The organism is Rhodococcus sp. NKCM2511 (genome assembly GCF_014905595.1).
Taxonomy (GTDB): domain Bacteria; phylum Actinomycetota; class Actinomycetes; order Mycobacteriales; family Mycobacteriaceae; genus Rhodococcoides; species Rhodococcoides fascians.
The window spans coordinates 464,390-521,282 of record NZ_BNHJ02000001.1 but is presented as its reverse complement, the minus strand read 5'-3'; the positions used below and the strand labels follow the sequence as shown (position 1 = coordinate 521,282).

The window sequence follows — 56,893 nt, the reverse complement described above, 5'->3', positions numbered from 1 at the left end:
CATCCACTTGCCAGAGGATACCCGGCTCAATGTAGTGAGTTCGGTGAAGAAACTATGTCCGATTGTGAGCAGGCAGGGTGGTGCTCGTGTTTGACTGCAGGGGATAGTCGACATTTGTACCGCTCTCCATACCAAGGGATTTCGATGACCCTCCCCATTCTCGACCGCTCCAGAATCGTTGCTACGCCCGAGTGGAGTCGCTGGCTGATACCCCCGGCAGCCCTGTCGATACACCTGGCGATCGGATCTGCGTACGCCTGGAGCGTCTTCAAGAACGCCATCTCACAGCCCGACGCCCTGGGGCTCAGCGGAACGGTCACCGCCATACCGTTTCAGCTCGCCATCGTCATGCTCGGCCTGTCGGCCGCGATCTTCGGCACCAGAGTGGAGAAGAACGGCCCGCGTTGGGCGATGGCCGTCTCACTTGTCTTCTTCGTATCGGGACTGCTCATTTCCGCACTCGGCATGGCACTCGGCCAGTTCTGGCTGGTGATCTTCGGATACGGCTTCATCGGCGGTATCGGCCTCGGAATCGGATATATCTCGCCTGTGTCGACGCTGATGAAGTGGTTCCCGGACCGGCCGGGAATGGCGACCGGTATCGCGATCATGGGCTTCGGCGGCGGCGCCCTGATCGCGTCACCTCTCACCAGCCAACTGATGGTGAACTTCGGCGGCTTCACCGATGGTTCGATCGCCAAGACGTTCCTCACCCTCGGCGTCGGGTACGCGGTGTTCATGGCGCTGGGAGTCGTGCTGATCAGAGTCCCGGCCGAGGGGTGGACACCGAAAGGCTGGACGCCTCCCGCGGCGTCGGCGATGATCTCGACGCACAACGTCTCCGCGGCCAACGCCGTCAAGACTCCGCAGTTCTGGCTCTTGTGGGTGGTGTTGTGCTTCAACGTCACTGCCGGCATCGGCATCCTCGAACGCGGCTCCGGGATCTACCAAGACTTCTTTCCGGACGCCACCTCCCCGGAATCGTTGGCCGCGGCGGCCGCTGGTTTCGTGGCGTTCCTGTCTCTGACCAACATGATCGGTCGCTTCGTCTGGTCCTCGGTCTCGGACGTGGTGGGTCGCAAGAACATCTATCGTCTGTACCTCGGTGTCGGCGCGCTCCTCTACCTGTACATCGCCCTGTTCACCAACACGAACAAGATCCTCTTCATGGTGTCGGCGCTGTTGATCCTGTCGTTCTACGGCGCGGGATTCGCAACCGTTCCGGCCTATCTCAAGGACCTCTTCGGTACGTACCAGGTGGGCGCAATCCACGGACGACTGCTCACCGCATGGTCGGTGGCAGGTGTTCTGGGACCACTGATCGTCAACGCCATCGCCGACGCCGGCGAGGCGGGAACCACCGGCCGGTACCTCCCGGCCTTCTACGTGATGATCGGTTTGTTGGTCGTCGGGTTCCTGGCCAACGAAGCCATCAAACCGGTGGCGTCGAAATTCCATGAATCCGATTCGGCCGACGCCGCCGATTCGACGACCTCGACAGGAGCCAAGGCATGACCACCGCGCGAATGCAGGGAACGATGGTGATCGCATGGCTCTGGGTGTCCGTGCCGTTCGCCTACGGACTGTACGAGCTGATCCTCAAGGCCAAGAATCTCTTCAGCACCTGAACCACCGTGTCGGTGGATCGTGACAGGGTGGCCCGATGCGAGACATGAGCGCTGCCATGGCGCGCCGCACCGCCTTGGCCGCCCAAGGACTGGCGTCGGCCCGATCGCGCACGCGGCCGGCGAGCAAGAGCGCGGTGCACGGAGCCATCGACACCACCGGGTTGTTGCAGATCGATTCGGTGTCGGTGGTGGTGCGCGCGCACTACGCGCCGGTGTTCAGTCGCGTCGGTGCCTACGACAGAAAAATCCTCGACGACGCCGCCTGGACCGACACCACCCGACGCCCGAGGCGGTTGGTCGAATACTGGGCGCACGAGGCAGCGTTGCTCCCGGTGGAGGACTGGCCGCTGATGCGGTGGCGCATGGAGTTGTACCGACACGGTCGATGGGGTGGAGCCGCCCGCATTCTCGATCGTGAACCCACACTGGTGGACGATGTTCTCGCCGTGATCGCAGAGCACGGCGCGGCCAGTGCGGGTGAGATCGAGAAGCATCTCGACGTCGAGAAGCCCGGGCGCAAGGGTCCCTGGTGGGATCGAAGCGACGTCAAGGTCGTGTGCGAGCAACTCTTCGCTGCCGGAGTGGTCAGCGTGCCGGCACGGTCCGGGTTCGTTCGGCAGTACGAGCTCAGCGAACGGGTGCTTCCCGACGCTGTTCTCCGCAGGCAGGTCGACGAAGCGGATGCGGTGCGGGCCCTGATCGAAAAGTCCTCTCGTGCACTGGGAATCGGCACCGAGCCGGATCTGCGGGACTACTATCGGCTCTCCCAGAAGCAGTCCAAGGCCGCAATCGCCGACCTCGTGGAAGACGGCGTCCTGGAGCAGGTGTCCGTCCGAGGGTGGAACGCGCCGGCCTATGTGCACCGCGACGCCAGAACACCGAGGACTGCCACCGTCGCAACCCTGTTGTGCCCGTTCGATCCGATGATCTTCTATCGGCCGCGTGTGGAGAGAATTTTCGATTTCCACTATCGCATCGAGATATACACCCCGCAGCACAAGCGAATTCACGGGTACTACGTATTTCCCTTCCTGCTGGACGGCCATCTCGTGGCGCGCGTCGATCTCAAGGCCGTGCGGGCCAACTCGGAACTACACGTCATAGCGGCGTACGTCGAAGGCGACCGCGATCCACGCGACATCGCACCCCGGTTGCGCGACGTCCTGCACGAGATGGCGGAGTGGCTCGAACTCGAACGCGTGGTGGTGGGTACCCGAGGTGATCTCGTCGCTGCGCTGCGATGACATGATCCGGCGTGCGCTCGATCCGGATCGATGCCAGTATTTTCGAGCATGACCACTTTTCCGACAGGCATCGACACCGAACTTCCACCCCAGGTCGTCGTCCTGTTCGGGGCGACCGGAGATCTGGCCAAACGGAAATTGCTCTCCGGGATGATGCATTTGGCGTTGTCCGAGCTGGCACCGAACATCCGCGTGGTGGGTACCTCGCTCGAAGAGATGTCCACCGACGAATTTCGCGCCCTCGCTCGCGAATCGATCAATGCGTACTCCAGCCGCAAAGTCGGCGACGAACAGTGGCGGCAGTTCGCGTCGCGGCTGACGTACGTCTCGCAGAAAGCCGGGCCAGCGGCGCTGGGTGCCGCGGTAGCCGAGGCCGAGATCGAACTCGGAGACAACGCCAGGCGGTTGCACTACCTGTCGGTTCCGCCGAGAGCTGCACTGGCCGTTGTGGATACGCTCGCCTCCGCAGACCTGGTCAAGCGATCGCGCATCATCATGGAGAAGCCGTTCGGAACCGATCTGCAGAGCGCAATCGACCTGAACGCTCGCCTGCACGAGACCTTCGACGAAGAACAGATCTATCGAATCGATCACTTCCTCGGCAAGGAACCGGCGCAGAACATCCTGGCGTTCCGTTTCGCCAACGGGCTGTTCGAGCCGATCTGGAACCGCAACTTCATCGATCACGTCCAGATCGACATCCCGGAGGAGCTCGCCCTCGACGGTCGGGCCGGGTTCTACGAGTCCACCGGTGCGTACAAGGACATGGTCGTCACTCACCTGTTCCAGGTGCTCGCGTTCATGGCGATGGAACCGCCGACGGCACTCGAACCGCGTGCGATCGGTGAAGAGAAGAACAAGGTGTTTCGATCGATGGTCCCGCTGGACCCGAAAAATGTTGTGCGCGGGCAATATACGGGCTACCGCTCGGAGGAAGGTGTCGCCCCCGATTCCGACACCGACACGTTCGTGGCCCTGAAATGCGAAATAGACAACTGGCGCTGGGCCGGTGTGCCGTTCTACCTCCGTAGCGGAAAGCGTCTCGCCGAAGGCCAACGCATCATTTCGATAGCGTTCCGAGAGCCACCGAAGAGCATGTTCCCTGCCGGCTCGGGCGTCGGAGCGCAAGGTCCCGACCACCTCACCTTCGACCTGGCGGACGCATCCAAGGTGTCGCTGTCGTTCTACGGCAAGCGGCCCGGGCCCGGGATGCGGCTGGACAAACTGAGCATGCAGTTCGCCACACACGAAACCGAACGCGCCGGCGACGTGCTCGAGGCCTACGAGCGGTTGATCCTCGACGCCATGTACGGCGACCACACGCTGTTCACGACGGCAGAGGGTATCGAACGACTGTGGCAGGTATCGGAGCCGTTGCTGGCCGATCCACCGCCGGTGCGCCTGTACTCACCGGGGTCGTGGGGCCCCAACGCAATTCATCAACTCATCGCGCCGCATGCCTGGCGACTGCCGTTCGAGCGACAGTGGAGAGAGAAGAAGTAGAGGCGCGTGAAGAAACAGGGGAGAGAGCCCTCAGTTGTTCCAACCGCGGTCCCTGCGCATCTGATCTCGTAGCGCGCCCTGAACTGCTTGGGAGAGCCACGAGTTCAGGGACACCCCGCTGTTGTTCGCTGCGTCCTCGGCTCGTTCCTTGATCTGCTCGACGAGTCGGAGCGTGACGCGTCGTACCTCGCCCGAGACGTCGTCCATGGTCGGATACTCCTCGGCAACAGGCTCTTTGGGCTCGCCGTCGTGGTCCGATGTCGAATCGTTCCGTCGAACGTCTGCGTGTGCCTGTCCACCGTCCAGGCGGACGACCACGGTTCGATCGTCCAGTGCGTTCGACACCTCGGCCGCGAAGTCCGACAGGGCGGTCAGCAGCATCAACCGCGCCGACGCTTCCGCGGTCTTGCCGAGGGCCTCGGCTGTCTGCCGGGTGTGTTCATCGCCCAACGCCGCCGCGGCCATCAAATCGGTGCGCAGCGTGTCGGTGTACTGGCTCAGTTCCATGACGCCAGTGTGACGTCGTGAATGGCGTCAGTCAAGGCGTCGGGTGATGTCAGGTCGACGTCACGAAGGCATCAGCGGTGGCGTCGTGCGCGGCAGGGTGCGGTCGTCGCCGTTTAGGGTTGGGCGGTGTCGTCAGAAATCAGAGGTCGAGCTGCGCCTCGAACAGTCGCGCTGAACGTGCAGTTGGTGGCCCGAACCGAGTTCGTTCCACCCGCCGACATCCCGTGGGAGACCGACGCGGACGGTGGGCAGGCGTTGGTGGAATTCGCAGGCAGAGCGTGTTACCAGAGTTGGTCGAAACCGAACCCTCGCACTGCGACCAATGCGTCGTATCTGCGTCATCTGCTCGACGTCGGACACCTGTCGGTGCTCGAGCACGCGAGCGTGAGCTTCTACATCACCGGTATCTCTCGATCGTGCACACACGAGTTGATTCGGCATCGACATTTCTCGTACTCGCAGTTGTCGCAGCGCTTCGTGCCCGAACACGATGCCAACGTGGTGCTTCCGCCGGCCGTGGAGGGCGATCCCGAGCTCGAGGCCCTGTTCGCGTCGGCGACAGAGGCGAGTCGGGCCGCCTACAGCGAGTTGCTCGCTGCCCTCGACGGCAAACTGGAGTCGGTCACCAATGCTGCGTTGCGGGGCAAGCAGGCGCGGCAGGCCGCGAGATCGGTTCTGCCGAACGCGACCGAGACACGCGTGGTGGTGAGTGGGAACTACCGCGCTTGGCGGCATTTCGTGTCGATGCGGGCCTCGGAGCACGCGGACGTCGAAATTCGCCGCGTCGCCGTCGAATGTCTGCGTAAGCTCGTGGACGTGGCACCCGACGTGTTCGGCGACTTCGAGATCACGACCCAGCCGGACGGAACGGAAGTCGCACGCAGCCCCTTCGTCACCGAGGTCTAGGAATCGCGTTCGAGGCTCGAACGGACCGGCGCGGACCACCGGTGTCAGCGGGGAGTCCCGCTGCGTAGGAGTGGGTAAAGCACCGGGTAATCTGCTGCCATGACCTACGGTGACGCCGCTCCTTCCGTTGCGCCTGTGTTCGGTACGGTGCTCACCGCAATGGTGACCCCGTTCACGGCCGACGGGAAGTTGGATATCGACGCAGGCGTTCGGCTCGCGCATCATCTCGTCGAACAGGGAAACGACGGGCTGGTGCTGGCCGGGACGACGGGTGAGTCGCCCACCACCACCGAGAACGAGAAGCTCGAGCTGTTGCGCGCCGTGATCGCGGCTGTCGGACATCGGGCTCGAATCATCGCCGGGGCCGGGAGCAACGACACCGCACACAGCGTCGAACTGGCCCGTGATGCCGCTCGCGCCGGTGCGCACGGACTGCTCGTGGTCACCCCGTACTACTCCAGGCCACCGCAGGCGGGCCTCTACGCCCACTTCACTGCGGTCGCCAACGCCACCGATCTGCCAGTGATGCTCTACGACATTCCGCCTCGATCGGTCGTCCCCATCGAGACCGAAACGCTGCGTCGGCTCGCCGAGCACCCCCGCATTCTTGCCGTCAAGGATGCGAAGGGCGATCTCAACGCCGGTGCCGAGCTGATCGCGTCGACCGGTCTGCAGTTCTACTCGGGAGACGACCCGCTGAACCTGCCCTGGCTCTCGGTCGGCGCCACCGGGTTCGTCAGCGTCATCGGGCACCTCGTCCCGGCCCGTCTGCGCGAACTCCACACCGCATTCATGATGGGCGACATCGCCCGCGCCCAAGCGATCAACGTCAGCCTCATCCCGGTCATCCGTTCGGTGGCACGCCTCGGCGGCGTCAGCGCATCGAAGGCAGGCCTGCGCCTCATCGGACTCGATGTCGGCGAACCACGACTTCCCCAGGTGCCACCGAGCATCGATCACATCGAATTGCTCGCAGCCGAGCTGCGGGCGGCAGGAGTTCTTGTATGACACGACCTAACCGATCGCGCGGACGCGCAACCCGAAACGCCGGACCGCCGTCCGAGCGTCCCGTTGCCAAGCAGGGCCAACCTTCGGGTGCCCGCCAGGGCAAGCCGATGGTGCAGAATTCCGCTCGGACGCAGCGTCCCGACAAGCGTCGTGAGTTCGACCCGACCGAGCGTCTCGGCACACCGCCGAAGGCTCCGTTCAAGGGCCTACGAGTGGTGGCGCTCGGCGGAATCGGCGAAATCGGTCGCAACATGACCGTCTTCGAGCATCAGGGCAAGATGCTGATCATCGACTGTGGCGTCCTGTTCCCCGAGGACCAGCAGCCGGGCGTCGACCTGATCCTGCCCGACTTCAGGCACATCGAGAACCGCATGGCCGATGTCGAGGCGGTGGTACTGACGCACGGTCACGAGGACCACATCGGCGCAGTCCCGTTCTTGCTTCGACTGCGTCCCGACCTGCCCGTCGTCGGATCGAAGTTCACCCTCGCGCTGGTCGCGGCCAAGTGTCGTGAGCACCGGCTGCGGCCGAATCTCGTCGAGGTGATCGAGGGTCAACACACACAGCACGGGCCGTTCGACTGCGAGTACTTCGCCGTCAACCACTCCATTCCCGACGCCCTCGCGATCGCCATCAGAACCGACGCGGGACTGGTGCTGCACACCGGAGACATCAAGCTCGATCAGCTGCCGCTCGACGGTCGTCTGACCGACCTGGCCGGTTTCTCACGGCTCGGTGACGAGGGCGTGGACCTCTTCCTGGTCGACTCCACCAATGCCGAAGTGCCCGGATTCGTCACGCCGGAACGGGAGATCGGCGGAGTGCTCGACACCGTCATCGGCAAGGCGAAGCAGCGGGTCATCGTCGCGTCGTTCGCCAGTCACGTGCACCGCATCCAGCAGGTCATCGACGTGGCCGAGCGGTACAACCGTCGAGTGGCATTCGTCGGTCGTTCCATGGTGCGCAATATGCAGATCGCCCAGGATCTCGGCTACCTGCGGGTGCCCGACGGCCTCGAGGTCAATGTCGATACCGCCGCAACACTTCCCGACGACCGGTTGGTGCTCATCTCCACCGGTTCGCAGGGCGAGCCGTTGTCGGCGCTGTCCAGGATGGCTCGCGGCGAGCACCGTCAGATCAACGTCAAGGCCAACGATCTCGTGGTACTGGCGTCGTCGCTGATCCCGGGCAACGAGAACTCCGTGTTCGCAGTGGTCAACGGCCTCGCCAAGCGTGGCGCGACCGTCGTGACGCAGCAGAACGCGAAGGTGCACGTCTCGGGTCACGCATCGGCAGGCGAATTGCTGTACCTCTACAACGCAGTGCGACCGACCAACGCCATGCCGGTACATGGCGAGTGGCGTCACCTGCGGGCCAATGCCGCTCTGGCAAAGGCGACCGGTGTATCAGAGGACCGGATCGTGCTCGCCGAGGACGGCGTCGTTGTCGACATGGTCGACGGGCTCGCCGAGATCGTCGGGCAGGTCCCGGTCGGTCACGTCTACGTCGACGGCCTATCGGTCGGCGATGTCGGAGATTCGACGCTGTCGGATCGTCTGGTGCTCGGCGAGGGCGGCTTCATCGCGATCAGCGTTGCCGTCGATTCGGCCACCGGCCGTGCAGTGACCGCACCCGAGGTGTCCGGTCGCGGATTCTCCGACGACCCGGCGGCCCTGAAAGAGGCCGGCCAGCTCGTGGAGGCCGAGCTGCAGCGGCTGGCCTCGGACGGAGTGTCCGATACCCACCGGATCGCTCAGGCCGTCCGCCGCGTCGTGGGCCGGTGGGTAGCGGACAAGTATCGGCGTAAGCCGATGATCGTTCCGACGATCATCGCGGTCAAGCCGCAACCGCAGTCCTAGAGTTCAGACGAGCAGTCGCCACAGGCCGATGAGGCCGAGGACGACGATGGCACCGCGCAGGGCCGCCGGCGACAGCCGGCGGCCGTAGCGTGCTCCCACCGCTCCGCCGATGAGGGAGCCGATCGCGATCAGACCGGCGGCCTGCCAGCTGATGTCGTCGAATCGAAAAATCGTGAAAGCAACTGCTGCAACGACATTCACCACCAGCGAGAGCAAGTTCTTGGCAGCGTTCATGCGCTGCATGGATTCGGGGAGCAGTGCGCCCATCACTCCGATGAGCAGGATTCCTTGTGCTGCAGTGAAATAGCCCCCGTAGATGCCGACCAGCAGAGTGCCGACGGTGACCAGCGCCATGCGGCCGCGGCCGATGTGGCCGGCCGCCTTGCCGGCCGCCTCGGACCGACGTTTGGCCCAGGCCTGGATTTTCGGTTGTGCGACAACGAGAATCAACGCACCGATGAGCAACACCGGAACGACAGAGGCGAATACTTTTTCGGGCAGATGCAACAGCAGCCACGCGCCACCGAGTGCGCCGAAGAAAGAGGCGGGAAGCTGCCAACGCAGTCGGTGCCATTGTCCGCGAAGTTCCCGGCGATACCCCCAGGTACCCGATACGCTTCCCGCCACCAGTCCGATGGCGTTGGACATCGTGGCGACCACCGGGGGATAGCCGAACGCGACCAGGGTGGGGAACGTGATCAACGTGCCCGAACCGACGACCGCGTTGATTGCACCGGCCCCGAGGCCGGCGAGCAGGATGACGAGAATTTCCGATACCGGCACTGTTGGGAGGTTACCCAGACGAAGGAGTCGGTCTCCCGGCAGGATGCCGCTCCTTCGGTGTAGCCGTAGCCTGGAGTACGTGAGCCTTGCCCAGGATGAACGTTCCCAACTTGTTCGGACCCTTCTCGACGTCGGTCCCGATGCGCCGACACTATGTGGTGAGTGGACTGCTGCCGATCTGGCCGCGCACCTCGTCGTTCGCGAACGGCGGCTCGATGCGTCGCCGGGTATCTTTCTCGGTCCGTTGTCCGGATACACGGAGCGGGTTCAGCGTTCCGTCGCGAATCGACCGTTCGCGTCGGTGGTCGAGGACGTTCGCACCGGGCCGCCGATGTGGTCGCCGTTCGCCCTGCTGGATCCGCTGATCAACCTCGGTGAGATGTTCGTGCATCACGAGGATCTGCGCCGCGCGGAAGGGACGTGGACCCGACGGGTTCTGCCCAGCGCGGTCGAGTCCCGACTGTGGCCCCAGGTGCGGTTGATCGGACGAGCAGGGCACCGCTCGGCACCGGTTCCGGTGCACGTCCGTACCCCGGACGGCCGACAGGCCACCTTCAAGGGTGGCTCGGGCCCGGGTGTGACGGTGGTGGGGGAGCCCTCCGAACTGCTTCTCTATGCATTCGGTCGGGACCAGGTGGAAGTCGTGTACGAAGGCTCGGCGGACGATGTCGCCGCCGTGAAGGCGCTCGACCTGAGTTTCTGACGCACATCCGTCGTTGTTACTGGTGTTGCGGATGGTTTCGACGGGGCAGTTGCGACTAGCCTGGGGGCATGGCAGGAAAGACCAGCACCTCCACCGCCAGGGCCGGATCCAGCGGATCCGGCTCCTCGCGCGCGTCCGGTACCTCTCGTAAGTCCGGTACCGGCCGCACGGCTCGAACCGTCACGACACCGAAGAAGCCCACCGCACCGCGCAACCCGGCGACCACGCGGGCAAGCGCATCGTCCCGCGGTAAGGCACCCGCGAGAGGTGCGGCGTCGCGGCGGCCCCCCACGAAGAAGAAGTCCCGCGGTGCGCTCGACGCGATCGGTCGCGGAATCGCGTCCACATGGTCGATGGCGGCACGAGGTGTCGGTGCCACCACACGCACCGTCAGCAAGGCCGCGGACATCGAGCACGGTCACCGACGTGACGGAATCGCCCTCGGGCTCATCGCCGTCAGCGTCGTCGTCGCCGCAAGCGTGTGGTTCAGTGCCGGCGGCCCGGTCGGTGAGTGGATCGAGGTAGGGATCCGTGCCGTCATCGGCGACGCCGGCTACGTCGCACCCGTGCTGGGGGTGGCGATCGCCGTCGTGCTGATGCGTTCGGAGCCTCGCCCCGAGGTCAGACCACGCATGGTTCTGGGCTCGATACTGCTGGGCTTGCCCGTTCTCGGGCTCTGGCACATGGCGGCGGGGTCACCGACCGACGCCACCGGTCGGTCCGAAGGAGCGGGCTCCGTCGGCTACGTTGCGGGCGGACCCATTGCCGACGGCCTGACGGTATGGCTCGCCGTACCGTTGCTGCTGCTCGCCGGCCTGTTCGGCGTGCTGCTGCTCACCGGCACCACGGTACGAGACGTACCGGACCGGATGCGGGCACTGTTCGGTACCGACAGTCGAGGCGACGAATACGACGAGTACGACCCGGCCGATTTCGGTTCGGAATTCGGCGACGAGGGCTACGGAGACTACGACTCGAACTTCGACGCCGACGGATACCCGGTGCACGGCACCACTGACCCGTACGACAACTACCCGACCGAGGAGTACATCCCGGTCGTCAAGCCATCACGCGCTCGCAAGACCCCTGCACCGGCACCGGAGGCCCCCACCGAGGTCATGACGCCTGCCGCGGCCGCGCCGGTCCCGGTGCCCGAGCCTGCCGCGCCCCCGCGGCCGAAGCCCAAGCCGATCGCCAAGGCCGCCGAACCCAAGCCGGCTGCCGACGACGACAAGATCGTCGTCGATCGCGTCGTCGACGGCGACTACACGCTGCCGTCGTTGTCGCTGCTCATCGACGGCGATCCGCCCAAGACGCGCAGCCAGGCGAACGACGCGATGATCGAGGCCATCTCCGAGGTACTCGAGCAGTTCAAGATCGACGCTGCGGTCACCGGATTCACCCGCGGACCGACGGTCACCCGCTACGAGGTGGAGCTCGGACCGGGCGTCAAGGTCGAGAAGATCACAGCGCTGGCTCGCAACATCGCCTACGCGGTCGCGACCGACAACGTGCGATTGCTCGCCCCGATCCCCGGCAAGTCCGCCGTCGGTATCGAGGTGCCGAACTCGGATCGCGAGATGGTCCGCCTGGCCGATGTGCTGACCGCCCCGTCGACACGCAAGGATCACCACCCTCTGGTGATCGGCCTCGGCAAGGACATCGAAGGCGATTTCGTCAGTGCCAACCTGGCGAAGATGCCGCACCTGCTGGTGGCGGGATCCACCGGTTCGGGTAAATCGAGCTTCGTGAACTCGATGCTCGTGTCGCTGCTGGCACGGGCGACACCCGACGAGGTCCGGATGATTCTGATCGACCCGAAGATGGTCGAGTTGACGCCGTACGAGGGCATCCCGCACCTCATCACGCCGATCATCACGCAGCCGAAGAAGGCTGCCGCGGCCCTGGCCTGGCTCGTCGAGGAGATGGAGCAGCGCTACCAGGACATGCAGATCAACAAGGTCCGGCACATCGACGACTTCAACAAGAAGGTGCGGTCCGGCGAGATCACCGCACCGTTGGGCAGCGAACGCGTCTACCGGCCGTACCCCTACATCCTGGCGATCGTCGACGAGCTTGCCGACCTGATGATGACCGCTCCTCGCGACGTCGAGGAAGCGATCGTGCGCATCACCCAGAAGGCGCGCGCCGCAGGTATCCACCTGGTGCTCGCCACGCAGCGTCCGTCCGTCGACGTCGTCACCGGTCTGATCAAGACGAACGTGCCCTCACGTCTGGCGTTCGCCACGTCGTCGTTGACCGACTCGCGAGTCATCCTCGATCAGCCCGGAGCCGAAAAACTGATCGGCATGGGCGACGCGCTGTTCCTGCCGATGGGTGCGGGCAAGCCGACGCGTCTGCAGGGGGCGTTCATCACGGACGAGGAAATCTCGGCCGTCGTCGACTTCGCCAAGAATCAGGCCGAGCCCGAGTACAACGACACCGTCACCGCCGCGAAGGTCTCGGACAAGAAGGACGTCGACCCCGACATCGGTGACGACCTCGACGTGCTGCTGCAAGCCGTCGAACTCGTCGTCACCAGCCAGTTCGGTTCCACGTCGATGCTGCAACGCAAGCTACGGGTCGGATTCGCCAAGGCAGGACGACTGATGGACCTCATGGAGAACCGCGGCGTCGTGGGTCCGAGCGAGGGCTCGAAAGCCCGCGAAGTACTCGTCAAGCCCGACGAACTCGACGGATTGCTGTGGTCCATCAAGGGCGGAGACCCGGACGAGCAGCCGGCGTCCGAGGAGTTCTGACGGGCCCTACACCTGCGTGAATGGACCATTGCAGCCGTCTGGGCGGTGCAATGGTCCATTCACGCAGAACGGGTGGGCGAGCAGACTCAGGCCGTGAACGCGCCCATCACCGGTGTCCATTCGTGGAAGTCTGCCGACTCGATGAGGTTCTCGACCGCGAAGGGATCCTGGGCGAACAGTGATTCCACGGATGCGGCGTCCGGGCCGTCCACGAGCAGCAGAGCGCCGCTGTCGTCGGCGAACGGGCCACTGGAGACGAGCGTCTTCTTCTCCAACAAGTCGGCCAGCCACGCCCGGTGTGCGGCGCGATGGGTGTCGCGGCCCTCGGTGGTCGTGGGGGAGTACGTGTAAGTGACGGCGATCAGGGGCATGGAGCTCACTTCCGGATTCGAGGGGTGTCCGGAGAATTCTGTCAGAGCGGAAGCAGCATGCGCGTGTTGCCCAATGTGTTCGGCTTGACGTAGCTCAGGTCGAGAAACTCTGCGACGCCGGTGTCGTAGGACCGGCACATCTCCGCGTACACCTCGGCGGTGACGGGCGTTCCCTCGATTTCGGAGAAGCCGTGCCGGGCGAAGAAATCCACTTCGAAGGTCAGCACGAACACCTTCTGCAGCGCCAGCTCGCGTGCCACCTCGATGAGTTTGGCGACAATCAGGTGGCCGGCTCCGTGCCCCTTGGCTGCGGGGTCGACTGCCACCGTGCGTACCTCACCCAGGTCTGCCCAGAGCACGTGCAGAGCTCCGCATCCGATGACTTCGCCTGCGCGCTCGGCAATCCAGAACTCCTGCACTGCCTCGTACAGCGTCACCAGGTTCTTCTCGAGCAGGATTCGGCCCGCGTAGATATCGATCAGTCGCTTGATCTCGGGAATGTCGGAGGTTCGGGCTCGACGCACGACCAGGGTGGCGTCGCCGATGGACGTGCCGTCCACGGTGTCGGAATACTCGTCGGATTCGGGATCGGCAGTGTCGCGACTCGCCCGATTCGGCCCAGAAGTCATGTGGTGAACAGTAGTCACCGATGCAACCGATAAACTTTCCGTGTGTCGTTCAGCGAGCAGTGTCCCCGTCTCGACGGGTCGGTGCTGCCCGAACGCCGACACACCATCGAATGTCCGGTCCGCGGCCGAGAAGCGGCTTCGTGACCGGCCCGACAGCGCCGGGCCACGGTGTTCCATCCGGCGGTGCCTCGCGCAGTGCGGGGCTGCCGCACGGCAACGCTGCTCCGGGCGGATCGGACGCCGTCCCGCTGCTCAACATCGCCAACGTGCTGACCGTGCTGCGCATCGCTCTGGTTCCGGTCTTTCTTGCGGCACTGTTCGTCGGAGACGGTCACGACACCTCGTGGCGGTTGGCGGCGACGGCGATCTTCGCCGCAGCGGCCATCACCGACCGGATCGACGGCCAACTCGCCCGCAAGTACGGACTCGTCACCGATTTCGGGAAGATGGCCGACCCCATCGCCGACAAGGCGCTGATCGGCGCTGCCCTTGTCGGGCTGTCGATGTTGGGCGATCTGTCCTGGTGGGTGACGGCGATCATCGGGGTACGCGAAATAGGCATCACCGCGGTCCGTTTCGCCGTCATTCGTCACGGAGTCATTCCGGCCGGTCGTGGCGGCAAGGTCAAGACACTGGTCCAGACATTCGCGATCGGCGTGTATCTGTGTCCGCTGCCCAGCGCAGTCGATCCAGTGGCGGTGGCGCTGATGGCTCTGGCGGTTCTGCTGACCGTGTACACCGGCCTGGACTACGTGGTTCAGGCGATTCGGTTGCGCCGGGGTGTGTCCTCGGTGTGAGTGCATTCGACGGGCGTCCACGAGGCGATGCGGGAAGTTGCAGTTCCGACAGCCGTGTCGGAGCCCCTTCGGCGCGTGTCGGAGGCGACGGGCATATAGGGTCGGGAACCAATCGGGCCGGCTGGGACGTTGACCCTACGACGGCTCCGAACGAACGATACGAACGTGGTCGTCTCGACGGCACAGTCGTCGGCAACAGCACCAACGAGGAGGAGCGAGATGGCGCTGCTATTGCGTGAAGCACTCGGCGACAGTTTGCGGCGTACTCGCGTCGCACAGAGCCGCACCCTGCGTGAAGTCTCCAACACCGCGCGCGTGAGCCTCGGCTACCTCTCCGAGGTGGAACGTGGCCGGAAGGAAGCGTCGAGCGAACTTCTCGCTGCGATCTGCGATGCCCTGGCCGTGCCTCTTTCCGATGTGATGAGCGACGTGAGCGTCACGCTGTCGGATGCATCCACTGCCGCTGTGCGTTCCGACGAATCGGCTGTGGCCACCCGCATCGACGGTGATACGCGGGTCGTGATCCCGGCACCTGCTGCCAGAGCTCTTGCCGCCGCCTAAGATCGAACGAGTAGCCGATGTCGGCTGCCGGCCCCACCGAGTCACCCGTACTTCACTGCACTGACAGGTTCATTTCGGTCACTGCGAGAGCAGCCGACCCGCACGCGGCCACCGCGGCGCAACAGATGGAGGCAGGACCACCCCATGGCTAATCCTTTCGTCAAGGCCTGGAAATACATGATGGCCCTCTTCAATTCCAAGATCGACGAGAAGGCCGACCCCAAGGTTCAGATTCAGCAGGCGATCGAAGACGCGCAGCGGCAGCACCAGGCGCTGTCTCAGCAGGCGGCGTCCGTCATCGGCAATCAGCGTCAGCTCGAAATGAAGCTCAGCAGGCAGCTGGACGAGGTCGAGAAGCTCAACGCCAACGCGCGTCAGGCCGTGACGCTGGCCGATCAGGCCGCTACTGCGGGTGACGTCGAGAAGGCCACGCAGTACACCAACGCGGCCGAGGCGTTCGCGGCTCAGCTCGTGACTGCCGAGCAGAGCGTCGAGGACCTCAAGGTTCTGCACGACCAGTCTCTGCAGGCTGCCACACAGGCCAAGAAAGCCGTCGAGCAGAACGCGATGGCCCTGCAGTCGAAGGTCGCCGAGCGCACCAAACTGCTCAGCCAGCTCGAGCAGGCGAAGATGCAGGAGAAGGTCAGCGAATCGCTGCGCTCGATGGACAGCACGTTGTCGGCACCGGGAAACACCCCGAGTCTCGATGCGGTGCGCGACAAGATCGAGCGTCGCTACGCAGACGCGCTCGGTTCCGCCGAGCTCGCTCAGAACTCCGTGTCCGGACGGATGCTCGAGGTTCAGCAGGCATCTGTGCAGATGGCCGGTCACAGCCGGCTCGAGCAGATCCGTGCCTCCATGGCCGGTGACTCCCTGCCCACGGGTAATTCCGCCGCCAAGCCGTCGATCGCCAAGGCCCCGGACGCAACGCCCGAGCCGCCGGCACAGGCGTGATCGACCGAACGCGAAGTTCGTTCGAGTAGACAGTAGTTCGGACACATGAGCAACAAGAATCACGAACCCGGCCGGTCGCGTAAGCGGCCGGCCGTTTCGTTGGACAGGGAGACTGTGACAGCCGCCGTTGCCGAATCCGGAGCGGTGGTCCGGTCTCTGGCCGAGACAGCGCGGGCCGCAGGAACCTCACTGCTCGATGCCGCCGGCCGTCGTAAGGACCCACGTGCCAAGCACCTGAAGAAGATTCGACGGGCTCGCCGGCGAAGTATCAGGTTCGGGGCCGCGTCGACGACCACTGCGGTGAGTACTGCGGGGATCGCAGCCTTGTCGGCTCCGGAATGGACTCTGTTCGTCGGTGGTGGTTCTGCCGCGCTCTTGGCCGTTCCTGCTGTGTACGCCTTCGGTCGTTTGCGGCGACTGCGAGGTCAACCGGTTCCGGTGGGACTGCCCGGCAGGCGTTCGTTACCGCAGCGTGGATCTGCCGCCTTCGAGCCGATGTCACGATTGGCGGGCGCAGAGCAGAGTCTGTTCGAGCTGCTCGGAATTCTGGCGCGATCGGGCACCATCGCCCCCGAGGACGTCGAAGAGATGATCGGCGTTGCCTCGGATGCGGTGAGGGGCTTGGAAGGTGTTGCCGTCGATATTGCAGCCCTCGAACGTGCGGGAGCGGCAAGCTCGTCGACACGCACGCATCTGCGGCCCGGAATCGAGGCTGCGGCAAGCGATCTCGCTGCCGGAGTGGATCAGTACGAGGATCTCGTCGCCGCTGCAGCACGGATGACCGGACCGGCCGGGTCCACGTCGAAGAACGTGGTGGAATCTCATCGCCGAGAATTGTTGTCTGCCACCGATCGACTGCAAGGGTGGGCCGACGCGCTCACCGAACTCGACGAAATCCGGTCACGACACCGGTGAGAAGATCAGGGTTCACCCCGATGTGTTCGCCGTGATCGGCTGCCAGTATCGACATAACGCGATACGACCCGGTGCGCGTCACACGGTAGGAGCCGTTCATGTTCTGGAAAATTCTCGGATTCATCGTTCTCGTCTGGATCGCACTTGCCTTGCTGGGCAGCATCATCAAGGGCTTGTTCTGGTTGGTCGTGGCCGGGGCCATCGTCTTCGGGCTGGTGTGGCTGTACAAGGCCATCTCCTCCGGTCACGACCGTTCGTCGCTGAAATACTGACTGCCGACCGCGTTACGTGCGCAGTGGGGAATCCGCTCCGACGAACACTCGCAACGCACGCGGCACGCATTCGATCGTGACGGGTAATTCTGCGATGCGTTCGCCGTCTGCGTACGCCACCATGTCGTCGCAGTGCACTGTCACGTTCCGGGCGCTGTAGACCTCGACCTCCGGAAGGTCGACGTGGGCACCCCGATACAACGTCGGCGACAGCGCAAGCAATCGCGTTCGACTCACATCCCGGACGACAGTGATGGCGAACAGCCCGTCGTCCACTCGTGCGGTCGGGCAGATGGCCATGCCGCCGCCGTAGCTGCTGCCATTTCCGACGGCGACGAGAACGGCATCCAGGTGCAGCTCGGCGTCATCCAATTCTATTGTGTACGAGAGTGTTCGGAGAGCAGCCAACTGCAATATCATGGCCGCGTTGTACCGCAGCGGGCCGGCAAGCCACTGCAGGCGGCCGGCGCGCTCGGTGACCAGTGAATCGAAGCCGCTCGACAGGACCGTACCGAACCAGCGCGTCCCGACCCTACCGAGATCTATCGACGTCACGACTCCGTCGACCACGAGATCCGCTGCGCGGGTGGGATCGTCGAGGGGGACCCCGAGCGTCCGGGCCAAATCGTTGCCTGTGCCCGCAGGAATCAGTCCGAGCGGAGTGTCGGTTCCCGCGATCACCTGTAACGCGAGATTGACGACCCCGTCGCCGCCCACGGCAACGACGGCATCCGTCCCGCACCCGACGGCTCGCTTCAACAACTCCAGCGCATCACCCGCCGTTCGGCCCTCGACGGTCGAGACGTCGAGTTCACGCTCGCGCAGACGCGTCACGGCGCGCCGTGCTGCGTGGACTGCTCGACCACCGCCGGCCGTGGGATTGGTCAGAACGGTCACCGATCGCGTCATGCAAGCTCGAATTCGTCGGTCACTCGATCAGCTTGCCAGGGTCGAGGTTTCCTGCGCAGGTCGGCGGCGTGATCTGCACCCGACAATGGCACCGAAGAATACGGACGGACGGGCCGACGGTCACTGTGCAACATGGTGTCGCTGTTACTGTGAGGTATAGTAACGACGCGAAATGTTTCCGAGTGAAGTACTTTACTTCCGACCGTTGTGCGAAGGGTGATCTGTGATCGAGCAGCAGGTGTCGACTCCCGCCTCGGTCGAGCCCTCCCTGGAGGCAGCACCCGAGAAGTCGGTGGAGGACACCGTTCTCGACGCCGCACGCTCGTGCATCCTCGAACGAGGAGTCAAGCGCACGACCCTCGCCGAGATCGCACGACGCGCCAAAGTCAGCAGGCCCACGGTGTATCGGCGGTGGGCCGATACCCGAGCAGTGGTGTCGAGCCTGCTCACCCGTGAGATCGCTGCCCTGATTCCCGACTTCGACGCCACCGCGTCCGGACGCGAGCAGATCGTCGTTGCTGTGGTTCAGGCGGGAGATCGAATAAGGCAGCATCCGCTGTTCGTCAAGATTCTGCGGTCGGACTCGGACGTGCTCGCGACCTACATTCTGCATCGCCTCGGTACCAGCCAATCGTTGATCATCGATGCGGTGGCGCGTCTTGTCGAAGCGGGACAACGTGATTCGTCGATCCGCGACGGGGATCCGAATACCCTGGCGACGCTCGTCCTGCTCATGGTCCAGTCCGCCGTCCAGTCCGCCGAGATGGTGTCCGAACGGGTTCCGGGTGGCGAGGTGGTACGCCAGATGGCGGACGCCGTCGACGCCTACCTTCGTCCCGACAAAGCCTGACCGTCGGTGCCGCTGCCCGGCACGATCGGTGATCGTCCAGCGCGGCGATGTGGCACGCTGAGCGCGTGCGAATAGCAGTGGTGGCCGGCCCGGACCCAGGACATGCGTTTCCCGCTATCGCCTTGTCGCTGTTGTTCGAGCGGGCGGGTGACGATCCGGTCCTGTTCACCGGAAGCCGGTGGGTCGGCGACGCCAGAGCGGCCGGTATTCGCACGCTCCCACTGGGTGGCCTGCTACCGCGACCGGAGGACGACGATCTCGATGCCGGGCAGCGCATTCATTCGCGGGCAGCTTTTGTCGCGACAGAACTGTTGCCGGACCTCGAGCGCGAGAACGTCGATCTGGTGGTCTCCGATATTCTCACTGCCGGAGGCGGAATGGCTGCCGAGCGATTGGGAATTCCCTGGGTCGAGCTTTCGCCCCACCCGCTCTATTCGCCATCGAAGGGGTTGCCGCCCATCGGAAGTGGGCTCGCGCCCGGACGCGGTGTTCGGGGTCGTCTTCGCGATACGGTGATGCGCGCGTTGACGGCGCGCTCTATCGCCCGCGGGCAGCAACAGCGCGCCGACGCCCGAGTGAGCATCGGACTACCCGCACGCGATCCCGGGCCGGCTGCTCGGCTCATCGCCACCATTCCCGCACTCGAGGTGCCGCGGCCCGACTGGCCGAGGGATGCCCATGTGGTGGGCCCACTGCTGTGGGAGCCCACCGACGAATTGCTCGACGTCCCCGCCGGCGATACGCCGCTGGTGATGGTGGCCCCGTCGACGGCGTTCACCGGGGCCGAGGGAATGTTGGAGATGGCTCTGAAGGGATTGGACGGCACAGGCGTCCGGGTAGTGGCCTCGGTGCTCGACGGGGGGCCCGACAACGTGCCGGAATGGGCGAATGCCGGACTCGGTCGCCAGGACGAATTGCTGCGCCGCGCCGATGTCGTGGTGTGCGGAGGTGGTCACGGCATGTTGGCCAAGGCGCTCATCCACGGAGTTCCAGTGGTCACCGTGCCGGGCGGCGGCGATCAATGGGAGCTGGCGAACCGGGCCGCTCGGCAGGGGAGTGCCGTACTGGTGCGTCCCGCCACCGCGGGTGCAATTGCCGACGCCGTGTCCGCCGTGCTGTCCGACCCTCGTCATGCGGCGGCAGCGACCTCGGCGGCTGCAGGCGCGCATCACGTCGAGGATCCTGTCTCGGTCTGCCGCGAGGTGCTCGCCGGTAGTGACGCCGAGGGCGGGCGTTAGGCTGATCGATGTGCGTCTGACCGAATTTCGTGAACTGCTCACCGAGGAGTTCGGCTCCGTTCGAGGCAATTCCCTGCTCGCCGATCATGTGCTGTCCGGTATCGGACGGACGGGCGCGCAGGCCATCGAAGACGGTGTCGACCCGCGGGAAGTATGGCGGTCGATCTGTTACGAGTTCGATGTGCCCAAGGAACGTTGGTAGCTCCACCGCATCGGCTCGAGTCGCTCGGCGTGTCGAAAGCTGTGGTAGTTGACTCGAACACGTGTTCGCCTATGCTGATGTCAACGGTTGCTGGCCGGTCTCGAAGAACTTCTTGTCGGTACCCCGTTCTAGCGTTACCGCCAACAAGCTGATCGACAGACACAGCTGAACGAAACGACACAGGGAGCTCACGATGGCTGCATACGACCGCGACAAAGCGCTCGATCTCGCACTTGCGCAGATCGACAAGAATTTCGGTAAGGGCTCGGTGATGCGCCTCGGCGACGAGGTCCGTCAGCCCATCGCCGTCATCCCCACGGGATCGATCGCGCTCGACGTGGCACTCGGCATCGGAGGTCTGCCCCGCGGCCGAGTCATCGAGGTCTACGGTCCTGAGTCCTCGGGTAAGACCACCGTCGCCTTGCACGCGGTGGCCAGCGCTCAGCGTGCCGGCGGAATCGCCGCGTTCATCGATGCCGAGCACGCGCTCGATCCCGACTACGCGAAGAAGCTCGGTGTCGACACCGACGCACTGTTGGTCTCGCAGCCCGACACCGGTGAGCAGGCCCTGGAAATCGCCGACATGTTGATTCGCTCCGGTGCCCTCGACATCCTCGTCGTCGACTCGGTGGCCGCACTGGTACCGCGCGCCGAGATCGAAGGCGAGATGGGTGACAGTCACGTGGGTCTGCAGGCCCGTCTGATGAGCCAGGCGCTGCGCAAGATCACCGGTGCCATGAGCAACTCCGGTACCACCGTGATCTTCATCAACCAGTTGCGCGAAAAGATCGGCGTCATGTTCGGTTCCCCCGAAACCACCACCGGTGGTAAGGCATTGAAGTTCTATGCCTCGGTACGTCTGGACATCCGTCGGATCGAGACGCTGAAGGACGGAACCGAGGCCATCGGCAACCGCACCCGTGTCAAGGTCGTCAAGAACAAGGTCGCGCCGCCTTTCAAGCAGGCCGAATTCGACATCATCTATGGCAAGGGCATCAGCCGTGAAGGCTCGTTGATCGACATGGGTGTCGAGCACGGGTTCATCCGCAAGTCGGGCTCGTGGTTCACCTACGAAGGCGATCAGCTCGGACAGGGCAAGGAGAACGCCCGTAAGTTCATGCTCGAGAATCCCGATGTGCGTGACGAAATCGAGAAGAAGATCATGGAGAAGCTGCAGATCGGTGCGGACGTCACCGCAGAGGAGCCCGCAGCTGCTCCGGTCGACTTCTAACCTGGGTTCGCTGTGCAGCAGCGAGACAACGGCGGCGGCACCGAAGCGCAGGCGAAAGACGTCTGCCTTCGGCTGCTGACCGACCGGGCCCGCAGCAGACACGAACTCGAAGCCAGCTTGGCCAAGAAGGGTTTCACCGACGAGGTCTCCACGGCAGTGCTCGACCGACTCGAGAAGGCGAAACTCGTCGACGACGAGTCGTTTGCGGAGCAGTGGGTTCAATCTCGGCACAAGTACTCCGGCAAGGGCAAACGCGCTCTGAGCATGGAGCTGCGGAACAAAGGCGTCAGCAACGAATTGGCCGTGAACGCCCTGGATCTGATCGATGCCGAAGACGAGCGTCAGCGTGCTGCGGAGTTGGTGCGCAAACGATTCCGAACGCTGCATCTGCCGGATCCGAACGGGCCCGACGCACGAGCCGAACGCGACAAAGTGGTGCGCAAGTTGGTCGGGATGCTGGCCCGCCGCGGCTACTCGCAGGGAATGGCATTCGCCGTGGTCAAGGAACAACTCGATCGCGTGGGAGCCGACACCGAAGACTTCGACGGCCCAGATTCGATGTGATCGTCCACATCGAGTCCAGGTAGTCGAGAAACAGTATGGCCCGCAACACCATCGGTGTTGCGGGCCATACTGCTGTGCAGCCGAACGGTGCGGAGCTCAGGCCGCTTGACCGCCGTCGAGCGCAGGCACGACAGCGGCGGTGCCGCCCTTACGCTTTCGCGATCGCAGACGCCGCTCGACCACGGTCGCCAGTTTCGTCAACGCCGAGTTGATGATGATCATGATGACGGCGACGATGATCAGCGACGGGAGGTAGTTGCTGTAGAACGCGCCGACCTGCTGACCGGAACGGACGACTTCGACGTACCCGATGATGTATCCCAGCGCCGAGTCCTTCAGTGCCACCACCATCTGCGAGATGATGGCGGGCAGCATCGCGGTCACGGCCTGGGGGAGCAGTACCAGGGTCATGACCTGGCTCTTGCGCATGCCCAGCGCCGAGGCGGCTTCGCGCTGACCCTTCGGCAGTGAATTGACTCCGGCACGTACGATCTCGGCGATCACCGATCCGTTGTACAGAGTGAGGCCGGTGACCACCGCGGCCAACGCCAGGTACTTGACCTTGAAGACCTCGTAATCGGCGTACACCGCGTACAGGAAGATCATCAGGATCAGCACGGGAACTGCACGGAACAATTCGACGATCGCACCGCTGACGATCCGTACAGCGCGGTGATCCGAGAGGCGGCCGATGCCGAGGACGGCACCGAGAATCAGGGCGAACACGATCGACAATGCCGCCGCGACCAGAGTTCCCTGAATACCGGGCAACAGGTACGTGGTCCACGTTGTCGATTCGAGGAACGGGTCCCACTTCTCGGCAGTGAGCTGCCCCTTCGAGTCGAGGGCGCGGTAGATCAGAAATGCGATTCCGAGCGAGATCACCGCTACGACGACAGTCAGAATGCGGTATCGCAGTACCGCTTTGGGTCCGGGAACGTCGTACAGAACTGCTACTGCATCACTCATCATGACACCGCCAATCGCTTGCTGATGTAGCCGAACAGCAACCCGGTCGGGAGCGTCAAGATCATGAAGCCGAGCGCGAAGATTCCGCCGACGACGAAGATCGCGGCCTCGTTCTCGATCATGTTCTTCATCAGGAACGACGCCTCGGCGACGCCGATGACCGATGCGATGGTCGTGTTCTTCGTCAACGCGATCACGACGCTTCCCAGCGGGCCGACCACCGCGCGGAACGCCTGAGGAAGAACGACGATCGAGATGTTCTGGGTGAACGTCATTCCCAGCGAGCGGCCCGCTTCGGCCTGCCCCACCGGGACGGTGTTGATGCCCGATCGCAGTGACTCGGCCACGAACGACGCGGTGTAGATGCTCAGCCCGAGGATTGCCAATCGAAAGTTGTTGTCGTCGAGTGACGTCGGTGAGGACTCCGACGCCAAAGAAACGCCCATTGTCTGATACAGCCCGAACGAGGTGAACAGAATGATCAGGGTCAAGGGGGTGTTACGAAAGATGGTGACGTACGTCGCCGCAATTCCGCGCGCAATCGGAATGGGTGATACGCGCATCGCGGCGATGATCGTTCCGATGACCAACGCACCGACGAGGGATGCCAACGTCAGGTAGATGGTCGAGAGGAACGCGTCGATCAGTTGATCGCCGTACTTGCTCAATAGGTTCACGGTGCTTGTTGATCCTCACGGCTCGGCGAGATCGAGCCGTCGTGTCCCGCCCGCGACGAGCGGGACACGACGGCGTGGTCGATCAGTAGCAGTCGATCAGTAGCGGTCGACGGTGGGCGGGCTCGGCAGCGGGTAGCCCGACGCGCCGACGGTGTCGTTGAACGCCTGCTCCCAGGCACCGCTGGTCACCATCTCTTCGATGGCGTCGTTGATCTTGTTGCGTCCGTCGGTGTCGTCCTTGTTCAGGCCGATGCCGTAGTTCTCCGTGGTGAAGGGCTCACCGACCACCTTGAACTGACCGGGGGACTGAGCGGCGTAACCGGCAAGGATGATGTCGTCGGTGGTGACGGCGTCCACGGTGCCGTTGCGCAGTGCTTCGACGCAGGCGGAGTAGGTGTCGAACGGCTGAAGCTGGACTCCCGGGTACTCGTCGGCGATGTTCTGTGCCGGAGTGGAACCGGTGACCGAGCACAGCTTCTTGCCCTCGAGTGAATCGGGACCGGTGATGTCGGTGTTGTCCTGCTTCACCAGGAGCGACTGACCTGCCACGAAGTACGGTCCGGCGAAGCCGACCTTCTCCTTGCGGGTGTCGGTGATGGAGTAGGTGGCGACGATGTAGTCGACCTCACCGTTCTGGATCAGCGTCTCGCGCTGCGCGGACGGGGATTCCTTGAATTCGATGTTCGCCTCGTCGACACCGAGCTTGCCTGCGACGTACTTGGCCACCTCGACGTCGAAGCCGCTGAACGAGCCGTCCGGATTGCGGAGGCCGAGGCCCGGCTGATCGAACTTGATGCCGACGATGAGGCTGCCGTTCTCGGCGCTGCTCGAGATGGTGCGCGCTTCTTCGCCGCCGCCGCAGGCGGTGGCGACGATGGACAGAGCGGCGATGGCGACACCGAGGCGAAGCGGTCGGGTGATTCTCACAGTGAATGTCCTTCGGATAGGTCGTACGTACGGGGACGAGCGGTGAATCTGATCAGTGACCGAGGATCTTGCCGAGGAAGTCCTTGGCGCGTTCGGACTTCGGGGACTTGAAGAAGGTTTCGGGATCGGTGTCCTCGACGACGGCACCGTCGGCCATGAAGATGACTCGGTCGCCTGCCTTGCGGGCGAAGCCCATCTCGTGGGTGACGACGAGCATTGTCATGCCCTCCTTGGCCAGCGAGGTCATGACGTCGAGTACCTCGTTGACCATCTCCGGATCCAGGGCCGAGGTGGGCTCGTCGAAGAGCATCACTTTGGGGTTCATGGCGAGTGAGCGGGCGATGGCCACGCGCTGTTGCTGACCACCCGACAGCTGAGCCGGGTACTTGTCTGCCTGGTTGGCGATGCCGACGCGTTCGAGCAGAGCCAGTGCGCTCTTCTCGGCCTCGTCCTTCTTGAGCTTTCTCACCTTCATCGGTGCCAGCATGACGTTCTGCAGAATGGTCTTGTGTGCGAAGAGGTTGAACGACTGGAACACCATGCCGACATCCGCACGCAGTGCAGCGAGGGCCTTGCCCTCGGCGGGGAGTAGATCCCCGTCGACCTCGATGGCACCGGAATCGATCGGCTCCAACCGGTTGATCGTCCGGCACAGCGTCGACTTGCCGGATCCGGACGGACCCACGACGATGACGACCTGGCCGGCCGGCACTTCGAGATTGATGTCCTTGAGTACGTGCAGATCACCGAAGTGCTTGTCGACGGATTTGAGCGAGATCATCGAAGGGGCGCCCGGCGGTGGTGTCGCTGCCGGGGCGTCGGTGGCGTGCGTCATAGGTGGAAACCCTATGCGTAGTTTCCTCGCCGACCGGCGTTTTCGCCCGCAGTCTTCGATTATGTAATGGAAACTTTACTGTCGGCACGCATAGCGCCTGCACAGTCCGCGGAGGGCCCCGTGACCCCGGCGTGTCCGCCCGTGCGATGGACGTACCCTGAAGAGGTGCAAACGAGTGTTTTTTCGACCGTGGACGTGACCGATCGCGGGAGCGTCGACCCCGAGACGGCCAGTGCCCCATCGGCGGCAGGTGCCCGCAGCTACGAGGTGCGCACACACGGCTGCCAGATGAACGTTCATGATTCCGAACGCCTGTCCGGGCTGCTCGAAGAGGCCGGTTACGTGCCCGCCGACGCCGGTACCGACGCAGATCTCGTCGTGTTCAACACGTGCGCTGTACGTGAGAACGCGGACAACAAGCTGTACGGAAACCTCGGCATGCTCCGGCCCGCGAAGACGCGAAACCCCAACATGCAGATTGCCGTCGGCGGTTGCCTGGCGCAGAAGGACCGCAACACCGTCGTGGACAGGGCTCCGTGGGTGGACGTGGTCTTCGGTACGCACAACATCGGGTCGCTGCCGGTACTGCTCGAGCGCGCCCGGCACAACGAGCAGGCTCAGGTCGAGATACTCGAGTCTCTCGACGCCTTCCCGTCCACCCTGCCGGCCAAGCGGGAGTCCGCGTACGCCGGCTGGGTATCGATTTCGGTGGGCTGCAACAACACCTGCACGTTCTGCATCGTTCCGGCGCTGCGCGGCAAGGAGATCGACCGCAGGCCGGGCGACATCCTCGCCGAGGTACAGGCTTTGGTGGACCAGGGCGTGCTCGAGGTGACGCTGCTGGGGCAGAACGTCAACGCCTACGGTGCCTCGTTCGCCGACCCCGATCTGCCTCGCGACCGCGGGGCGTTCGCCGCGCTGCTGACCGCGTGCGGATCCATCGAAGGACTCGAGCGAGTGCGGTTCACGTCTCCGCATCCGGCCGAGTTCACCGACGACGTCATCGAGGCGATGGCATCGACCCCGAACATCTGTCCCACGCTGCACATGCCGCTGCAGTCCGGCTCGGACCGAATCCTCAAGGCGATGCGCAGGTCCTATCGACAGACGAAGTTCATGGGCATCATCGACAAGGTTCGCGCGGCCATGCCGCACGCGGCCATCACCACCGACATCATCGTCGGTTTCCCCGGCGAGACCGAAGAAGATTTCGAGCAGACGCTCGAGGTGGTGCGGCGTGCGAAGTTCGCCAACGCGTACACCTTTCAGTACTCCATGCGGCCGGGCACCCCGGCGGCCGATATGCCCGATCAGGTACCGAAAGAGGTTGTACAGGAGCGGTATCTGCGGTTGATCGCGTTGCAGGAGGAGATCGTCCTGGCTGCGAATCAGGCCCTGATCGGCACCGAGGTCGAATTGCTCGTCGCTACCGGTGAGGGGCGCAAGAACAACGCAACTCATCGGATGAGCGGACGCGCCAGGGACGGCCGACTGGTGCACTTCGCCGTCGACGCCGAGCGGGCGGGCGACATTCGCCCGGGCGACGTCGTCACGACGACCCTGACCGCCGCGGCCCCCTACCACCTGATCGCCGACGCCGGAGTGCTGACGCACCGACGGACCGCGGCAGGCGACGCCCACGAACGCGGCATCATGCCGAAGACGGCCCCGATCGGGGTCGGTCTCGGACTTCCCTCGATCGGTGCCCCGGCACCGCTTCCGGTTCAGACAGGATGCACCGTATGACAGACACAGATGGACCCGATCGCGTCGTACCCTCGCGAACCGCCGAGGAACTCGGACGAACCGAGCGAGCGGTGATGACCGAGCTGGATCCGGGAGCGCGAGCCATGGTAGTGGCCGGTCTTGTGCTGGTCCTGTTGGTCACGTTCGCGTTGCCGCACACCGGATCGGCCACCGGCTTCGACGTGCTGACGGGCAGCGACGCAGCAGCCGCGGAATCGATTGCCCTGCCGTCGCGCGTTTTCGTCGTGCTGGTGCTGACGTTCGGTGTGGTGATGTCGGTGCTGGCGCTGGTCACCCGCGTCTGGGCGCTGGCCTGGGCCGCCCTCGCCGGGTGTGCGGTGTCGTCTGTGTACGGGATGCTCTCGATCTGGACGCGGCAGACCGTGCCGGACAACCTGCAGGGCGGCGGACCGGGCATCGGTCTCGTCATTGCGTGGATCGCGGTGATGGTGCTGACGTTCCATTGGCTCAAAGCCGTATGGAACAAGACCAACTCTCAGCTCGCCGCTCAGGAACAGCGCCGTATCGCGGCAGCGTCGGGCGAGCAGAAGCTACGCCTGTGGGACGGCCACTCGAACCCCTGAGTTCGTGTGGCCGGCCGCACTACAGGTCACAACTCGTCGACGGCACTTTCCGCGGCATCGGCCCATTCACGCCACTGCTGGGCCTGCGCACGCGCCCGCTCGGCGTCCTGGGTCTTGCCTGCCGCCGTCGCCTTGGCCGCTTGATCCTCGAACTGGGCCACTCGCTCACGGAACTGGGCCGCGCGGGCAACCGCCTCGGGGTCGGACCGACGCCACTGAGACTCCACGGCGTCGTGGACGGACTTCTCGATCGCCCGGAGCTTGCCTTCGAGTTCCTGCATCTTCTCGCGCGGAACCTTGCCGATGGCGTCCCACTTGTCCTGCAGATCACGCAGCGCCGCACGAGCAGCGTCCAGGTCCTTGCTCGGATCGATATGTGTCTTCGCCAACAACGCTTCCTTGGCCTCGGCGTTGGCCTCGAATTCCGCGTCCCGCTCCGACGCCGCGGCGTTGCGTGCCGCGAAGAACACGTCCTGGGCGGCCTTGAAGTTCTTCCACAATGCGTCGTCGGCGTCCCGCGGAGCTCGGCCCGACGCTTTCCACTCCACCAACAGGTCTCGGAATGCGGCTGCAGTGGGACCCCAATCGGTGGACGAGGACAACGCTTTTGCGCGCTCGACCAGCTCTTCCTTGCGGGTCTTGGCTGCTCCTCGCTCGCGATCGAGATCGGCGAAATGCGCTCCACGACGCCGGTTGAAGTTCTCCCTGGCCTTCGAGTACCGCTTCCACAGCGCATCGTCGATCTTTCGATCCACCCCGCGGATCGTCTTCCATTCGTCCAGAATTTCGCGCAGCCGATCCCCGGCATGCTTCCACTGCGTCGATTCACTGCCGATCTGCTCGGCCTCGGCGGCGAGGGCTTCCTTGCGGGCAGTGTGCTCGGCGCGTTCGAGCTCTTTCTCCTGCTTGGCGACCGCCGCTGCTGCGTCGGAGTGCTCGACGACGGCGTGGAGTCGGCGAGCCAGCAGATCGAGGTCGCCGATCACCGCAGCCGTCGGCAGGCTCTCCAGCAGCGCCGAGGCCGCAGCCTTGGTTTTCTTGGCATCACCGGTACCCGACGTCAGCCGGGCTTCGAGCAGTCCGACCTCGGTGGCCAGATCGTCGTAGCGCCGCCCGAAATGCGCGAGGCCTTCCGCTGCGTCGCCCGCTTGCCAGGAGCCGACCTGACGCTCGCCGTCCGAGGTGCTCACCCACGCGGTGCCGTCGTCGTCGACCCGGCCGTACTTGCTCGGATCGCTCGCCGGCGCGACCACGGTGGGCACATGCGCGGCCGTCGGGTGTGGCTTGGCTGCCGAGGAGCCACCGGGGCGGGGTGCGCCGGGACGAGGAGAAGCAGAACTCGGTCCGCCGGGCTTCGGTCCGCCGCCGGGCTTGGGGCCGCCACCTGGCTTGGGTCCTCCGGTCGAAGGTGTAATGGTCGCGTCACCGCCGGAGTGATCGGCGGGTGCAACCGACGACGGGGCGTCGGGGGTGGTGGGGGTACCGGCGTTCGGGTCGGTCATTGTTCCTCATCTCTGCCGCGCGTCACGGCTGCCTACGATCGCGATCTGGACACCATTGAACTCGGTGACGACCGATCGGACCATTGAAACAGCTCAGACGGTTCGAGGTGGACTCGTCCGGCCAAGTCGCGTCACCGACTAGCGTGATACGTGTGTTCTGTGCCGCGGCCCTGGTGCCCTCTCCGCCGTTACTGGTCCCCGAACTGATGGGCCGGGCAGCAGCCGAGGCAACCGAGCTTCGAGCCGCTGCTGTGTCTGCTGTCGAGCAGCTGTCCGCGGTGGCCGACCGGTGGCTCGCGGTCGGCGTCGACGACGGCGAGGGGCGGTACGACGAGACGACGGTCGGCACCATGCGTGGGTACGGCGTCGATGTGGAGGTGCGGCTGTCCGGTTCGCCGGCACGGTCCGGGCCGGACCCCGAGTTGCCGCTGGCGGTTCTCCTCGCCGGCTGGCTGCGCGGGGCGGCGGCGGCCGACAGGGCAATCGAGGTCCGCACGGTACCCGCGGACGCGAGCGCACGGTGGTGCTCGCACACCGGGATGGAACTGCGCCGCGAACTCGACGCGTCCGACGACAGGTGGGGAGTGTTGGTGCTGGCAGACGGCGCGAACACCCTCACCCCGAAGGCACCGGGGTCGTTCGATTCGCGTGCCGCGGACGTGCAGCGTCACATCGACGATGCTCTCGCCACCGCCGACGTCGACGCCCTCGCAGAGCTCGACGAGGGCCTCTGCGCAGCGATCGGCGTGCGGGGCCGACCGGCCGTGCAGATGCTCGCCGCACTCGTGGGAACCGACGCCGTCTCGACGACCGAGCTGTATCGGGGCGCACCGTTCGGTGTCGGATACTTCGTCGGAGTCTGGTCCCGTGGCTGACGAAACCGGGGCGACCGCCGAGGATTCGGCCACGACACCGGTGGCGGTGATCGGACCGACCGCTGCGGGCAAATCGGACCTGGCGCTGGACCTGGCCGAGGAGCTGGGCGGGGAGATCGTCAACATCGACGCGATGCAGCAATACCGGGGGATGGACATCGGTACCGCGAAAGTGACCGTGCCGGAGCGCCGCGGCATCGTGCACCATCAGCTCGATGTGCTCGAGGTCACCGATATCGCGACGGTGGCGCGTTACCAATCGGCTGCCGTCGCCGACGTCGAGAACATTCGATCCCGTGGCCGTCGGCCGATCATCGTGGGCGGCTCGATGATGTACGTCCAATCACTGCTCGACGAATGGGCCTTTCCTGCCACGGACCCGGTCGTCCGGGCCAAGTGGGAGGCGGTGCTCGAACGCGACGGAGTCGACGCGATCCACCGCGCTCTGACGGAGGTCGATCCGGACGCTGCCGCGTCGATCCTGCCCACGGACGGACGGCGAATGGTGCGGGCCTTGGAAGTGGTCGAATTGACCGGTCGGCCTTTCGCGGCCTCGGCCCCCGTCATCGGTGAACCGCGCTGGGGCACGGTGGTACTCGGCGTCGACCGCGACACCGCAGAGTTGGACGAGAGGATCGATCTGCGTACTCGGCGCATGTTCGATTCCGGGTTGCTCGACGAGGTCGAAGGGTTGCTGGAGCTCGGCCTGCGCGACGGGGTGACGGCCTCACGGGCGATCGGATACTCCCAGGCGCTCGATGTGCTGGCCGGGGAGTACGACGTCGACCATGCGCGGGAGCGGACGTTCATCGGCACCAGGCGCTACGTGCGCCGCCAGCGGTCGTGGTTCCGCCGCGACGAACGAGTGCGGTGGCTCGACGGCGCATCGCACACCCTGCGGTCGGATGCGCTGTCCGCGATCGAACTCGGCTAGGTCGGTCCCCGTAGACTCGGCGACATGGAATTCGCCAAGGGCCACGGAACGCAGAACGATTTCGTCGTGCTGCCGGATCCCGGTGCCGAGCTCGAACTCACCAGGTCGGCGGTCGCGGTGCTGTGTGATCGACGGCAGGGGATCGGCGCCGACGGGATACTGCGTGTCGCGCGCGCCGGGGTGCTGCGGGACGCGGGTGTACTCGATCGAATCCCGGCCGGTGTCGAGGCCGACGACTGGTTCATGGACTACCGCAACGGTGACGGCACCATCGCCGAGATGTGCGGAAACGGGGTCCGAGTCTTCGCGCACTACCTGCGAGTCCACGATCTCGAGCAGCGCGATCAATTCGTGGTCGGCTCTCGCGCAGGCGCACGTGCGGTGACGGTGCATTCGTACGACGAAACCGATGCCGATGTGACCGTGGCCATGGGCGATGTCACCCTGCTGGGTTCGAGCTCGACGACCCTGGCCGGTGCACCGTACGAGGGGATCGGCGTCGATGTCGGCAACCCGCATCTGGCCTGCGTCGATCCCGCGCTGAACCGCACCGCGTTGCGGGCGCTGGACTTCACCGCTCCGCCGACTCTCGATTCCGAGTTCTTTCCCCACGGTGCGAACGTCGAGATTCTGACCCGGCTCGACGACGGTGCAGTCGAGATGCGCGTCTTCGAACGCGGCGTCGGAGAGACACGCTCGTGTGGCACCGGAACCGTCGCTGCCGCCGCTGCCGCGCTCAGTTACGAGGGGCTCGAGACCGGAGACGTGAGTGTCGGTGTGCTCGGCGGTCGGGTCCGAGTGTCCATCGACCACGTCGGTGCAACCCTGCGCGGACCGTCGGTACTGCTCGCCCGGGGAGAGGTCGACGACCGTTGGTTCGCCGGGCAGTCCTGACCGTCGCGCCGGCTCCGAGCGAAACCCGCGTGCACACGCTGGGCTTTTCGTGGATCATGGGAGTTGTATGACGAACTCACATGAAACATCACCTGCGGGCGAACCGGTCGACCATGATGCCGACGGTTCACCCGATACCGCATCTGCATGGACCCGCGAGGAGTCCGACGCATGGTCGAGGCGGATGGCGCGCTCACCCCTCGACGATGACTCCCCGTCCTCGGGCGATATGCAACTCGAGGAGCGGACTGCGCTGCGACGAGTCGCCGGACTGTCGACCGAGCTCGCCGACGTCACCGAGGTCGAGTACCGGCAGTTGCGCCTCGAACGCGTCGTACTGGTCGGAGTATGGACCACCGGTACTGCGGCACAGGCCGAATCCAGCATGACCGAACTGGCCGCGCTCGCCGAGACTGCAGGCTCCGAAGTACTCGAGGCGCTGATGCAGCGTCGGGACAAACCCGACGCGGCAACCTACATCGGCTCGGGCAAAGCCAAGGAACTGCGCGACATCGTGCTCGCGACCGGGGCCGATACTGTGATCTGCGACGGCGAACTGACGCCCGCCCAGCTCAATGCGCTGGAAAAGGTCGTCAAGGTCAAGGTCATCGATCGAACCGCACTGATCCTCGACATCTTCGCGCAGCACGCGACGTCACGAGAAGGCAAGGCACAGGTCGCCTTCGCCCAGATGGAATACATGTTGCCCAGGCTCCGCGGCTGGGGTGAATCCATGTCGCGTCAGGCCGGCGGACGCGCCGGTAGCAACGGCGGCGTGGGTCTTCGTGGACCGGGTGAGACGAAGATCGAGACCGATCGCCGACGCATCCGTGAGCGCATGGCCAAGCTCCGCCTTGAGATCAAAGGCATGAAGCAGGCTCGCGACACCAAACGCGAGCAGCGGCTCAGTGGCACGGTGCCGTCGATCGCGATCGTCGGATACACCAATGCGGGCAAGTCGAGTCTGTTGAACGCGCTGACCGGTTCCGGTGTGCTGGTTCAGAATGCGCTGTTTGCAACCCTCGATCCGACGACGCGGAAGTCGACGCTCGAAGACGGCCGCGCGATCGTGCTGACCGATACCGTCGGATTCGTCCGGCATTTGCCGACCCAGCTGGTCGAGGCCTTCCGCTCCACGCTGGAGGAAGTGACCGACGCCGACCTGTTGCTGCACGTGGTCGACGGTTCCGATCCGCTACCGATCGATCAAATCAAAGCAGTACGCGAAGTGATCACCGAGGTGGTCCGCGAGCAGGACGCGAAGATGCCACCGGAGTTGTTGGTGGTCAACAAGATCGACGCCGCAGATCCGGTCCAGCTGACGCAGTTGCGTGGCCTGCTCGACGGCGCACGATTCGTCTCGGCCAAGACCGGTGAAGGCATCGATGCGCTGCGGGATCACCTCGGCGACATACTGTCCGAGCCCGATGTGTTGGTCGACGTTCTCGTCCCGTACACCCGCGGCGACCTGGTCGCCAGGATCCACACCGATGGCCGAATAGTGTCGTCGACGCACGAGGCGGACGGCACGCGCGTCGAAGCTCGTGTGCCGCAATCACTTGCGGCCGCCCTCGTCGAGTTCACCGCGACCGTACCCAGCGCCTGAGTTCGGTGAATCCGCGCGCAGTGGTGCGTGGTGGCGCCGCGGCCGTGGTCGGCACGGCGATCGTGCTGACTTGTGCTTCGACCGCCCTGGCCGCGCCGGTCGACGTTGTAACCTACTGTCTACCAACCGATCCCGGACTCGAAGAGCTGTCCGGTGCGACGGTGCTCGACGGCACCGTGTACGGGATCGGCGACAGCGGTGCCGACGATCGGGTCGCGGTGCTCGACGCGAACTGTGCGGTGCAGCGTTGGATCGACGTTCCCGTCGACCCGTACGACGTGGAGGACATGGCGTCGTACGACGGCTCACTGTGGTTGGCCGACATCGGCGACAATCAGTTGCGCCGCGACACTGTGGCACTGACGCGAATGGACCCGGAAACAGGCGCGGGCGAGCTGTATCGACTGGCCTACCCCGACGGCGCACACGACGCCGAGACACTGCTCATCGAACCCGGCGGTCGGCCGGTGATCGTCACCAAGGAACTCTCGGGTGTCAGCGGCGTGTACGTCCCTGTCGGAGACGAATCCGTCACCGATTTGAGCAGTCCCGGTCCGACGCCGCTGCGCAAGGTCGGCGAGCTGGCTTTCACGGCCACCGAGACGGCCGGTGGTCCGCCGTTCGTGGTCGGCTCGATTCTGGCGACCGGGGGAACGGTGAGTGCAGACGGATCGACCGCCGTGGTGCGCACGTACACCGATGCGTATGTGTTCCGTCCGCCCGACGGGGACGTCGCGTCGGCGCTGGTCGACCCCACCTCACCCCGAGCCGTCGTCGCGCTACCGGCTCAGCCGCAGGGCGAGGCGGCGACGTTCCTGGACGACGGTTCCCTTCTGCTCGCGTCGGAAGCCGGGTTCGGACCGACCGACGGAACGCTGCCGCCCATTCTGAAGATTCCGAACCTGACGTCGGTGGAGCTGTCGACACCATCGTCCGCCTCGGTTGCGTCGGCGTCGCCGACCCGCGATCCTGCTGCTCCTGCGGCACCCGCACAGACGACGACAGCGACGGACTCGGAATGGGAATTCCGAGCTGCCGTCGCTGCCGGGGTGGTGCTGATCGCCGGAGCGGTGGGATTCACCGTCCGGCGATCGATGCGCTCTGGTTAGGCGTCCAGGTCTGCTTCGACGAGTGCTGCAACTTTGTCGAGTGCTGCTTGGTCGTCGCTGGTGACGGTGACTTCGGTGCCCTTGGTGGCGCCGAGCGTCATGATCATCAGGGCCGAACCGGCGTCCACCGGCTCGGAGTCCGCTGTTGCCAGCGTGACGTCGACTCCGGCTTCGGCTACGGCATCGGCGATCAGTGCTGCGGGGCGGGCGTGCAGGCCGATCGAGGATCCGACTGCGACTGTGGTGCTGGGCATGTGCTGCTCCTTGCGTAGTGGGTTCGTTGGATCGTATCGAGCGTCAGACGGTGGCGAGTGCCGGGTCGAGTTCGGCGTCGGTCGGTGCGTTCTTGCCCTTGATGAACTGCTTGGCGGAGACCACCAGGAACGCGGAGACGATGGTGCCCACGGCCAGCGACACGATGAACCACAGGATGTTTCCGATGGCGAAGAACACGAAGATGCCGCCGTGGGGCGCACTGAGGGTCACGTTGAAGGCCATGATCATGGCCCCGGTGACTGCGCCACCGGCCATCATCGACGGGATGACGCGGAACGGATCGGCCGCGGCGAACGGGATGGCGCCCTCGGAGATGAATGCTGCTCCGAGGAACCAGGCAGCTTTACCGTTCTCGCGCTCGGCCTCGGTGAACAGACGCGAACGAACGGTCGAGGCCAGTGCCATGGCCAGGGGCGGCACCATTCCTGCGGCCATGACCGCTGCCATGATGCGCAGTGAGGCGGTGTCGGTGACCGACAGGCCTGCAGTGGCGAATGCGTAGGCCGCCTTGTTGACCGGTCCACCGAGGTCGAAGCACATCATCAGGCCGAGAATGATGCCGAGGATGATCACCGAGGAACCGCTGAGTCCGTTGAGCCAGTCGGTCAGTCCACTGGTGATCGCGGCGAGCGGCTTGCCGAGCAGCAGGAACATGATGGCACCGACGATGAGTGTTGCGAACAGCGGAATGATGACAACCGGCATCAGGCCGCGCAGAACTGCGGGGATCTTCCACTTGCTGATCCACAGTGCGACGAAGCCGGCAATGAGGCCACCGACGAGACCGCCGATAAAGCCTGCGCCCACCAACACAGCCACTGCGCCGGCGGTGAAACCTGGTGCCAGACCTGGTCTGTCGGCAATGGCATAGGAAATGTAACCGGCCAGCGCGGGCACCAGGAAGCTGAAGGACAGCGCGCCGATCTGGAACAGCACGGCACCGAGGTAGGCGGCGATTCCGCCTTCGGGCAGCGAGGTGATGGAGTTGTTGACGACGATGTCTTCGGCGACATCCTTGATTTCGTACCCACCGAGCAGGAATCCGAGGGCGATCAGGAGTCCACCGGCGGCGACGAACGGAATCATGTAGCTGACACCGGTCAGCAGGATCTGACGCAGGCGGGTGCCCCATCCGAGCTCACCGGCAGAGTCGGTGGAGCCGGCCGCGACGGCGGTGCCGCCGACGCGGGCAGCATCCGGATTGAGAGCTGCGCGGAGCGCTTCGGTGACCATGACGTCGGGCTCGTTGATGGCGCGCTTGACACCGGAAGAGATGACGGGCTTACCGGCGAATCGCTCACGGCCCTTGACGCCCACGTCGGTGGCGAAGATGACGGCCTCGGCACCGGCGATGAGTGCGGGGTCGAGGGGCGTGCTGCCGCTCGAGCCCTGAGTCTCCACGTGCACCGTGACGCCCGCGCGCTCACCTGCGGCGACGAGTGAATCGGCAGCCATGTAGGTGTGCGCAATTCCGGTGGGGCAGGCGGTGATTGCCACGATGTGCTTGGGCGAGGCGGTTGTTGCCGTCTCGGGGGTGGCTGCAGGCGCACTGTGTTTCGCGGTGTCGACCGGCGCAGCTGCAGCGGTTGCGGCAACCGGCTTGGCGGCCGGGTTGATGACTCCGTCGACCAGCGAGACGATCTCGGCGGGCGAGGACGCGTTGCGCAGTGAGGTGACGAACTCGGGCTTGACCAGTGCCCGAGCCAGGCTCGAGAGCAGCTTCATGTGCGCCGAACCGGCTCCGGCCGGTGCAGCGATGAGGAAGACGAGGTCGGCGGGGCCGTCGGGGGCGCCGAAGTCGACCTTGGGGTTCAGGCGGGCGAAGCCGAGCGAGGCGCTCGTGACCGCCTCGGAACGGCAATGCGGAATTGCGATGCCGCCGGGCAGGCCGGTGGCCGACTGAGCTTCGCGAGCAAGGGCTGCGTCGCGCAGGGCGTCGGTGTCGGTTGCGCGACCCGCGTGGGACAGCACGCCTGCGAGGCGTTCGATGACGGCAGCTTTGGATTCGCCCAGATCGGCGTCGAGGAGGATCAGATCCTCGGCGATGATCGGCTGATCTTCGGTGGGGCTGGACATGGGGGCTCCTAGAGACGGTTCGAAGAAGGGGAGAGCGTGGACGGGGTGACGGACGTGGAGATGTCGAGCGCGCGAACCGTCACCGAAGTCGGATGGGTCTGCTCGGGCAGGGGAAGCGTGGTGCCTGGAAGTGCGGTGGCTGCCGTTCCGTAGGCGACGGCGCGGCGAAGTTTGTCTGCGTCGGAACAGTTCTCGACGTCGGCCAGAATGTAGCCGGCCAGCGAGGAGTCTCCTGCGCCGACGGTGCTGACGGCAGTGATCGGAGGTGGGCTGGCGTACCAGGCACCGCCCTGGGTGACCAGGACTGCTCCGGCGCTGCCGAGCGTCGCCAGTACGGCACCTACTCCTCGGCCGAGAAGAATGGTTGCGGCGGCGACAGCGGCCGATGGATCACCCTGTGCCGCAGCGCTTTCCAACTCCTCGGAATCGTACCCGGTGAGCTGGGCGAGTTCCTCCGAATTGGGCTTGATCAGGTCGGGTGCCGATTCCGGAAACCGATCCGCGAGAGCGAGCAGCGGCTCGTCGGAGGTGTCCACCGCAACTTTGGCCGTGGTAGCGCGAAGGGCGACAACCAGTTCCGCGTACCAGTCGACGGGCAGGCCGGGAGGAAGCGAACCCGACAGCACCACCCACTCGGCATCGACAGCGAGAGTGAGAATCCGGTCTCGCAGCTCGGCGCGTGTCTGCTCCGACACCGTTGCACCCGGCTCGTTGATCTTGGTGGTCGTGCCACCGATTTCGCTGACGGTGATGTTGGTGCGCGCCGGTCCGGACGTCGGAACTGCCGAGTATCGAACGCCTTTGGCGGACATCGCGTCGAGTAATGGATCGCCGACGTTGGCCGGCAGGACGGCCAGCGCCTCTACTCCCGATCCGCCGATGACGCGAGCGACGTTGACGCCCTTGCCACCCGGGTCGACGGCCGAGGACGACGCCCGGTGCACTCCGCCGCGGGTCAGTGGCGTCTCGAGCGTGACCGTGCGGTCCATGCTCGGATTGGCCGTGAGCGTGACCATCATGCGATCACCACCTCGATTCCTTTGTTGCTGAGTTGTTTACGGTCTTCGTTCGAGATGTCGCTGTCGGTGACGATGACGTCGATGGTGTCGACTCGGGCGAAACTCACCAGGTGCTCGCGCCCGATCTTCGACGAATCTGCCAGCACGACAACATGGTTGGCGGCGTCGACCATGGCGCGCTTGACCGCGGCTTCGTCGCTGTCGGGGGTGGACAGTCCGTGTCCGACGCTGATGGCGTTGGTTCCGATGAACGCAACGTCCACCCGTAGCCATTCGAGGGCGCGCAGTGCCTCGTCGCCCACAGCGGCCTGTGTCGTTCCTCGAACACGCCCGCCGAGCAATCGAAGACTGATGCTCGGCATGGTTGCGGCCCGGGCTGCGATCGGTACGGAGTTGGTGACCATGGTGAGTTCGCGATCGTGCGGGAGCAGTCCCGCCAGGCGGCCGGTGGTGGTGCCCGCATCGAAGACGGCGCTGCCGCCGACGGGTGGGAGGAACGACAATGCAGCCGCTGCGATCGCATCCTTCTGGTCCGCGCGGGTGAATTCCCGCTCCGAAACGCCCGGCTCGAGTGTGGTCAGCGCCGAGGCGGGTACTGCTCCACCGTGCACGCGGCGTACCACTCCGAGTCGATCGAGGGTGGCCAGATCGCGTCGCACGGTTTCGGTGGTGACCCCGTAGTTGGCAGCCAGGTCGTTGACGGAGACGCGTCCTTGCGTGCTGATCAGCTCAGCGATGGCGTGCTGTCTTTCTTCTGCGTACACCTGCGTCTCCTTCCCGGCTGATGTTGCTTTATGTTGTTTTACGCCCGTGTGTGTTGACATGTCAAGGGTTTGGAGTAATCTCGGTCACAACATCATCGGGAAGCCAGGTGCGGCACACTCATCTGACATCCGGGACGACAGACGTACACGCAGGATCCGAGGAGGACCACATGACGGGATCGGTCAGCACCGCATCGACCGGACACACCGATGCAACACCTGCTGCAGATGGGACGTCGTCGATCGGAGCGGAGTCCACGACACTGCGCGGCACACCCGTCGTGCCCGGAGTCGGCTACGGACCCGTCATCCGTCCCGGGGCACGTCCGGCCATCCCGGCCGACACCGGTGAGGTGGCCGTAGCGAATCGCGATGCGGAGAAGGACATCTTCGACTCGGCCGCGAACGCCGTCGCGACGCGGCTGCGCGGCCGTGCAGAGTTGGCGACCGGGGCAGCGTCGGAGGTGCTGTCGGCGAATGCGGCCATGGCATCGGACCGTGGTTGGCTCGGGGCCGCACGATCCTCGATCGCCAAGGGCAGCACCGCCGTCACCGCCACTGCTGCCGCGACCGAGAAGTTCGCCGCCATGTTCACCCAGCTCGGCGGATTGATGGCCGAACGAGTGACCGATCTGCGCGACATTCGCGATCGCGTCATCGCCGAAATTCTCGGTGTGTCCGAGCCGGGTGTTCCCGTGCCGGCCGAGCCGTCGGTACTGTTCGCCGACGACCTGGCACCCGCCGACACCGCGGGCCTCGACCCCACCCTCATCGTCGGCCTCGCCACCTCACTGGGCGGCCCGACCAGTCACACCGCGATCATCGCGCGGCAGCTGGGGATCCCCTGCATCGTGGCCGTCGCAGGCCTCGACGACATCGCCGCCGGCACGCATGCATCCGTGGACGGAACCAGCGGACGCATCGAACTGGAACCGGATGCCGACACCGCCCGCGCAGCAGTCGTCTCGGCCAGGGACGAATTGGACCGAGTGTCTCGGTGGACCGGGCCGGGCGCGACCTCCGACGGACATTCCGTCGATATCCTCGCCAACGTTCAGGACGGTGCCGGTGCCCGCGCAGCGCGCTCCAGCGCAGCCGACGGGGTGGGATTGTTCCGCACCGAACTGTGCTTCCTGGACCGCGATTCCGAACCGACCGTGGACGAGCAGGCCGAGATCTACGGCCAGGTCCTCGACGCGTTCGCAGGCAAGAAGGTCGTCGTCCGCACCCTCGACGCCGGTTCGGACAAGCCCCTTCGCTTCGCCAACCACCCCGACGAGGCCAATCCGGCGCTCGGCATCCGCGGTATCCGTATCGCCGAAGCCGACCGCGGCATTCTGTACCGCCAGCTCGACGGCATCGCCGCGGCAGCGAAGGCGACCGAGTCGTCCCCGTGGGTGATGGCACCGATGATCGCCACCGCGCAGGAAGCACAGGATTTCGCCGCGGATGTGCGCGAACGCGGACTGACCCCGGGCGTCATGATCGAGATTCCCGCTGCCGCTCTGCTCGCCGAGCACATCCTCGAGCACGTGGACTTCCTGTCCATCGGCACCAACGATCTGGCTCAGTACACGATGGCCGCCGACAGGATGTCGGCGCAGCTGGCCGGTCTGACCGATCCGTGGCAACCGGCCGTGCTCGCGCTGGTGGCGCACACGGCGGCGGCCGGCGCGAAGGTGGGCAAGCCCGTCGGTGTCTGCGGCGAAGCTGCCGCCGACCCCCTGCTGGCCTGTGTGCTGGTAGGAATGGGCATCACGTCATTGTCCGCGGCCTCCGCCGCCGTCGCCCACGTCGGGTCCAAGTTGGCGACCGTGACCCTCGATCAGTGCAAGGCCGCTGCTGCCGCTGCACTGAAGACCGACAGCACCGCCGCAGCCCGTGAGGCAGTGAGCGCGATCCTGGGCTGACGCAATAGTCTCTTCCCATCATGAGAACTTTGGGTTGGACGCTGCACGGAAACGGACGAACCGTCGACGCGGGGGCGGTGGTCGCACCGGACGAACGCTTGTCGTGGCCACGCACCGTCGGCATCGGGATGCAGCACGTCGTCGCGATGTTCGGGGCCACACTGTTGGTTCCGACCATCACCGGTTTCCCGGTCTCGACGACGCTGCTGTTCTCGGGCATCGGTACCGCGTTGTTCCTGATCATCACGCGCGGGCGGGTGCCGAGCTACCTCGGGTCGTCGTTCGCCTTCCTGGCCCCGCTCGGTGCGACCGCAGCAGACGGTCCGGCCGCGCAACTCGGTGCCGTTCTGTGCGTCGGCGTCGTGCTGGCTGCGATCGGCTTCGTCGTGAAGTTCGCCGGAGCGCGGGTACTCGACGCAGCGATGCCGCCCGTCGTCACCGGTGCGGTGGTCGTATTGATCGGGCTCAATCTGGCCCCTGCCGCGACGACCTCGTTCGAGGCGCAACCGCTCGTCGCGGCCGTCACCCTGGTGGCGATTCTCCTCGCGACGGCCGTCGGTCCCGGTCTGGTGGGTCGGCTCGGAATCCTGCTCGGTGTGGTCGTGGGCTGGGTATTCGCTGCCGTCACCGGCGGTATCGCGCAACCACGACTCGATGCTCTGAGCGCCGCGAGCTGGATCGGGTTACCCGAGTTCCGTGGCCCGTCCTTCCAGCTGTCGGTGATTCTGGTGGCGCTGCCGGTGGTGATCGTCCTCGTCGCCGAGAACGTCGGACACGTCAAGGCCGTCGCGGCGATGACCGGAAAGAACCTCGACGACGTCGCCGGTGACGCTCTGATCGCCGATGGGTTGGCGACCACCCTCGCCGGTGCGGCCGGTGGATCGGGAACCACCACGTACGCGGAAAACATCGGCGTCATGGCCGCCACCCGCGTGTACTCGACCGCGGCGTACTGGGTTGCCGCGATCACCGCGATCGTGTTGGCGTTCTCGCCCAAGTTCGGTGCGCTGATCTTCACCGTCCCGGACGGTGTCATCGGTGGAGCGACACTCGTGCTCTACGGACTCATCGGACTGCTCGGCGTTCGAATCTGGACCGATGCCAAGGTGGATTTCACCGATCCGGTGAACCTCACCGTCGTCGCCGCCGCACTCGTCGCCGGAATCGGCGACCTGACGCTCTCCGTCGGATCGGTCGAACTCGGTGGTATCGCGTGGGGATCGCTGGGCATCCTCGTGGGATACCCGATCGTCTCGGCGTTGGCCCGAGGGAGAACGACTCGACGACGCTAGCAGGGGCGGTCACGGATCGCGCACGTTTTGGTCATCGACCCCCGGTGCACCGCGAACGTACTGTTGAACGGTGACGTCAGTCGCACCGACGACCGCGCTGTGACACCCCTTTCTCGTGGTCGAGGACGGTGCGCACCGAACAAGGAGACCCGCGTGGAACGCACACTTTTCGAGCCCGAGCACGAGCTGTTCCGGGAGTCGTACCGGAAGTTTCTCGAACAGCACGTAGCCCCCAATCACGCGAAGTGGGAAGAGCAGAACATCGTCGACCGCGGCGTCTGGGTAGAGGCCGGCAAGCAGGGCTTCCTCGGGACTGCCGCACCGGAGGAGTTCGGCGGCGGCGGCGTCAAGGACTTCCGCTACAACGCCATCGTCACCGAGGAAACCACCCGCGGCGGCTACAGCGGCATCGGCTTCACCCTGCACAACGACGTCGTCGCGCCGTACTTCATCGAGTTGGCCAACGACGAGCAGAAGCAGCGGTGGCTGCCCGGATTCTGCTCCGGTGAGCTGATCACTGCGATCGCCATGACCGAGCCGGGTACCGGTAGCGACCTGCAGGGCATCAAGACCAAGGCCGTTCGGGACGGTGACGACTGGGTACTGAACGGCTCGAAGACGTTCATCACCAACGGCATCAATGCCGATCTGATCATCGTCGTAGCGTGCACCGACCCCGAGAAAGGTGCCCAGGGCTTCAGCCTGTTGGTCGTAGAGCGCGACATGCCCGGATTCGAGCGTGGCCGCAACCTCGACAAGATCGGCATGAAGGCCCAGGACACCGCGGAACTCAGCTTCACCGACGTTCGGGTTCCTGCCGCCAACCTGCTCGGCGAAGAAGGCATGGGCTTCATCTACCTGATGCAGAACTTGCCTCAGGAGCGGCTCTCGATTGCCGTCGTCGCCGCTGCAGCCATGGAATCGGCACTGGAGATGACCATCCAGTACTGCCGTGACCGCAAGGCATTCGGTAAGTCGATCGGAAAGTTCCAGAACACGCGATTCGTGTTGGCGGAACTCGCTACCGAAACCACCGCCACCCGCATCATGGTCGACAAATTCATCGAACTGCTCAACGACGGCAAGTTGACCGTGCAGGAAGCTGCCATGGCCAAGTGGTGGACCACCGAGAACCAGGTCAAGCTCATCGACCGATGCCTTCAGCTGCACGGTGGGTACGGCTACATGAAGGAGTACCCGATTGCCAAGGCGTACATGGATTCTCGGGTACAGACCATCTACGGCGGCACCACGGAGATCATGAAGGAGATCATCGGTCGCGGACTGAATCTCTGATTCTGCCGATCGTTCAGGACCGACGAGAAGGGCCGCAGCATCTGTGCTGCGGCCCTTCTTCGTTGTGTCCGAACAGAGTTCAGAGCTTGCGCATCACGGTGACGACCTTGCCGAGAATGGCGGCATTGTTGCCCGGGATCGGCTCGAACAGTGGGTTGTGCGGCATGAGCCACACCTCACCCTTGGAACGCTTGAACGTCTTGACCGTGGCCTCACCCTCGATCATCGCCGCGACGATGTCGCCGTTGTCGGCCACGGACTGTTGACGCACCACCACCCAGTCACCGTCGCAGATCGCCGCGTCGATCATGGACTCGCCGACGACCTTGAGCAAGAACAACGATCCCTGACCGACCAACTCGCGGGGGAGTGGGAACACGTCCTCGACGGCTTCTTCCGCCAGAATCGGTCCACCCGCGGCGATCCGTCCGAGAACCGGCACGAACGTCGGCGTCGGCAACCGATCCTGCTCGTCGGACGCTGCCGAACCGTCCACCGCTGCCGCGGCCTGATCGGCCTGCACCTCGTCCAGTCCGCGTACGTCCACAGCGCGAGGGCGGTTGGCGTCGCGCCGCAGGAACCCCTTGCGTTCGAGGGTGCGAAGCTGATGTGCGACGGACGACGTCGACGTCAGGCCCACGGCATCGCCGATCTCTCGAATGCTGGGTGGGTATCCGCGCTCGGTGACCGAGGCCCGGATGACCTCCAACACCTTCCGTTGGCGCTCGGTGAGCCCTGCACTGATGTCGGTGCCCACCTCCATGGCCTTCGGGGTCGGCTCGGCAGCCGGCTTTCCGGCTGCAGCCTTGCCGACCGTCGAGGATCCGGCTCGCGTGGAACCAGCTTTCGTGGAACCCGTCGTACTGGAACCGGTGATGGACCTCGTCGAGGTCTCGTCCTTCATGCTGTCGGCCTCCTGCTGATGCGGCTGGATTCGGTCTACGCGGTATCGATCCACGCGGACTGGAGTTGATGATGTCGACTCGTGTGGCGTGTGGTTTCTGACACGAATCTAGCGTGTATCAGCTGTTGAATCAAACATCTGTTCGACTCGTGTCGCACTTTCTACAGACTTTGTCGGAGGCGCGTGATAGAACTTCGAACAAGCGTCCATCGAACGCCTGATCGAACAATCGATCCAACGAGCGAAGACGAGGTTCCGATGACCATCACCACCGATCGTCCCACCACTGCCGGTATGCGTTCGCGATCCGGTGTCGTCGAGCGTCGTCGGCGCTCGCGGCCCGTGCTGCAGAACCACGCGCGTCGGACGCAGAACGGCCCGTGCTTGCCTGTCGTGGCCGAGTCCTGGACCGACGTCACCGATCGCGAGATGGCGGATCGAGACTTCGACGACACCTCGGCCCATTTCGCGAGCCAGACCGTGCGCCCACGCTCTCTCGTTCTGTGGATGTTGGCTGTGGTCGTCGTGGCCGGCGGTCTGATCGGCGTCGCGAATCTGAGCGCAACCACACCCGACGCGGCCACTCAGCCCGCCGGCGCGGTCATGGTTCACGACGGAGCGCTCGTCGAGTACGCACCCAGCAGATGACCACCGGCACCATGGTGCCCAGCGTGGCTGAGTATCCTCGAAGACTGCCCCGACGCGCACGTTCGTCGTCGGAGTATCGGCTACGACGGAGGCTCCCTCATGCATTGCCCGTTCTGCAGGCACCCCGACTCACGCGTGGTGGATTCGCGTGAAATGGACGAGGGTCAGGCAATACGGCGACGCCGGTCCTGCCCCGAGTGCGGTCGACGCTTCACCACCGTGGAGGCTGCCGTGCTCGCCGTCGTGAAACGCAGTGGTGTGACCGAGCCGTTCAGTCGGGAGAAGGTCGTCAAAGGAGTTCGTCGCGCCTGCCAGGGCAGAGACGTCGACAACGACGCGCTGAACCTGCTGGCTCAGCAGGTCGAAGACAATATTCGCGCGGCCGGTTCGGCCGAGATTCCCAGCAACGAAGTGGGCCTGGCCATTCTCGGACCGCTACGCGATCTCGACGAAGTGGCCTACCTTCGTTTCGCATCGGTCTACCGTTCGTTCAGTTCGGCAGAGGACTTCGAGAAGGAAATTCACGAACTCCGCAAACATCGAGAGTCCGCCGACGTCGAGTGAACCGCGGGCCGATCAGCGAGACTGATCGGCGATCGCCTTCTCGATGCGCTTCTCCGATACCGGATACGCGGTACGAATTCCCTGCGCGAACAGCCCCACCCGCAGCTCCTCGATCATCCAGAACAGCTCCTGCACACCCGGGCTGTTCTTCCTGCTCTCCGGAAGCGAATCCAACAGCCGCCCGTACGAGCCGTACACCCGGTCGAGAACGTCCATCGCCGCAGCGTCGCGGCCCGCGCTGCTCGGCAGAGTGGACAGCCGCTTCGTCGCCGCAGCGAGATAGCGTGGCAGATCGGCCAACCGTCGAGAACCGAATTCGGTGACGAAACCGCGAAAGATCAAGCCGTCGAGCTGTTCTCGGACATCGTCGGCCGGCTCACCCGATGCGCTCTGCAACTGGGCCGACAGAGCCAACGCGGCCGTCAGGACCGGTCGAACCAGTGCGAGAACAGCAGCAGTACGCCGCGGAACCTCCGCGTCCACCAGTGCCCTGAGCTTGTCGAACTCGGCCGGATCGCGAACCGGTCCGCCGTGCGCGTCCATCGCTTCTTCCACAGCGAGCGCACGGCATTCCTCGAGCAGCGCATCGACGCCGCCGTACGGGTTCTGGCCGAGCGCGAGACGTTCGGCGGTCGGCAGCCCGGCCAACAGCGCCTTCGTTCCCTTCGGTGCCGTGGCGAGCAGCAGAGTGCGGGTGCCCGCGCGCATGGCTGCTCGTTGCTGGGCGGGGGTACTGAGCACTCGCACCGCCACGCCCGAACCCTCGGGTACCAACGCCGGGTACCCGGTGACCTTCTGCCCGCCCACGTCTCGGGTGACCGTGGGTTCCAAGCGGCCCAACGTGCCCGAGGTCCACGCCAGCGTCGGGGCGCGCTCCGCGTCGCCGACCGCACGTGCGACCTGTCGGCCGACCTCACCGGCCAGACCGGCGCGCAGCGCAGTCAGATCCTTGTTGCTGCCGAGCACGGTCCCGGACGGGTCGACCGCGGCGAACGTCATTCGCAGGTGATCGGGTAGCGCCGCAGTGTCGAAGTCCTTCGCGGTGATGTGGCACTGTGCGGCCCGTGAGAGTTCTCGGGCCAGAGCCGTCACGAGTGTTTCGGCCCGCGGTTTCATCACTGCCAACGCGGCCGCAGCGAAGTCCGGAGCCGGAACCACGTTGCGTCGCAATGCCTTCGGTAGCGTCTTGATCAAGGCGGTGACGAGCTCGGCGCGCATCCCGGGCACCAGCCAGTCGAAGCCGACCGGCTGTACCTGAGCGAGCAGTGCGATGGGAATCCGCGCGGTGACGCCATCAGCGGCCGTGCCGGGCTCGAATTGATACGTCAGTGGGAATTGAATGTCACCCTGTCGCCACGCGTCCGGATACGCACCCGTCAGTACCGACGCGGCGTCCGAGTTGACGACGGTGTCCGTAGTGAAGTCGAGCAGGGACGGATCTTGCCGGCGGGCCTTCTTCCACCAGGTGTCGAAGTGTCGCGCGGACACGGCTTCCGGGGCGATGCGGGCGTCGTAGAAATCGAACAGTGCGTCGTCGTCGACGACGATGTCCCGTCGCCGAGCACGATGTTCGAGCTCGCCGACGTCGTCGAGCAGAGCCCTGTTCTTGTGAAAGAACCCGTGCTGGGTCTTCCATTCGCCCTGAACCAGGGCATGCCTGATGAAGAGCTCGCGAGACGCCTCGGGATCGATGCGGTGATAGTTGACCGGGCGCTGCGTCACCAACGGGATGCCGTACAACGTCACCCGTTCGTAGGCCAGCGCCGATTCCCGTTTGATCGACCAGTGTGGTTCGGAATACGTGCGCTTCACCAGATGCGGTGCCAACCGTTCGGCCCATTCCGGTTCGATGCGGGCGGCCATCCGGCCCCACAATCGTCCGGTCTCGACCAGTTCTGCAGCCATGACCCAGCGCGGTGGCTTCTTGAACAGACCTGACCCGGGGAAGATCGCGAAATGTGCTCCGCGGGCACCCAGAAATTCACGCTTGTCGCCCTCTCTGAGGCCGACGTGCGAGAGCAGGCCCGACAGCAGGGACTGATGCAGTGCGTTCTCGCTCGACTCTGCGTCGGGCACCGTCCATCCGAGGCCGCGAGTGATCTGGCGGAGTTGTCCGTGCAGGTCCTGCCACTCGCGGATCCGCAGGTAGTGCAGGAACTCGGTGCGGCACATGCGTCGGAACTGATTGGAAGACAGCTCGTCTCGCTGCTGCCGCAGGTACTTCCACAGCTGCACGTACGCCAGGAAGTCCGAATTCTCGACGGCGAAACGGGCATGCTTCTCGTCTGCAGCCTGTTGGTGCTCGGCGGGACGCTCCCGCACGTCCTGAATCGACAACGCCGCCACCACCACCAGCGCGTCACGAAGCGATCCGTTGCCGTTGGCCTCGACCAACATTCGTGCCATTCGAGGATCGACAGGAAGGGCGGACAGTTCGCGGCCGATCGGGGTGAGTTCGGCAGTGCCGTCCTTGGTGGCCGGCTTCAGTGCTCCGAGTTCTTCCAGCAAGCCGATACCGTCGCGGATGCTGCGTGGATCCGGCGGCTCGACGAAGGGAAACGCGTCGATCTTGCCCAATCCGAGCGCGGTCATCTGCAGAATGACCGAGGCCAGATTGGTGCGCAGAATTTCCGGCTCGGTGAACTGTGGACGAGACTCGAAGTCTTCCTCCGAGTACAACCGGATACAGATCCCGTCGGCGACGCGTCCGCAGCGACCCGCCCGCTGCCGCGCAGACGCCTGTGAAATCGGTTCGATGGGCAGCCGCTGCACCTTGGTGCGCAACGAGTATCGCGAGATGCGCGCGGTGCCCGGGTCCACGACGTAGCGGATGCCGGGGACCGTCAGCGACGTTTCGGCCACGTTCGTCGACAGCACGACCCGGCGTCCCGAGTGCGGTGAGAACACCCGATGCTGTTCGGCGGCAGAGAGTCTGGCGTACAGCGGCACGATCTCGGTGTTGCGGAGATTGCGATCGGCCAGCGCGTCCGCGGTATCGCGAATTTCGCGTTCACCGGACAGGAACACCAAGATGTCGCCGTCACCCTCGGACATCAGCTCGTCGACGGCCTGGCAGGTGGCATCGACGGGATCGAGGTCGATCGTCGCTTCTCCCGCGTCGACCGTCAGAGGTCGATACCGCATCTCGACCGGGAACGTACGGCCGGATACCTCGATGATCGGTGCTGCGACCCCGTCGCGTGCGAAGTGTTGCGCGAATCGCTCCGGATCGATTGTCGCCGACGTGATGACGATCTTGAGATCGGGTCGCCGGGGGAGCAGTTGCGCGAGGTATCCCAGGATGAAGTCGATGTTCAGGCTGCGCTCGTGCGCCTCGTCGATGATGAGGGTGTCGTACTGGCGGAGCAGTCGGTCGCGTTGGATCTCGGCCAGCAGAATGCCGTCTGTCATCAGCTTGACGAGGGTCGAATCGGAGGATTGATCGGTGAATCGAACCTTGTAGCCGATCGATTCGCCCAGTGGTTGACCCACCTCCTCGGCGATGCGCTCGGCAACGGTGCGCGCCGCCAACCTTCGGGGCTGCGTGTGACCGATCGAGCCGCGGATTCCGCGCCCCAGTTCGAGGCAGATCTTGGGAATCTGAGTGGTTTTGCCGGACCCGGTTTCACCGGCGACGATGACGACCTGGTGGGCAGCGATCGCTGCGGCGATGTCGTCCTTGCGCGCGCTGACGGGCAACGCCTGCGGATATCCGAGGGTGGGCACTGCCGCCTGGCGTGTGGAGATGACGGCTTCTGCGCGAGCTACGTCGCGTTCGAGCGCGGCGACGGCGTCCTCGGTGCGGGCCTTGTCGAGACGTCGTCGAAGCCGGTTCTCGTCGCGGATGGTGAGCTGTGCAACACGTGCGGCGAGTGCTCGTCGATCACCGGACGAATTCGAGGTAGACATACTCGTACCAGGATATCCGTTACGCGGTACTCACCCGAACTCCGTCCGGGAACGAACCGATGCACTCGCCGAATTCGACGTGACTACTGTGTAGCGCATGTCTTCCGACCTGGATCCAGCCGCCTCCACACACACCTCCGCGCTGTGGCACGGCTTCGCCGACATGGGCAACGTCACCGCCAATGGGCCGTTCGTCGTCTCGCGAGGCGAGGGTGCGTACATCTTCGACAACGAGGGCAACCGATACCTCGACGCCACCGCCGGTCTGTGGTTCACCAACGTCGGTCACGGCCGCCGCGAGATCGCCGACGCCGTTGCCGCGCAGCTGAGCTCGATCGCCCACTACTCCAACTTCGGCGACTTCGTGCCCGAGACCACGTTGGCGCTGGCCGATCGTCTCGCCGCCATCGCACCGGTGCCGGGCAGCAAGATCTTCTTCACCTCGGGTGGATCGGACTCCATCGACACCGCGGCGAAACTCGCGCGCCGCTACTGGGTCGAAATGGGACAGCCGTCCAAGAAGATCATCGTCGGACGGCAGAAGGCCTACCACGGCATGCACGTCGCCGGCACCGCGCTCGCCGGCATTCCGGTCAACAAGGAGAACTACGGCGAGCTGATGCCCGACGCCAGAACAGTGGCGTGGGACGACGCGAAATCGCTTCTCGCGCTGATCGAAGAGGTCGGAGCCGAGAACGTCGCCGCCTTCTTCTGCGAACCGGTGATCGGAGCGGGTGGAATCTACTTGCCTCCCGAGGGCTACCTACGTGAGGTACGGCAGATCTGCCGCGACAACGACGTGCTGTTCGTCGCCGACGAAGTGGTGACCGGATTCGGCCGGATCGGCGGTAGTTGGTTCGCCTCCACCCGCTTCGAGCTCGAACCCGACCTGATGACGACCGCCAAGGGGTTGACGTCGGGCTACGTCCCGATGGGCGCAGTGTTCATCGCTCCGAAGATCGCCGAACCGTTCTTCGCAGGCGGAGTCTGGTGGCGTCACGGCTACACCTACGGTGGCCACGCAGGTGCAGCCGCCGCAGCGATGGCCAATCTCGACATCATCGAGCGCGAGGACCTGCTGAGTCACTCCAAGCGCATCGAAGCCGCACTGCACACCCACCTCGCGCCCCTGGCCGACCACGATCGGGTCGCGGAAGTCCGCAGCGGCATCGGCGCTGTCGCAGCCGTTCAGCTCGCCGACCCGGCGGAGGCATTACCGTTCGTGAAAACGTTGAGAGCTCATGGTGTTTCGGGCCGCGCGGCCGGACAGGGTGCAATGCAGATCTCGCCGGCGTTCGTCATGACCGACGCCGAGATCGAGGATATGGCCTCGCGCATCCTCAGTGCGCTCGGCTGAACCGAAGTCTGCTCAACAGCTGCTTCCCCCGCGAGAGCGGGGGAGCAGGTACGGGTTCCGGCTCGGCGGAGATCGCCGCGAACCGCCGGTGCAGCTGATCGCGCACTTCGTCGGGTGCATACGCGCGCCGCTTGCGCTCGGACCGCACCACCAACGCCCCGGTAGCCGCAACCCCGGCCATCCCGGCGAGACCGAGAGCTTTCCAGACGTTCATGCGGCAACCGTACCGCCACGAGATCTAGGGTTGGTCCATGAATCCGTCGCGAATCAGCCTCGATACCGCTGTGGATGCCACCAGAACCGGCGACATCTGGATCTTCCGTGGCCATTCTTCGGCGGACCGCGCAATTCAGGCTCTGACGAACAGCCCGGTCAATCACGTCGGTATGGCCGTCGTTCTGGACGACCTCCCGCCGCTGATGTGGCACGCAGAGCTCGGAAAGTCGTTGCAGGACATGTGGACCGGAAACTTCCAGCGTGGAGTGCAGCTGCACGACCTACGCGCTGCCGTCACGCACTGGGCCCAGCGGTATCAACAGCGTTGTTGGCTGCGGCAATTGGACGGATACGCCGGTCGTTCCCCAGGCTCCACTCCGGCCGTGACGAAGGAGCAGGAAGACGCGCTGCTTCGCACCATCGCGCGGATGGACGGAACGGCTTTTCCGACCACCGCGGCGCTCGCCGGTCGGTGGTTCCGTGGACGCGTGCCGGCGCTCCGGAAGAACGCGCAGGAGAGCGCTGCGCTCGAAACCGCGTACTGCGCCGAAGTTGTTGCGTTGACCTACGACTCGATGGGTCTGTTGACGGGAAACAAGAAAGCCAACTGGTTCGATCCAGGAAAGTTCTGGAGCGGCGACCGTCTGCCACTGGCGGAAGGGGTGCGTCTGGGTGAGGAAATCGAAGTGGACGTGCCCGTCACACCGTGATCGAGTCGTCGTCGACGCTTCGGCCCCCGAGCTCCACCCACCCATCCTCGTCGACGGTGGTCCACAGCGCAGACCCCGCACCCTGGACGATGTTCAGGCCCCGACCGAGCTCGGCAGTGAGCCGGACGGCGGCAGCACCTGTTGCCTCGTCCTCGGCGATTCCCATCATCGGCGCGAACATGCGCGAGCGCAGTTCGGCGCGCTGCTCGTCGGTCCAGGCCCAGATGTAGTGGTGGCCACTGTCGTAGGTGTTCGGATCTGCCGCTGCCACCCCGGCTGCGTCGTGGACCTGATGAAACGTGAACTGCGGAGTCCACTCGGCGCGTGCACGCACCCAGGTGAGCTCGCCGTCGTAGCGGATGTCGAGCGTGGCAGCGGGGACGGTGAGCGTCTGCACCGAGTGTCCGTTGTTGCGAAGCCACCAGGACAATCCGACCGTCGGATGTCCGGCGAACGGGAGCTGCGTCGCCGGGGTGTAGATCGTTGCCGACGCGGTACCAGGTGACGAGCGATCGACGAACACCGTCTCGCTGAAACCCAACTGCCTAGCAACATCCTGCCTGTCGCTCTCGCCTACAGCCTGTGCGTCAACGATGCCCAGTGGATTACCGAACCTGCCGTCGGCATCGGTGAACACTCGGACGACGGACACTTCGATAGCCATGCGGGGACGTTACCAATACGTCGTCGAGGCGTCTCGATCGACGACGAACGGGGACCCGCCGCAGCGGATCCCCGTGTCGACCTGTTCAGCGGAACCTCAGACGGAGGCACCGTCGAGTACGCGGCCGGCCTCGACGGCCTGCGCGACACCCGCGACGATCGATGCGGCGCGAATTGCCTCGAAGATCTTCTCGCGGTCGACGCCCTCGGCGCGCAGAGTCTTCTCGTGCGCCTCGAGGCAGTGGTTGCATCCGTTGACGGCCGAGACCGCGAGCGACCACAGCTCGAAATCGGCCTTCTCGACGCCAGGGTTGCCGATGATGTTCATACGCAAGCCGGCGCGTAGATCGTCGTACTTTCCGTCCAGGTAGCCCTTGGTGCGGTAGAAGACGTTGTTCATACCCATGATCGACGCGGCACCCAGAGCGGCGTTGTACGCCTCGGCCGACAACGAGTCGGCGGCGTCCTCGGCGATCTCTTTCAACGTGGTCGAGGACTTCGACGCGGCGGCCACCGAAAGCAGTGTGCCCCAGAGCTGTTGCTCGCTGAGCACGGTGGACCGCACGATCGAACCGAGGTTGAGCTTGAGGTCCTTCGCGTATTCGGGGACGGCGTTCTTCAAATTGTCGATCGACATGTCAGACGCTCGCCGTCAGTAGTTCGCCGGCGTCGATGGTGGGATCGCCCTTCTTCCAGTTGCAGGCGCACAGCTCATCAGACTGCAGTGCGTCCAGTACTCGAAGAACCTCGTCCACATTGCGACCGACCGATCCGGCGGTGACCGAGACGAACTGGATCTCGTTGTGCGGGTCCACGATGAAGGTGGCCCGGTCGGCGACGCCGTCGGCATTGAGAACACCGGTGGCAGCGGCCAATTCGCGCTTGAGATCCGAGAGCATAGGGAAGTGGAGCGTCTTGAGCTCGTCGTGCTGCGCGCGCCACTGGAAGTGCACGAATTCGTTGTCGACGGAGGCACCGAGGACCTGCGCGTCACGATCTTCGAACTCGTCGTTGAGCTTGCCGAATGCTGCGATCTCGGTGGGGCACACGAACGTGAAGTCCTTGGGCCAGAAGAAGACGATGCGCCACTTTCCGGCGTGGTCGTCGCTGGTGACGGTGGTGAAGTAGTCGTCGGGCTGCTGCGCGTTCACCTTGGACAGGTCGCCGCCGATGACGGCGGTGAGATTGTATGCGGGGAACTGGTCGCCGATTGTCAACAGTGCCATGTGGTCTCCTCGTGTCGAAATGATCGCGTCGGTTCCGTCGGGAAGCGGTTCGGCTCGGTGGCGATTGTGCAGCCGCACGAGCTCGACCGACCTGGACGAGTGTGCCAAAAATGGGCCGAAAGGTAAACGTGATGAGTGGCACTGGACCGACAGGCGTGCCCGATCGACCCTGTCGGCCGACGCAGTCTTGTCCGCGATCCGCACAGTACCGCCACTTCGTAACGGCAGCAACGCAATTGGTCTCGGCACCGTATCGGGCCGTCGAAAACTAGGTACCTGCCCAACCAACCGTGTACACGGAGCATTTCGTCCCCGTCGTACCGTCCGGTCGTGTACTCGGCGGACGCACCCTGACCGTTGCCGCGCAACGCAATTCGGATCCGAAGTGCGTGGAACGGGTCGGCCATAACCGACTTCGCCACGCTCGCAGGCTTTCTCGCGTGCGAGGCGCACGCATCAGCCGGGCGTGACGACGATCTCGTCGAACACGATTTCTCCGGCCGCGTCGGATTCGGCGAGGTCGATGACAGCATCGAGGGACCAGCCGTGGTCGCCGTCCGGATCTTCGAGTACCTGGCGGACCGTGGTGGATTCCGCACCGACGTTCAGGGTGAACAGCGCCGGTCCGCGAGCCGAGGGGCCGGTGCCGATGAACCCGTACTCGGCGAAGAACGGCTCCAATTCCTCCTCCCAGTCCGGCCCGTCGTCCAGGTCGTCGAGCGCGTTCCACTGACGACGCGCCGCCAGATCGACCCTTCGAAAGATCGCGTTACGGGCCAGGATTCGGAAAGCCCGTGGATTCGCCGAGATCGGACGCGGCGCATCGGACCCGTACGCCTCGACCAGGGCTTCCGGTTCGGCACCGGGATCGGTCAGGTTCTCCCACTCGTCGAGCAGGCTGGAATCGACTTGCCGAACCAGCTCGCCCAGCCACTCGGTGATGTCCTGCACTTCCTCGGTCCGAGATTCCGGCGGAACCGTCTGGCGCAGAGTTCGGTACGCGTCGGCAAGATAGCGCAGTACCAGGCCCTCCGAGCGCATGAGGCCGTAGTGACTGATCAGCTCCGCGAAGGTCATCGCGCGCTCGACCATGTCACGGACGACGGACTTGGGCGACAGACCCACCTCGGAGAGCCACGGGTGAGACCCGCGGTAGATCTCGAAGGCCGGAACGAGCAGCTCGGCAAGGGGTTTCGGCCAGGTGACCTCTTCGAGGAGTTCCATCCGCTCGTCGTACTCGATGCCGTCGGCCTTCATCTGTGCCACCGCTTCGCCGCGTGCGGCATGTTGTTGCGCCATCAACACCTGCCGAGGATCGTCGAGCGTCGACTCGATGATCGACACCACGTCGAGCGCGTGGGTGGGGGAGTCGACGTCGAGCAACTCGAACGAGGCCACCGCGAACGTCGACAACGGCTGATTGAGCGCGAAGTCCGGCTGCAAGTCCACCGTCAGCCTGGCATGGCGCCCGTCCGCGTCCGGCTCGGCCAACTGTTCGACGATTCCGGCCTCCACCAGGCCGCGGTACAGCGACAGCGCACGCAGGATGTGCTTGCGCTGAGCCGGCCGGGTCTCGTGGTTGTCCTCGAGCAGATGACGCATCGCGTGGAAGCAATTGCCCGGCCGCGCAATGACATTGAGCAACATCGCATTGCTGACCGAGAACCGGGACGTCAACGGCTCCGGGCTCGCCGCGATGATGCGCTCGAACGTCGGCTCGCCCCACGAGACGAAGCCGTCGGGTGCCTTCTTGCGCTGTACACGCTTGAGCTTCTTCGGGTCGTCACCGGCTTTGGCCACGAGCCGAGCATTCTCGATGTCGTGCTCGGGTGCCTCGACCACGACGGTGCCGAGGGTGTCGTACCCCGCGCGGCCCGCGCGTCCCGCGATCTGATGGAACTCACGCGCCCGAAGCTTGCGTGTTCTGATGCCGTCGTATTTGGTGAGTCCGGTGAACAGCACGGTCCGGATGGGAACGTTGATGCCCACGCCCAACGTGTCGGTACCGCAGATCACCTTCAACAGACCGTCCTGCGCCAGTTTCTCCACCAGCCTGCGGTACTTGGGAAGCATGCCGGCGTGATGCACCCCGATACCGTGACGAACCAGTCTGGACAGCGTCGACCCGAAGCCGGTGGTGAAGCGGAAATCGCCGATGGCCTCGGCTATCGCGGCCTTCTCTTGCTTGGACGCGACATTGATGCTCGTCAGGGCCTGAGCGCGTTCGAGTGCCGCTGCCTGGGTGAAGTGCACGACGTACACCGGTGCCAGGTGCGTCTGCACCAGCTCCTCGATCGTTTCGCCGATCGGGGTGGTGACATACGAGAACATCAACGGGACAGGCCGCTCGGTACCGGAGACGACGGTGGTCGTGCGGCCGGTACGTCGGGTCAGATCGTCGCGGAAGAACGAGACGTCGCCCAACGTCGCCGACATGAGCAAGAACTGGGCGTTCGGCAGTTCGATCAGAGGTACCTGCCAGGCCCACCCCCGGTCCGGCTCGGAGTAGTAGTGGAACTCGTCCATGATCACTTGGCCGATGTCGGAGTCGGCGCCCTGCCGCAGGGCCAGGTTCGCGACGATCTCGGCAGTGGCGCAGATGATCGGCGCACCGGAATTGACCGACGCGTCGCCGGTCATCATGCCGACGTTCTGCGCTCCGAAGATCTCGCACAGGGCAAAGAACTTCTCGCTGACGAGAGCCTTGATCGGCGCGGTGTAGAAACTGCGAATGCCTGCGGCCATGGCCGCGAAGTGGGCACCGATGGCGACCATGGACTTTCCGGAACCGGTCGGCGTGGCCAGGATGACGTTGGATCCCGACACCAGCTCGATCAGCGCCTCTTCCTGCGCGGGATACAGCGTCAGGCCCCGGTCCGAAGCCCAGGTGGTGAACGTATCGAACAGGACGTCCGGGTCCACGCCGTCGGAGGTGGCGGCGGAAACGTCGGGTATCAGTTCGGTGAGGAGCACCTCTACAGGCTATGTGTCGGTGACGGCGGTTCCCGAATC

54 protein-coding genes (1 of these 54 only partly in view) are annotated in these 56,893 nt (G+C 64.9%); 32 read left to right on the top strand and 22 right to left on the bottom strand.

Annotated features, from left to right (window positions below; genetic code table 11):
• Positions 1-7, bottom strand: partial view of a hypothetical protein gene (locus JLZ96_RS02235; RefSeq protein WP_057474063.1) — the start only. Its footprint begins 446 nt before the window's first position; 7 of the gene's 453 nt are visible here — the first part of the coding sequence; its start codon is at positions 5-7; its stop codon lies beyond the left edge, outside the window.
• Between the two features lie 137 nt (positions 8-144).
• Here JLZ96_RS02235 and JLZ96_RS02230 point away from each other — a divergent pair, with 137 nt between their 5' ends.
• The 3 genes from JLZ96_RS02230 to zwf all read left to right on the top strand — a co-directional run bounded on the left by JLZ96_RS02230 (position 145) and on the right by zwf (position 4,375).
• Positions 145-1,515, top strand: coding sequence for an OFA family MFS transporter (locus JLZ96_RS02230; protein WP_027496813.1), 1,371 nt, complete (start codon positions 145-147; stop codon positions 1,513-1,515).
• Positions 1,516-1,663: 148 nt separating this feature from the next.
• Positions 1,664-2,872, top strand: a complete 1,209-nt coding sequence (locus JLZ96_RS02225) for a winged helix-turn-helix domain-containing protein (RefSeq protein WP_032372575.1) — start codon at positions 1,664-1,666, stop codon at positions 2,870-2,872.
• 48 nt (positions 2,873-2,920) lie between these two features.
• The gene (gene zwf, locus JLZ96_RS02220; RefSeq protein WP_201009426.1) at positions 2,921-4,375 is read left to right on the top strand and encodes a glucose-6-phosphate dehydrogenase; all 1,455 of its coding nucleotides are present in this window, start codon (positions 2,921-2,923) and stop codon (positions 4,373-4,375) included.
• Positions 4,376-4,405: 30 nt separating this feature from the next.
• Here zwf and JLZ96_RS02215 read toward each other — a convergent pair whose 3' ends face one another.
• Complete coding sequence (locus JLZ96_RS02215; RefSeq protein WP_201009425.1) at positions 4,406-4,882, bottom strand: hypothetical protein; 477 nt, start codon at positions 4,880-4,882, stop codon at positions 4,406-4,408.
• 126 nt (positions 4,883-5,008) lie between these two features.
• On the opposite strand from JLZ96_RS02215, the gene thyX reads away from it, so the two are divergent.
• The 3 genes from thyX to JLZ96_RS02200 all read left to right on the top strand — a co-directional run bounded on the left by thyX (position 5,009) and on the right by JLZ96_RS02200 (position 8,655).
• Positions 5,009-5,788 (top strand): FAD-dependent thymidylate synthase, encoded by a 780-nt coding sequence (gene thyX, locus JLZ96_RS02210; RefSeq protein ID WP_228139203.1) that lies wholly within the window; start codon positions 5,009-5,011, stop codon positions 5,786-5,788.
• A gap of 99 nt (positions 5,789-5,887) precedes the next feature.
• Positions 5,888-6,796: a 4-hydroxy-tetrahydrodipicolinate synthase gene (gene dapA, locus JLZ96_RS02205; protein ID WP_027496818.1), complete on the top strand. Its 909-nt coding sequence runs from the start codon at positions 5,888-5,890 to the stop codon at positions 6,794-6,796.
• 107 nt (positions 6,797-6,903) lie between these two features.
• Entirely contained in the window at positions 6,904-8,655 is a 1,752-nt protein-coding gene (locus tag JLZ96_RS02200; RefSeq protein ID WP_032366466.1) for a ribonuclease J, read from the top strand.
• 3 nt (positions 8,656-8,658) lie between these two features.
• On the opposite strand, the gene JLZ96_RS02195 is transcribed toward JLZ96_RS02200, so the two are convergent.
• A complete protein-coding gene (locus JLZ96_RS02195) occupies positions 8,659-9,438 on the bottom strand; it encodes a sulfite exporter TauE/SafE family protein (RefSeq protein WP_201009424.1) in 780 nt (259 codons plus the stop codon).
• Between the two features lie 79 nt (positions 9,439-9,517).
• Here JLZ96_RS02195 and JLZ96_RS02190 point away from each other — a divergent pair, with 79 nt between their 5' ends.
• Positions 9,518-10,141, top strand: coding sequence for a TIGR03085 family metal-binding protein (locus tag JLZ96_RS02190; RefSeq protein WP_201009423.1), 624 nt, complete (start codon positions 9,518-9,520; stop codon positions 10,139-10,141).
• A 68-nt stretch (positions 10,142-10,209) separates the two neighbouring features.
• Positions 10,210-12,900: a DNA translocase FtsK gene (locus tag JLZ96_RS02185; RefSeq protein ID WP_201009422.1), complete on the top strand. Its 2,691-nt coding sequence runs from the start codon at positions 10,210-10,212 to the stop codon at positions 12,898-12,900.
• An 86-nt stretch (positions 12,901-12,986) separates the two neighbouring features.
• Here the strand turns inward: JLZ96_RS02185 and JLZ96_RS02180 are convergent, their stop codons facing one another.
• Together JLZ96_RS02180 and JLZ96_RS02175 are read right to left on the bottom strand one after the other, a co-directional pair.
• On the bottom strand, positions 12,987-13,271 hold the full coding sequence (locus tag JLZ96_RS02180; RefSeq protein WP_027496823.1) for a YciI family protein: 285 nt from the start codon (positions 13,269-13,271) through the stop codon (positions 12,987-12,989).
• Positions 13,272-13,312: 41 nt separating this feature from the next.
• Positions 13,313-13,900, bottom strand: a complete 588-nt coding sequence (locus JLZ96_RS02175) for an amino-acid N-acetyltransferase (RefSeq protein ID WP_201009421.1) — start codon at positions 13,898-13,900, stop codon at positions 13,313-13,315.
• 110 nt (positions 13,901-14,010) lie between these two features.
• Between JLZ96_RS02175 and pgsA the strand changes: the two genes are divergently transcribed.
• The 5 genes from pgsA (at position 14,011) to JLZ96_RS02150 (ending at position 17,399) form a co-directional block, all read left to right on the top strand.
• Positions 14,011-14,697 (top strand): CDP-diacylglycerol--glycerol-3-phosphate 3-phosphatidyltransferase, encoded by a 687-nt coding sequence (gene pgsA / locus JLZ96_RS02170; protein ID WP_371831584.1) that lies wholly within the window; start codon positions 14,011-14,013, stop codon positions 14,695-14,697.
• Positions 14,698-14,916: 219 nt separating this feature from the next.
• Positions 14,917-15,258 carry a helix-turn-helix domain-containing protein gene (locus JLZ96_RS02165; RefSeq protein WP_032407083.1) on the top strand — a complete coding sequence of 114 codons (342 nt, stop codon included), beginning with the start codon at positions 14,917-14,919 and terminating at the stop codon, positions 15,256-15,258.
• Positions 15,259-15,402: 144 nt separating this feature from the next.
• Complete coding sequence (locus JLZ96_RS02160) at positions 15,403-16,212, top strand: PspA/IM30 family protein (protein ID WP_027496827.1); 810 nt, start codon at positions 15,403-15,405, stop codon at positions 16,210-16,212.
• 45 nt (positions 16,213-16,257) lie between these two features.
• The gene (locus JLZ96_RS02155) at positions 16,258-17,127 is read left to right on the top strand and encodes a hypothetical protein (protein ID WP_236253812.1); all 870 of its coding nucleotides are present in this window, start codon (positions 16,258-16,260) and stop codon (positions 17,125-17,127) included.
• Between the two features lie 98 nt (positions 17,128-17,225).
• Positions 17,226-17,399 (top strand): hypothetical protein, encoded by a 174-nt coding sequence (locus JLZ96_RS02150; protein WP_027496829.1) that lies wholly within the window; start codon positions 17,226-17,228, stop codon positions 17,397-17,399.
• 12 nt (positions 17,400-17,411) lie between these two features.
• Here JLZ96_RS02150 and JLZ96_RS02145 read toward each other — a convergent pair whose 3' ends face one another.
• Positions 17,412-18,308 carry a diacylglycerol kinase gene (locus tag JLZ96_RS02145; protein ID WP_027496830.1) on the bottom strand — a complete coding sequence of 299 codons (897 nt, stop codon included), beginning with the start codon at positions 18,306-18,308 and terminating at the stop codon, positions 17,412-17,414.
• 268 nt (positions 18,309-18,576) lie between these two features.
• Here JLZ96_RS02145 and JLZ96_RS02140 point away from each other — a divergent pair, with 268 nt between their 5' ends.
• The 5 genes from JLZ96_RS02140 to JLZ96_RS02120 all read left to right on the top strand — a co-directional run bounded on the left by JLZ96_RS02140 (position 18,577) and on the right by JLZ96_RS02120 (position 22,393).
• Positions 18,577-19,158, top strand: a complete 582-nt coding sequence (locus tag JLZ96_RS02140) for a TetR/AcrR family transcriptional regulator (protein WP_032372827.1) — start codon at positions 18,577-18,579, stop codon at positions 19,156-19,158.
• A gap of 65 nt (positions 19,159-19,223) precedes the next feature.
• Positions 19,224-20,396 carry a glycosyltransferase gene (locus JLZ96_RS02135; RefSeq protein ID WP_201009420.1) on the top strand — a complete coding sequence of 391 codons (1,173 nt, stop codon included), beginning with the start codon at positions 19,224-19,226 and terminating at the stop codon, positions 20,394-20,396.
• A 10-nt stretch (positions 20,397-20,406) separates the two neighbouring features.
• Complete coding sequence (locus JLZ96_RS02130; RefSeq protein ID WP_027496833.1) at positions 20,407-20,598, top strand: DUF3046 domain-containing protein; 192 nt, start codon at positions 20,407-20,409, stop codon at positions 20,596-20,598.
• 193 nt (positions 20,599-20,791) lie between these two features.
• Positions 20,792-21,829: a recombinase RecA gene (gene recA / locus JLZ96_RS02125; protein WP_027496834.1), complete on the top strand. Its 1,038-nt coding sequence runs from the start codon at positions 20,792-20,794 to the stop codon at positions 21,827-21,829.
• A 12-nt stretch (positions 21,830-21,841) separates the two neighbouring features.
• Positions 21,842-22,393 (top strand): regulatory protein RecX, encoded by a 552-nt coding sequence (locus tag JLZ96_RS02120; protein ID WP_027496835.1) that lies wholly within the window; start codon positions 21,842-21,844, stop codon positions 22,391-22,393.
• A gap of 96 nt (positions 22,394-22,489) precedes the next feature.
• Here JLZ96_RS02120 and JLZ96_RS02115 read toward each other — a convergent pair whose 3' ends face one another.
• From JLZ96_RS02115 to JLZ96_RS02100, 4 genes are all read right to left on the bottom strand, one after another.
• A complete protein-coding gene (locus JLZ96_RS02115) occupies positions 22,490-23,362 on the bottom strand; it encodes an amino acid ABC transporter permease (RefSeq protein ID WP_027496836.1) in 873 nt (290 codons plus the stop codon).
• On the bottom strand, positions 23,362-24,039 hold the full coding sequence (locus JLZ96_RS02110; RefSeq protein WP_027496837.1) for an amino acid ABC transporter permease: 678 nt from the start codon (positions 24,037-24,039) through the stop codon (positions 23,362-23,364). The genes JLZ96_RS02115 and JLZ96_RS02110 overlap by 1 nt, the downstream gene beginning before the upstream one ends.
• A gap of 96 nt (positions 24,040-24,135) precedes the next feature.
• Positions 24,136-24,966 carry a glutamate ABC transporter substrate-binding protein gene (locus JLZ96_RS02105; protein ID WP_027496838.1) on the bottom strand — a complete coding sequence of 277 codons (831 nt, stop codon included), beginning with the start codon at positions 24,964-24,966 and terminating at the stop codon, positions 24,136-24,138.
• 52 nt (positions 24,967-25,018) lie between these two features.
• A complete protein-coding gene (locus JLZ96_RS02100; RefSeq protein ID WP_174557262.1) occupies positions 25,019-25,747 on the bottom strand; it encodes an amino acid ABC transporter ATP-binding protein in 729 nt (242 codons plus the stop codon).
• A gap of 249 nt (positions 25,748-25,996) precedes the next feature.
• Between JLZ96_RS02100 and miaB the strand changes: the two genes are divergently transcribed.
• Entirely contained in the window at positions 25,997-27,547 is a 1,551-nt protein-coding gene (miaB, locus tag JLZ96_RS02095) for a tRNA (N6-isopentenyl adenosine(37)-C2)-methylthiotransferase MiaB (protein ID WP_201010633.1), read from the top strand.
• A complete protein-coding gene (locus tag JLZ96_RS02090; protein WP_027496841.1) occupies positions 27,544-28,131 on the top strand; it encodes a hypothetical protein in 588 nt (195 codons plus the stop codon). The genes miaB and JLZ96_RS02090 overlap by 4 nt, the downstream gene beginning before the upstream one ends.
• Positions 28,132-28,157: 26 nt before the next feature.
• Here the strand turns inward: JLZ96_RS02090 and JLZ96_RS02085 are convergent, their stop codons facing one another.
• Positions 28,158-29,633 (bottom strand): DUF349 domain-containing protein, encoded by a 1,476-nt coding sequence (locus tag JLZ96_RS02085; RefSeq protein ID WP_236253810.1) that lies wholly within the window; start codon positions 29,631-29,633, stop codon positions 28,158-28,160.
• Positions 29,634-29,785: 152 nt separating this feature from the next.
• On the opposite strand from JLZ96_RS02085, the gene JLZ96_RS02080 reads away from it, so the two are divergent.
• From JLZ96_RS02080 to JLZ96_RS02060, 5 genes are all read left to right on the top strand, one after another.
• Positions 29,786-30,508 (top strand): class III extradiol dioxygenase subunit B-like domain-containing protein, encoded by a 723-nt coding sequence (locus tag JLZ96_RS02080; protein ID WP_201009419.1) that lies wholly within the window; start codon positions 29,786-29,788, stop codon positions 30,506-30,508.
• A complete protein-coding gene (miaA, locus tag JLZ96_RS02075; protein ID WP_201009418.1) occupies positions 30,501-31,442 on the top strand; it encodes a tRNA (adenosine(37)-N6)-dimethylallyltransferase MiaA in 942 nt (313 codons plus the stop codon). The genes JLZ96_RS02080 and miaA overlap by 8 nt, the downstream gene beginning before the upstream one ends.
• 24 nt (positions 31,443-31,466) lie before the next feature.
• Complete coding sequence (dapF, locus tag JLZ96_RS02070) at positions 31,467-32,336, top strand: diaminopimelate epimerase (RefSeq protein WP_201009417.1); 870 nt, start codon at positions 31,467-31,469, stop codon at positions 32,334-32,336.
• A gap of 184 nt (positions 32,337-32,520) precedes the next feature.
• A complete protein-coding gene (gene hflX / locus JLZ96_RS02065; RefSeq protein WP_236254047.1) occupies positions 32,521-33,942 on the top strand; it encodes a GTPase HflX in 1,422 nt (473 codons plus the stop codon).
• Positions 33,943-33,947: 5 nt separating this feature from the next.
• Positions 33,948-35,051, top strand: a complete 1,104-nt coding sequence (locus JLZ96_RS02060; RefSeq protein WP_201009415.1) for a hypothetical protein — start codon at positions 33,948-33,950, stop codon at positions 35,049-35,051.
• Here the strand turns inward: JLZ96_RS02060 and JLZ96_RS02055 are convergent.
• The 4 genes from JLZ96_RS02055 to JLZ96_RS02040 are packed head-to-tail and all read right to left on the bottom strand — an operon-like array spanning position 35,048 to position 39,186.
• A complete protein-coding gene (locus tag JLZ96_RS02055) occupies positions 35,048-35,305 on the bottom strand; it encodes an HPr family phosphocarrier protein (protein ID WP_027496848.1) in 258 nt (85 codons plus the stop codon). The two genes, JLZ96_RS02060 and JLZ96_RS02055, sit on opposite strands and share 4 nt — an antisense overlap.
• Positions 35,306-35,348: 43 nt before the next feature.
• Positions 35,349-37,403, bottom strand: coding sequence for a fructose-specific PTS transporter subunit EIIC (locus tag JLZ96_RS02050; protein WP_048318369.1), 2,055 nt, complete (start codon positions 37,401-37,403; stop codon positions 35,349-35,351).
• An 8-nt stretch (positions 37,404-37,411) separates the two neighbouring features.
• Positions 37,412-38,422 carry a 1-phosphofructokinase family hexose kinase gene (locus tag JLZ96_RS02045; RefSeq protein WP_201009414.1) on the bottom strand — a complete coding sequence of 337 codons (1,011 nt, stop codon included), beginning with the start codon at positions 38,420-38,422 and terminating at the stop codon, positions 37,412-37,414.
• Positions 38,419-39,186, bottom strand: coding sequence for a DeoR/GlpR family DNA-binding transcription regulator (locus JLZ96_RS02040; protein ID WP_027496851.1), 768 nt, complete (start codon positions 39,184-39,186; stop codon positions 38,419-38,421). The genes JLZ96_RS02045 and JLZ96_RS02040 overlap by 4 nt, the downstream gene beginning before the upstream one ends.
• A 242-nt stretch (positions 39,187-39,428) precedes the next feature.
• Here JLZ96_RS02040 and ptsP point away from each other — a divergent pair, with 242 nt between their 5' ends.
• The 3 genes from ptsP (at position 39,429) to JLZ96_RS02025 (ending at position 43,684) form a co-directional block, all read left to right on the top strand.
• Positions 39,429-41,096, top strand: coding sequence for a phosphoenolpyruvate--protein phosphotransferase (ptsP, locus tag JLZ96_RS02035; RefSeq protein ID WP_201010631.1), 1,668 nt, complete (start codon positions 39,429-39,431; stop codon positions 41,094-41,096).
• 20 nt (positions 41,097-41,116) lie between these two features.
• Positions 41,117-42,388 (top strand): uracil-xanthine permease family protein, encoded by a 1,272-nt coding sequence (locus JLZ96_RS02030; protein ID WP_179274449.1) that lies wholly within the window; start codon positions 41,117-41,119, stop codon positions 42,386-42,388.
• Between the two features lie 153 nt (positions 42,389-42,541).
• Complete coding sequence (locus JLZ96_RS02025; RefSeq protein WP_027496854.1) at positions 42,542-43,684, top strand: acyl-CoA dehydrogenase family protein; 1,143 nt, start codon at positions 42,542-42,544, stop codon at positions 43,682-43,684.
• 79 nt (positions 43,685-43,763) lie between these two features.
• Here the strand turns inward: JLZ96_RS02025 and lexA are convergent, their stop codons facing one another.
• Complete coding sequence (gene lexA, locus JLZ96_RS02020) at positions 43,764-44,447, bottom strand: transcriptional repressor LexA (RefSeq protein WP_027496855.1); 684 nt, start codon at positions 44,445-44,447, stop codon at positions 43,764-43,766.
• A gap of 399 nt (positions 44,448-44,846) precedes the next feature.
• On the opposite strand from lexA, the gene JLZ96_RS02015 reads away from it, so the two are divergent.
• Positions 44,847-45,236, top strand: a complete 390-nt coding sequence (locus tag JLZ96_RS02015; RefSeq protein WP_201009413.1) for a hypothetical protein — start codon at positions 44,847-44,849, stop codon at positions 45,234-45,236.
• A gap of 99 nt (positions 45,237-45,335) precedes the next feature.
• The gene (gene nrdR, locus JLZ96_RS02010; RefSeq protein ID WP_027496857.1) at positions 45,336-45,800 is read left to right on the top strand and encodes a transcriptional regulator NrdR; all 465 of its coding nucleotides are present in this window, start codon (positions 45,336-45,338) and stop codon (positions 45,798-45,800) included.
• A gap of 12 nt (positions 45,801-45,812) precedes the next feature.
• Here nrdR and hrpA read toward each other — a convergent pair whose 3' ends face one another.
• On the bottom strand, positions 45,813-49,709 hold the full coding sequence (gene hrpA / locus JLZ96_RS02005) for an ATP-dependent RNA helicase HrpA (RefSeq protein WP_201009412.1): 3,897 nt from the start codon (positions 49,707-49,709) through the stop codon (positions 45,813-45,815).
• A 97-nt stretch (positions 49,710-49,806) separates the two neighbouring features.
• Here hrpA and JLZ96_RS02000 point away from each other — a divergent pair, with 97 nt between their 5' ends.
• Positions 49,807-51,066: an aspartate aminotransferase family protein gene (locus JLZ96_RS02000; protein ID WP_032383678.1), complete on the top strand. Its 1,260-nt coding sequence runs from the start codon at positions 49,807-49,809 to the stop codon at positions 51,064-51,066.
• On the opposite strand, the gene JLZ96_RS01995 is transcribed toward JLZ96_RS02000, so the two are convergent.
• Positions 51,050-51,280 (bottom strand): hypothetical protein, encoded by a 231-nt coding sequence (locus tag JLZ96_RS01995; RefSeq protein ID WP_094652936.1) that lies wholly within the window; start codon positions 51,278-51,280, stop codon positions 51,050-51,052. The genes JLZ96_RS02000 and JLZ96_RS01995 overlap by 17 nt on opposite strands.
• 37 nt (positions 51,281-51,317) lie before the next feature.
• Between JLZ96_RS01995 and JLZ96_RS01990 the strand changes: the two genes are divergently transcribed.
• Entirely contained in the window at positions 51,318-51,992 is a 675-nt protein-coding gene (locus JLZ96_RS01990) for a hypothetical protein (protein ID WP_201009411.1), read from the top strand.
• Here the strand turns inward: JLZ96_RS01990 and JLZ96_RS01985 are convergent.
• From JLZ96_RS01985 to JLZ96_RS01970, 4 genes are all read right to left on the bottom strand, one after another.
• Complete coding sequence (locus JLZ96_RS01985) at positions 51,982-52,656, bottom strand: PhzF family phenazine biosynthesis protein (RefSeq protein WP_201009410.1); 675 nt, start codon at positions 52,654-52,656, stop codon at positions 51,982-51,984. The genes JLZ96_RS01990 and JLZ96_RS01985 overlap by 11 nt on opposite strands.
• A gap of 96 nt (positions 52,657-52,752) precedes the next feature.
• Positions 52,753-53,292, bottom strand: a complete 540-nt coding sequence (locus tag JLZ96_RS01980) for a carboxymuconolactone decarboxylase family protein (protein WP_032372559.1) — start codon at positions 53,290-53,292, stop codon at positions 52,753-52,755.
• 1 nt (position 53,293) lies between these two features.
• Positions 53,294-53,881: a peroxiredoxin gene (locus JLZ96_RS01975; RefSeq protein ID WP_201009409.1), complete on the bottom strand. Its 588-nt coding sequence runs from the start codon at positions 53,879-53,881 to the stop codon at positions 53,294-53,296.
• 456 nt (positions 53,882-54,337) lie between these two features.
• Entirely contained in the window at positions 54,338-56,854 is a 2,517-nt protein-coding gene (locus JLZ96_RS01970) for an RNA helicase (RefSeq protein WP_201009408.1), read from the bottom strand.
• Positions 56,855-56,893 lie beyond the last annotated feature (39 nt).

Excerpts from the sequence above, each read along its gene's own strand:
- JLZ96_RS02230 (WP_027496813.1), top strand. The coding sequence starts at position 145 with ATGACCCTCCCCATTCTCGACCGCTCCAGAATCGTTGCTACGCCCGAG.
- JLZ96_RS02225 (WP_032372575.1), top strand. The coding sequence starts at position 1,664 with ATGCGAGACATGAGCGCTGCCATGGCGCGCCGCACCGCCTTGGCCGCC.
- zwf (WP_201009426.1), top strand. The coding sequence starts at position 2,921 with ATGACCACTTTTCCGACAGGCATCGACACCGAACTTCCACCCCAGGTC.
- JLZ96_RS02215 (WP_201009425.1), bottom strand. The coding sequence starts at position 4,882 with ATGGAACTGAGCCAGTACACCGACACGCTGCGCACCGATTTGATGGCC.
- dapA (WP_027496818.1), top strand. The coding sequence starts at position 5,888 with ATGACCTACGGTGACGCCGCTCCTTCCGTTGCGCCTGTGTTCGGTACG.
- JLZ96_RS02200 (WP_032366466.1), top strand. The coding sequence starts at position 6,904 with ATGGTGCAGAATTCCGCTCGGACGCAGCGTCCCGACAAGCGTCGTGAG.
- JLZ96_RS02185 (WP_201009422.1), top strand. The coding sequence starts at position 10,210 with ATGGCAGGAAAGACCAGCACCTCCACCGCCAGGGCCGGATCCAGCGGA.
- JLZ96_RS02180 (WP_027496823.1), bottom strand. The coding sequence starts at position 13,271 with ATGCCCCTGATCGCCGTCACTTACACGTACTCCCCCACGACCACCGAG.
- JLZ96_RS02175 (WP_201009421.1), bottom strand. The coding sequence starts at position 13,900 with ATGACTTCTGGGCCGAATCGGGCGAGTCGCGACACTGCCGATCCCGAA.
- pgsA (WP_371831584.1), top strand. The coding sequence starts at position 14,011 with ATGTCCGGTCCGCGGCCGAGAAGCGGCTTCGTGACCGGCCCGACAGCG.
- JLZ96_RS02165 (WP_032407083.1), top strand. The coding sequence starts at position 14,917 with ATGGCGCTGCTATTGCGTGAAGCACTCGGCGACAGTTTGCGGCGTACT.
- JLZ96_RS02160 (WP_027496827.1), top strand. The coding sequence starts at position 15,403 with ATGGCTAATCCTTTCGTCAAGGCCTGGAAATACATGATGGCCCTCTTC.
- JLZ96_RS02155 (WP_236253812.1), top strand. The coding sequence starts at position 16,258 with ATGAGCAACAAGAATCACGAACCCGGCCGGTCGCGTAAGCGGCCGGCC.
- JLZ96_RS02150 (WP_027496829.1), top strand. The coding sequence starts at position 17,226 with ATGTTCTGGAAAATTCTCGGATTCATCGTTCTCGTCTGGATCGCACTT.
- JLZ96_RS02145 (WP_027496830.1), bottom strand. The coding sequence starts at position 18,308 with ATGACGCGATCGGTGACCGTTCTGACCAATCCCACGGCCGGCGGTGGT.
- recA (WP_027496834.1), top strand. The coding sequence starts at position 20,792 with ATGGCTGCATACGACCGCGACAAAGCGCTCGATCTCGCACTTGCGCAG.
- JLZ96_RS02115 (WP_027496836.1), bottom strand. The coding sequence starts at position 23,362 with ATGAGTGATGCAGTAGCAGTTCTGTACGACGTTCCCGGACCCAAAGCG.
- JLZ96_RS02100 (WP_174557262.1), bottom strand. The coding sequence starts at position 25,747 with ATGATCTCGCTCAAATCCGTCGACAAGCACTTCGGTGATCTGCACGTA.
- JLZ96_RS02090 (WP_027496841.1), top strand. The coding sequence starts at position 27,544 with ATGACAGACACAGATGGACCCGATCGCGTCGTACCCTCGCGAACCGCC.
- JLZ96_RS02085 (WP_236253810.1), bottom strand. The coding sequence starts at position 29,633 with ATGACCGACCCGAACGCCGGTACCCCCACCACCCCCGACGCCCCGTCG.
- dapF (WP_201009417.1), top strand. The coding sequence starts at position 31,467 with ATGGAATTCGCCAAGGGCCACGGAACGCAGAACGATTTCGTCGTGCTG.
- hflX (WP_236254047.1), top strand. The coding sequence starts at position 32,521 with ATGGCGCGCTCACCCCTCGACGATGACTCCCCGTCCTCGGGCGATATG.
- JLZ96_RS02055 (WP_027496848.1), bottom strand. The coding sequence starts at position 35,305 with ATGCCCAGCACCACAGTCGCAGTCGGATCCTCGATCGGCCTGCACGCC.
- JLZ96_RS02050 (WP_048318369.1), bottom strand. The coding sequence starts at position 37,403 with ATGTCCAGCCCCACCGAAGATCAGCCGATCATCGCCGAGGATCTGATC.
- JLZ96_RS02045 (WP_201009414.1), bottom strand. The coding sequence starts at position 38,422 with ATGATGGTCACGCTCACGGCCAATCCGAGCATGGACCGCACGGTCACG.
- JLZ96_RS02030 (WP_179274449.1), top strand. The coding sequence starts at position 41,117 with ATGAGAACTTTGGGTTGGACGCTGCACGGAAACGGACGAACCGTCGAC.
- lexA (WP_027496855.1), bottom strand. The coding sequence starts at position 44,447 with ATGGAGGTGGGCACCGACATCAGTGCAGGGCTCACCGAGCGCCAACGG.
- JLZ96_RS02015 (WP_201009413.1), top strand. The coding sequence starts at position 44,847 with ATGACCATCACCACCGATCGTCCCACCACTGCCGGTATGCGTTCGCGA.
- nrdR (WP_027496857.1), top strand. The coding sequence starts at position 45,336 with ATGCATTGCCCGTTCTGCAGGCACCCCGACTCACGCGTGGTGGATTCG.
- hrpA (WP_201009412.1), bottom strand. The coding sequence starts at position 49,709 with ATGTCTACCTCGAATTCGTCCGGTGATCGACGAGCACTCGCCGCACGT.
- JLZ96_RS02000 (WP_032383678.1), top strand. The coding sequence starts at position 49,807 with ATGTCTTCCGACCTGGATCCAGCCGCCTCCACACACACCTCCGCGCTG.
- JLZ96_RS01995 (WP_094652936.1), bottom strand. The coding sequence starts at position 51,280 with ATGAACGTCTGGAAAGCTCTCGGTCTCGCCGGGATGGCCGGGGTTGCG.
- JLZ96_RS01990 (WP_201009411.1), top strand. The coding sequence starts at position 51,318 with ATGAATCCGTCGCGAATCAGCCTCGATACCGCTGTGGATGCCACCAGA.
- JLZ96_RS01985 (WP_201009410.1), bottom strand. The coding sequence starts at position 52,656 with ATGGCTATCGAAGTGTCCGTCGTCCGAGTGTTCACCGATGCCGACGGC.
- JLZ96_RS01980 (WP_032372559.1), bottom strand. The coding sequence starts at position 53,292 with ATGTCGATCGACAATTTGAAGAACGCCGTCCCCGAATACGCGAAGGAC.
- JLZ96_RS01975 (WP_201009409.1), bottom strand. The coding sequence starts at position 53,881 with ATGGCACTGTTGACAATCGGCGACCAGTTCCCCGCATACAATCTCACC.